This is a genomic window from Caldovatus sediminis, from assembly GCF_014644455.1.
Taxonomy (GTDB): Bacteria; Pseudomonadota; Alphaproteobacteria; order Acetobacterales; family Acetobacteraceae; genus Caldovatus; species Caldovatus sediminis.
In genome coordinates this window covers 1-40,888 of the sequence record NZ_BMKS01000024.1, presented here as the reverse complement: position 1 = coordinate 40,888, position 40,888 = coordinate 1, and the positions used below count along the sequence as shown (strand labels likewise).

Below are 40,888 nucleotides of genomic sequence, written 5' to 3'. Positions count from 1 at the left end.
CTCAACGCCTTCCCTCATGCGCCCAGACTCGCAGGGCCAGGCCAGCATGGGAATCACCAACGGCGATCAGACCACTAGCTGTTCGGGCCGCGCTCCATCGAGTAGGGCTGCCAGCGGCGCAAGCCGGACCGCTGCAGCACCGTCGGGTTCACGCAGCTCATCGGCCAGCGGCCGGTGAGCACGAGCGCAAGCTCCTGCCCGACGCGGCGCTTGCGCGCAGGATCGAAGCGCGCGGAGGCGGAGGCGTTGTGCGGCGAGAGGATGACGTTGGTCATCCGGTGCAGCGGGTTGTCGGGCCTGGTCGGCTCCACTTCGAACACGTCGAGACCGGCGCCGGCGATCCAGCCCTCCTGCAGCGCCCTGATCAGCGCGGATTCGACGACGGTGGGGCCGCGGCCAGTGTTCACGAAGATCGCGTTCTTCTTCATCTGTCGGAAGTGCTTCTCTTGCAGGAAGCCCTTCGTCTGCGGCGTGTCCGGCAGGTGCATGGACACGAAGTCGCTGTGCGTCAGCAGTTCGGAGAGCGATGCCGGCTGGACGCCATAGGGCGTCATCAGCAGCTCCTCGACATAGGGGTCGAAGGCGAGCATGCGCAGGCCGAAGGGCGCGGCGCGGCGCGCCGTGGCGCGGGCGACGCGGCCGAAGCCGATGAAGCCGAGGGTCTGGCCCATCAGCCGCGGGATTTGCAGGAGCTGCGGGCGGCCCTCCCCCCAGCGGCCCTCGCGCACCATGCGGTCCTGCTCCAGCGCGCGGCGGTGCGCAGCGAGCAGCAGCATCATCGCGTGATCCGCGACCTCCTCGATGAAGGTGTCGGGGCAGTTGGTGACGGGGATGCCCTTCTCGGTTGCGGCGGCGACGTCCACATAGTCCACGCCGACGGTACCGAGGGCGATGACTCGGCAGCGCTCCAGTGCCTCGATCATGCGCCGGGTGAACTTCATGCCCTTGGCATAGACCGCATCGGCGTCGCGCGCGGCGGCGATGAAGCCCTCTTCGGTCGCCGGACACTCGACGATCTCGGCGCCGAGGCCCTCGAGTGCCTCCATCTCGTACTCATAGCCGCCGCCGGCTACCGTGAAGCTGGCGCCGGCAGGTGTCACGATCTTGAACTTCGTCATCTGGCGATCCCCCGCGGTCGGTCGTGGGAGGGGATTGCGCCATAGACGGCGTCAGACGTCCACCTCTGCCTCGTCAAGCAGGGCCGTGTGGCGCATGTGAGGAGAAGGAAAGGACTCTCGGGACGGGTGATTGCTTCTCGCCACCAAGCGCTGCGCGCACGCCCTCCACGGTGCCAATCAGAAGACTGCTGCTTAGACGAACTCCATCAGACCCCGAACAACCTGTACCGGCTGACGGGCAGGTCGGTGGTGCCGAACCCGGGCCGAACCCCGCATGGCCGCGTTCCACATCATCGAGGGCCCCCGCAATCCGACCGGGTGCCAGTCGGCCCTGGGCCACCTCTCGTCCGGGAATACGAAGCGAAGAGCATGGCCGACAACACCCGGTCGCCAACCGCTGACCGTCCATCGAAGCAGTGGCCATCTAACAGCAGGCCGCGCGAGAGACAGGGATGGAGGACGCCAGCCGAGGCTCTCGACGCAGCGCCACAACCGGTTCAGGGGCGCTGCAGCGATACGGTGAAGCGGTGAAGCCTAGCCACTACGCCTCGGATCGCCCCCTCGAGCGCGACATCGGAACCGTCATCGACCTGCCCAAGGCCGCGGTGGTCCGGTGGCGCGGATCCTGGCGTCGCCGGGAAGCCGCCGAGTTGGCCGGCTCGGCGTGGGTGACCGGTTCCATAGCGCCGCCTCCTCGCGCCGCTCGGTAAACCATGCCGCCAGGGGCGGGCGGCACCACCACGCCCCGATTGAGAAGGCTGCCCTGGCGGGCAACTCGAACCCGACAGCTTCCGGCGGGCCCGGAGCGGGTCAGGCGTGGCCTGGTCCCCTCGGTTCGGAATCCACCTTGCGCCAGCCGACCGACCATGCAGCATGCGCCGTATGGCATGGAGGACCGCTCTTCTCAGGGGCGGCCGGCAGTCTTGCGGAGGAGCGGTATCCGGGGATGAGGGGGGTGAGGGGCACGAGTTTGCCTGCGACCCGGCTGGCCTGAGACACGGCGCATGGCAGCATCCGGCCTGACGGCTGCGGTCGTCGGAGGCTCTGTCGGCGGTCTGTTCGCCGCCAACATGCTCGCACGCCGCGGCTGGCGGGTGCGTGTCTTCGAGCGCGTCGCTGGCGGCCTGGAGTCGCGCGGCGCCGGCATCGCGATGCACCCCGAACTCGACGCGATCCTGGCCGCGGCCGGCGCCAGGCCGGACGGCCCCCTCGGGATCCGCGTCGCGGGGCGGACCGCCTACGACCGCAGGGGGCGGCAGATCGCCTTCCACCCGCGTCCGCAATACCTCACCGCCTGGGCGCGGGTGTTCAATCCGCTGCACGCCGCCTTCCCCGCCGAGCATTACCACCGCGGCCGCGAGGTGGTGGCGGTCGCAACCGGCGCCGCCGGCAGGGCGGCGCTGCGGTTCTCCGACGGCGAAACGGTGGAGGCGGACCTGGTGGTCGCGGCGGACGGGTTCCGCTCGACGGTTCGGGCGCTCCTCGCGCCGGAGGTGGTGCCGCGCTACGCCGGTTACGTCGCCTGGCGCGGCATGGTTGACGAGGCGGCGCTCTCTGCGGGCTTCCGCGATGCGGTCTTCGGCCGCTACGCGTTCGTGTTCCCGCCGCGCAGCCAGTTCATCGGCTATCCCGTCGCCGGCCGCGACGAGTCGCTGGAGCCCGGACGGCGGCGTTACAACTTCCTCTGGTACTGCCCGGTCGACGAGGGCGGGCTCGCGGACCTCCTCACCGACGAGACGGGGCTCTGCCACGAGTACTCGATCCCGCCGCCGCTGATCCGCCGCGCGCATGTCGAGGGCTTCCGGCGGATGGCGGCCGCGCTGCTGCCGCCGCCCTTCGCCGAGGCGGCCGCGAGGGCGGACCAGATCATGCTCCAGCCCATCTACGACGTCGAATCCGCGCGCCTCGTGTTCGGACGGGTCGCGCTGCTCGGCGACGCCGCATTCGTCGCGCGCCCGCATGTCGGCATCGGCGTGCTCAAGGCCGGACAGGACGCGCTCGAGTTGGCGTGTGCGCTCGCCGGGAGCGCCTCGATCGAGGCCGCCCTAGGGCGCTACGAGGCGGCGCGGTCGCGCGCCGGCCGCGATGCCGTGCGCTTCGGCCGCTGGCTCGGCGCCTTCATCGGACGCCGGCTGGAGGCGCCCTGGAGCGACCCGGAGCTGAGGCTGCCGCCTGAGCGTCTCATCGCCGTGAGCGCCACCCCGGTGGAACAGGTGGTCGGAGAGATGCCGTGTCCGTAAGGCGCGGTGGAGCGTATCCCCGTGCGCTGCGGCCCGGGCGGCGCGCGGCCGATGGGCGGGAACCCGATCCGGGCTAGAGTGGCGCCGCGCGCCACAGCGCGGCCTGGCAGGAATGCGCCCCTCGAACGGGGCAGGGGAGGAAGGACATGACACACACGAAGATGACGACCGCCGCCGGCGCCTCGCGCCGGGAGGTGGTGCGCGGCATCGGCGCGGCCGGGCTCGGCCTGGCGGCCGGCGCGGCGACGGCGCGCCGGGCTCGGGCGCAGGCGCGCGGGCCGGTCAGCCTCAGCTTCTGGACCTTCGAGAACCCGCAGCAGCGCCCCTGGATCCACAAGCGCATCCGGCTATTCACCGAGCGCAATCCGAACGTCCGGGTGGATTTCCAGTACTTCCCCTTCGGCGACCTCGGTCAGAAGCTCAGCGTCGGCTTCGCCACCGGCACCGCGCCGGACGGCTTCGTCAGCCAGGACTGGTTCATGCCCACCTGGCTGTCGCGCAACCTGCTCGCCCCGCTCGACGTGCGGAAGCTCGGCTACGCCTCGGGCGAGGCCTTCGCCGCCGACTTCCCGCCCGCCTTCGTCGAGGGCGCCACCCACAACGGGCAGGTGTACGGCTATCCGCTCTGGTTCTACGGCTTCTGCAACTACCTCAACACCCGCCATTTCGCCGAGGTCGGGCTCGACGCCGAGCGCGACTGGCCGAAGAGCTGGGAGGAGCTCGGCGAGGTCGCGCGGCGCCTCACGGTGAAGGAGGGCGACCGCTTCGTCCGCCAGGGCTTCAAGTTCGCGATGCACGCCGCCCAGTGGACCATGATCCAGTTCAATCCGATCTTCCACCAGTGCGGCGGGCGCTGGTTCGACGCGCAGGGCCGCTGCACGATCAACAGCGAGGCCGGGGTGCGCGCCATGACCATCCGCGCCTCCATCGCGCGCCAGTACGGTGCCGAGGATCCTGCCGACACCATCGCCACCAACCCGCTGCCGCAGATGGACTGGCTGCGCGAGCGCTGCTCCATGTTCTTCTGCCATCCGATCCCGCCCGCGGCGATCACCTCGCAGAACCCGCGCATGGAGCAGGAGCGGTACTACCGGCCGGTCCAGTACCCGGGCGTCGAGCGCGGAAAGGGATATTCGACGACCTACGGTTTCAACCTCGTCGTCAACGCCCGCGCGCCGCGCGAGAAGCAGGAGGTCCTGCACGAGCTCTACCGGTTCATGATGAGCGACCCCGCCGACGCCTGGGCCGACGCGGCGCCCTTCCCGCTGGCCCGCAAGAGCGGCTGGGTGGACAATCCGAGCGTGCAGCGGTTCCCGCACGTCGCCGAGATCATCCGCGCGCGCGACGAGGGCGTGCCGCTGCCGCGCACCACCGTCTACAACGAACTGGCCGACCAGGTGCACCGCGGCGTCCAGCGCATCCTCCTGAACCGGGCGGACATCAAGGCCACGCTCGACGGGATCGCCGCGGCGGTGGACCGCGCGACCGAGGCGGCGCGGCGGGGCTGACGCGCGCCCGCCGCCGACGGACCACGCATCCCTGGCGGCGACGGCACGCGACGCGGCGCGCCGCCGCCTCCGGACCGAGGACCCGATGAGCACAGCACATTCCGCCAGACTGCCAGACGCGGCCGCGCCCGACCGCGGCGAGCGCGCCGCCGGCGCTCGCCTGCGGCGCGGCGGCCTCCGCTTCGGGCGGCGGCTGCAGCTCGTGGGCGCCGCCTTCGTGCTGCCGGCGCTGCTGTTCTTCCTGGCCTTCAAGTTCGGGCCGATGCTCTGGGCGATGGAGCTGAGCCTCAGCGCCTACGACATGGTCTCTGCGCCCCGCTTCGTCGGGCTCGAGAATTACGCGAAGCTCGCCGAGGACCCGGTCTTCCGCGCCAGCCTGATCAACACCTTCGTCTACATCGCCGGGTCCACGGCGCTGATCACCCTGGCCGGACTCGCGCTGGCGCTCGCGATCAACACCGCGGTTCCGGGCGCGCGGCATTGCATGACGGCGATGTTTCTGACCAACCTGATGCCGATTATCGCGGTGACGCTGGTGTGGCGCTTCCTGCTGCACCCGTTCGGGCTAGTGAACCAGCTCCTCCAGCCCTTCGGCGTCGGGCGGGTGGACTGGCTGACGGACGAGAACCTCGCCATGCCGGCCATCATCGCAGTGACGGCCTGGCGCTTCGCGCCCTACTTCATGGTGGTCTTCCTCGCCGGCCTGCTCGCGATCCCGAAGGACTACTACGAGGCTGCGGAGATCGACGGCGCCGGGGTGGTGCGCCGCTTCGTCCACGTGACGCTGCCGCTGCTGATGCCGACCCTGTTCTTCGTGGTCGTCGTCTCGGCGCTGCTCGCCTCCCGCATCTTCCTGATGCCCTATATCATGACCGGCGGCGGCCCGGGCGACGCGACCCGCGTCCTTTCCATGCTGATCTACGAGACGGGCTTCTCCTACCTGAAGATGGGCGAGGCGGCCGCGATCTCCGTCGTACTCTTCGCGATCATGCTGGTCTTCACCGTGCTCCAGATGCAGATCTTCATGCGCAGCGAGAGGGCGCACCTGCGATGACGGCAGCCTCCCGCGCCCCCGCCCGCCGCCCGCGCCCGGCGCACCTCCGTTCGCTGCGGCGCTGGCTCGGCGCCGCGCTGCTGGCGGCGCTCACCGTCCTCGTCGTCCTGCCGATCCTGTGGATGGTCACCACCTCCTTCCAGGCCGGCGAGAAGATGTTCCAGCTCACGACGGAGTGGATCCCGACGGTCTGGCATCCGGAGAACTACCCGAACGCGCTGTCGCGCGCCGCCTTTCCCACCTACTTCTTCAACAGCGGGGTGGTGTCGGTGGCGGTGATGGCCGGGAACGTCGTGTTCTGCACGCTGGCCGGATACGGCCTGGCGAAGTTCCGCTTCCCGGGCGACCGCTTCATGCTGCTGCTGATCCTCAGCACGCTGATGCTGCCGCTCGAGGTCACGCTCGTGCCGACCTTCCTGGTCGTGTACAACCTCGGCTGGGTCAACACCTACCAGGGCATCTTCGGGCCGCTGCTGGTGGACGCCTTCGGCGTGTTCCTGATGCGCCAGGCGATCCTCTCGGTGCCCTCCGACTACATCGAGGCGGCGCGGATAGACGGGGCGAGCGAGCTGCGCATCCTGTGGCAGGTGGTGGCGCCGCAGTGCCGCCCGGCGCTCGCGGTGCTCGCGGTGCTCTCGTTCCGCGACAGCTGGGACCAGTTCCTTTGGCCGCTCACCGTCGTCTCGCAGGATGAGTACCGCACCTTCCCGCTCGGCCTGGTGAAGTTCGGCGAGTACTACGGCAACCCGGCGACCGAGCAGATGGCGATCGCGGTGCTCGCGACCATCCCCGTCTTTCTGCTGTTTGCCGTGCTGCAGCGCTGGGTCAACCGCGGCTTCGGGCTGAGCGGCTTGAAGTGACGGGATTGCCCGACGCCGACGCCATTCGAGGGAGCCCGAGCATGGACCGGATCAGGATCGCCGTGGCGCATCGCGGGGCCGGTCTCGCGCCGGTCTTCGCCGCGGTCGAGGGCGGCTTCTTCCGCGCGCAGGGGCTGGAGCCCGAGCTCGTCCCCTGCCACGGGCATCCGCCTTCGCTCGCGGCGCTGATCGCGGGCGAGGTGGAGTTCACCAACTCGGTCGGGGCGGAGCTGATCCTGGCGAACGAGCGGCACGGCGGCGACGCGGTGGTGATCGCCTCCGCCATCGGGCGGAGCGCGCAGCAGGTCTCGGCGCGGCCCGGGATCGCGTCGCTCGGGGAGCTCCGCGGCGCGCGCTGGGGCGTCACCGCGCGCGGCGACGCCGACGAATGCGCGATCGCCATGGCCTTCGAGCGCTGGGGCTGGGACGTCGCGAGGGACGCGGAGATCGTGGTGGTGGGCACGGACGGGCCGCGCCTCGACCTGCTGCTTGACCCGGCGCGGGTGGACGCCGCGATCATGCACGCGCCGGAGCCCTTCCAGGCGGCGAAGCGCGGCTGGGCGCTGGTCGCCGACCTCGGCCGGCTCGACGTGTCGATCCAGAACAGTTGCGCCGCCACGACGCGGCGGCTGCTGCGGGACCGGCCGGAGCTCGCGCTGCGCTACGTCCGCGCCTTCTGCCGGGCCGTGCACCGCTTCCGGCACGACGCGGAATTCGGGGTCGGCGTCCTGCGCAAGTACGGCGGCGAGACGGACGAGGAGGTGCTCGGGAAGACCTGGGTGCTGTTCGCGCGGCTGATGGGCGGCATGATGTTCCCGAGCCTCGAGGGCATGCGCAATTCCGCCCTCCTCTTGCACCGCGTCGGCGCGATCGGCCGCCTCGTCCCGCCGGAGGAGGCCGTGGACCTCGAGCCGGTCGCCGCGCTGGAGCACGAGGGATTCTTCGACCACCTGCTCGGCCTGCGGCGCTGAGGGGGCGCGCCGACGATGCCCGAGCCGATCATAGACGCCCATCACCACATCTGGCGGCTGGCGGCGACGCCCTGGCTGAACGGGCCGCCCGTGCCGCGCATCTTCGGTGCGTACGGCCCGCTCCGCCGCGACTACGGCATTGAGGAATACCTCGCCGAGGCGACACCCTGCGGCGTCGTGCGCTCGGTCTTCGTGCAGGTGAACGTCGCCCCGGGCGCCGAGGTGGAGGAGGTCGCCTGGGTCCAATCCGTGGCCGACCGCGCCGGCGGTTTCCCGCACGCGATCACCGCCTTCGCCGATCTCGCCGCGCCGGACGTCGGCGCGGTGCTGGACCGCGCCCTGGCCGCCGGGCGGGTGCGCGCCGTGCGCCAGCAGCTCCACTGGCACGAGAAGCCGCTCTACCGCTTCGCCGCGCGCCCGGACGTGATGAACGATCCGGCGTGGCGCCGCGGCCTCGGCGAGGTGCGGCGGCGCGGTCTCGCCTTCGAGCTGCAGGTCTTTCCGGGCCAAATGCGCGACGCCGCTGCGCTGGTCCGCGCCTTCCCGGAGATGACGTTCATCCTGCTGCACGCCGGCATGCTCGAGGACCGCAGCGCCGAGGGCTGGGCGCTGTGGCGCCGCGGCATGACGGAGCTCGCCGCCTGCCCGAACCTCGTCGTCAAGCTCTCCGGCCTCGGCACCTTCGAGCGCGCCTGCTCCGTCGCGCTGTGGCGACCGGTGATCGAGGCGACGGTGGAGCTCTTCGGGCCGAACCGCTGCCTGTTCGGAAGCAACTTCCCGATCGAGAAGCTCTGGACGAGCTATGCCGAGCTCGTCGCGACGGTGCGCGCCTGCCTGGAGGGCTACGCCGCGGAGGAGCGCCGCGCCATCCTCCACGACACGGCCGCGCGGATCTACGGGCTCCCGGACGATGCACGGAGGTGATCACGCCATGAGGATCGGTGTCGCAGGTCTCGGACGGATGGGCGCTGCCATCGCGCGGCGGCTGCTCGACGCGGGCCATCAGGTGACGGTCTGGAACCGCACGGCCGAGAAGGCCCGCCCGCTGGCCGAGGCCGGCGCGGCAGTGGCTTCCAGGCCGGCCGATCTCGCCTCGCGCGTCGAGACGGTGATCACCATCCTGACCGACGCCGCGGCCATCGAGGCGGTCTATCACGGCCCCTCCGGCCTGCTCTCCGGCGACGTCACGGGCCGGCTGTTCATCGAGATGAGCACGGTGCGCCCTGAAACCGAGGTCGCCCTCTCCCGCAAGGTGGCGGAGGCCGGCGCCACCTTCGTCGAATGCCCGGTCGGCGGCACCGTGGGCCCGGCGCTCACCGGCAAGCTGCTCGGCCTTGCCGGCGGCGACGCGGCGGCGGTGGCGCGCGCGCGGCCGATCCTCGACCAGCTCTGCCGCCGCGTCGAGCATGTCGGCCCGGTCGGCGCGGGGGCGAGCATGAAGCTCGCGATCAACCTGCCGCTCGCCGTATTCTGGCAGGCCTTCGCCGAGGCCTACGCGCTCTGCCGCCACCTCGGCGCCGATCCGGCCTGGCTGGTCGAGCTGTTCGCCGACACCTCCGGCGGGCCCAACGTCATCCGCGCCCGGGGCGGGGCGGTCGCCCAGGCGCTCGCCGGCAGGAGCCCGGGGCCGCCGACCTTCGACTGCGATTCGATCCGCAAGGACCTGCGCACCATGATCGCCGAGGCCCGCGCGCGCGGCTACGAGCTGCCGGTCGCCGAGCGCGCCCTCGCCGTCTACGACGAGGCGAGCCGCGAGGGCTGGGGCGGCCGCGACGGCGTCGAGCTTCCCGCCTACTGGTCGGGCCGGAAGGCGTGAGGCGCGCATGTCCGGGACCACGGAGCGGCCGGTCGGGCTGATCGGCCTCGGCATCATGGGTTCGGCGATGAGCGCGAACCTGATCGCGGCGGGCTTCACCGTCGTCGGCCATGACATCGCCGCGCCGGCGATGGAGGCGTTCGCACGCGCCGGCGGCCGACCCGCCCGCTCCGCCGCCGAGGTGGCGGCGCAGGCGGAGATCGTGCTCACCTCGCTACCCTCGACGGCGGCGCTGCACGCGGTGGTGGAGGAGATCGCCCGCGCCCCGGGCGCGTGCCGCATCCTGCCGGAGACCAGCACCTTCCCGCTCGAGGACAAGGAGAGGGCGCGCCAGGCGCTCGAGGCGGCGGGCGTGGTCATGCTGGACTGCCCGCTCTCCGGCTCCGGCAGCCAGGCGCGCGTGCGGGACGTGCTGGTCTACGCCAGCGGGCCGCGCGAGGCCTACGACCGCTGCCTGCCGGTGTTCCGCGGCTTCTCGCGGGCGCCGCACTTCCTCGGCGCGTTCGGCAACGGGATGAAGATGAAATTCGTCGCCAACCTGCTGGTCGCCGTCCACACCGCGGCGGCGGGCGAGGCCTTCGCGCTCGCCCGCAAGGCCGGCCTCGATCCGGCGCAGATGTTCGAGGTGGTAAGCGACGGCGCTGGCGGGTCGCGGGCGCTGCAGGTGCGCGGCCGCATGCTGATCGAGGACCGCTACCTCCCGGTGGAGACCATGCCGCTCGAGCTGTGGCGCAAGGACATGCGCGCCATCGCGGATTTCGCGAGCGCGCTCGCCTGTCCGACACCGATGTTCTCGGCTACCGTGCCGCTGTTCAACGCCGCGGTGGCCTCGGGCCTCGGGGACCAGGACACGGCCGCGGTGTGCGCGGTGATCGAGACCATGGCGGGCGTCCGCAGGCCCGGCGCGGGATGATCGGGACGCGAGGGGCGCGGCCGGTCCTCGGCGGACGCCCACGGCACGCGCCGCTTCCTCGCCGCGACGGGGAGCGTCGTCGGGCCGAGACCGAGGGAGGCCGCGGGGCGGGATGTTGCGCGCCATCAGCCGGGCGGCCCGAGGCGCCCTTCGGAACGGGCGACCCGCTGACCGGGCCGACCCTCGGCGGCCGCTGACGCCGGAAGGGAACGCCGGCCGCCGCGCCAGCGAGGCTCGCGCGACAAGGCCCGGCTCGCGCCTCACGGCCGGCGCGCCGCTGGGGGGCAACCGAGCATTGGGCCGACGCCGGCGGGCCAGGCGCCGCTGGGCCTGCGCCCCGTGCCGGGGCGCGTCGCCGCGACGGCGAAGCTGGCGCGGGGTGTTCCGCCCAAGCCGGGCGGCGGGATCGTTCGGCGCCGGGCGGGAGCAGCGTCGGCCGCGGGCGGGCCGGCCGCCCTGTCGGCTCGGCTGCGTGCGACGCGCCCTCCTCGTTCCCCGCCTGCGCCTTGGCATCGGAATTGGCGGGGTATGGGGGCATTCACCGCCACGGCGCTTTCGGCGCGCCCGCTCCCGATCGCGAGGTCCCGCAACGGTCGGCGGTTGATATGGAGCACCCGTGCACGCACTCCTGGCGGCGCCGCAGGCGCGGCGAGCAAGCCGCGTGACCTGGCCGCTGCTGCTCGTCGTCTGGCTCTGCTGGGGCCTCAGCTACCCCGCCATGGCCTGGACGCTGGAGGCGGTGGACCTGATCACCGCCCGCCTGCTTGCCAACGCCGGCGCCGGGACCCTGCTGCTGCTCTGCGCGCGCGCCCCGGGCCGGCGCGTCCTGCCGCGTCGCGAGGAGTGGCGCGGCGTGCTCGCGCTCAGCCTGCTGGTCATGGTGGTCTTCCCCTTCGCGCTGATCGCCGGCGTGATGCTGGTCGGGCCGGGGCAGGCCGCCATCCTGAACTACACCATGCCGGTCTGGGCCTCGCTGCTCGCGGTGCCGGTGCTGGGCGAGCGGCTGGACCGCCGCACCCTGATGGCGCTCGGCCTCGGGCTCGCCGCCGTCCTGCTGGTGCTGGCCGGCACCGTCGGGCCTGAGGGTCCGAGCGGCCTCGGCGTGGCGCTCGGCCTGGCGGCGGGCGCCACCTTCGGCGCCGGCACGGTGCTCGCCAAGAAGCTGCGCTTCCGCAGCCCCATGCTGCTCATCACGGCCTGGCAACTGCTGCTGGGGACGCCGCCGGCCTTCGCGGCGTGGCTGGTGCTTCACGAGCACACCTACCTGCGCCCGGACGTGGGGCGCGGGCTGTTCGGCCTGTTCTACATGGTCGTGTTCGCCAACGCGCTCGCCTACGCCGCATGGTTCCCCCTGGTGGGGCGGCTGAAGGCCAGCGTCGCCGGCCTCTCGCTGCTGGTGGTGCCGTGCATCGGCGTCGCCAGCAGCGCGCTGCTCGTCGAGCGCGAGATCGGCCCCTTCGACCTGGCGGCCCTGGCCTGCGTGCTCGGCGCGATCGCCCTGGTGATCCGGCGGCCCGCGGCGGCGGACCGGACGGGCCGGTGACATAGGGGGCGCGCGCCCACCAGCCTCGGGGCGCGGTCGGATCGGCCCGGCGGCTGGCCGCCCCCGCGCCCGCTGGCCGGTGCGCGCGGCGGTTCTGCGGCGCGACGGGAGCCCAGCGTGCCGTGCCGTTCCGCCGGGCGTCGGCGGCCTCAGCGGAGCGGCCCGAGTTTCCCGAGCTCCATCGCCTTGATCTGCAGCGCCAGATACTTCGAGTTGATCCGGCACTGCGCCAGGCCGCCGGCGATGAACCACAGGCCCTCCTGCGGCGTGCGCTTGTACATGTTGTTGAGCTCGCCGTCCTCGCCGATGCCCCAGACCGGTCCGATGCGCTCGAGCATGTCGTCGCCGAGCGTGCGCCGGACGAGTTCCTGCTGCGGATAGTAGCCGGTTGCCAGGACGATGAGGTCGGCGGGGACCGTCGAGCCATCCTTCAGCAGCGCGCCCTCGGCGGTGAAGCGCTCGATCCGGTCGTACTGCAGGAGGCCCAGTTCGCCCTTGATCAGGAGGGCCGAGCTGCCGGCGTCGAGGTTGTAGCCGCCGCCGCGGCGGAAGTACTTCATCTGATGGCCGGTCTCGTCCTCGCCGACATCGTGCTTGAAGCCGATGCGCTTGAGGCCCTCGATCATCTCCCTGTCGAGCTCAAGCATGCGCTTGGTGACGGCCTTATAGGCCTGGATCATCAGGGGGGGCGTCGCCGACGCGACGATCAGGTCGCAGTCCTCGAGCGCCCCCCCTTCGTCCCAGATCGCCTCGTTGAGCCTGGCGCTCGGGTCGATCGACACGACGGTCGTGGAGCCGCGCTGGATGAGCGTCGCGCGCGCGCCGTGGCTGTGCAGGTCGAGCGCGATGTCGTTGGCGCTGCTGCCGGTGCCGAGGATGAGCGCGTTCTTGCCCTTCCAGGCCGCGCCGCTGTCGAAGCCCTCGGAGTGGATGACCGTTCCCTTGAAGTCCTCGATGCCCGGCAGATCGGGGATCATGGGATAGCTGCTGACCCCGTTGGCGAAGACGAGGTGCCGGGGGCGGACGATCCGCTCGCTGCCGTCGGAGCGCTTCAGCCGCGCCGTCCAGCGCTTCGCCGCCTCGTCCCACGCGCCGCCGACGAACTCCGTGCCGGTCCAGCAGTTGATCTCCATGGCGTCGGCATAGAACTCGAACCAGTTCGCCAGCATGTCCTTCGGGATGTACTTCGGCCAGGTCGGCGGGAACTCCATGTAGGGCAGGTGGTTCAGGTGGATCGAGTTGTGCAGCGCCAGCGAATGGTAGCGGCGCCGCCAGCTGTCGCCGATGCGCGGCCACCTCTCGACGACGAGCGTGTCGACGCCGAGCTGGTTGAGCCGCGCGGCGACCGAGAGCCCCGCCTGGGCGGCGCCGATCACGAGGACCGCCGGCTCCCGGTCGTCGTAGGCGCTGGCCTTGCGGCGCATGTCCGCCCAGTTGTCGCCGCCGAAATTCCGCGAATAGGCGGCGCCGGTCGGCCGGTTGGGGCCGATCTTCTCCTCGTGTCCCTTCAGCGCCTCGAGCGTGGTCGAGATGTGCCACGCCTTCATCGTGCCGTCGCCTCCGGGCGCCGGTGACAGGCGTATGATGCCGGCGCCACGGCCATCCGCCGTGGAGAACTCGTAGATCGCCTCGATGCTGTCGATGCCGAGGCGCGTCACCCGGCGCGGCGGCCTCCGGTCCCGCGGCAGGTGGAAGCCGTGCGCGGCCGTGCGCGCCTGCTCCGCCGCGAGGCGCTCGGCGATGCCGTCCCGGCCCGCGACGGCCGTCATGTGCCAGGTGAACGCGAGGATGTCCCGCCAGTGGGAGTCCTCGTGGAACAGGGCGCCGATCCGCGCGGGGTCGCGGGCCGCGAGCGCTGCCTCGAAGGCCCCGAGCCAGTCCGCCGCCGACCGTCGCGTCTGTTCCGCGAGCTGGAACTCGCGAAGAGCTTGATCGAAATCGTCCACTGTCGCCTCGCCGCGAGACATTGCTTCCGAGCCCTGGTCTGTTCCGACTTATAGTCAGCCGGTCGGAGATGTGTCCACGCGGGCATCCTGGAACGAGGGACGCGCGGCCCGCAGCCTCGGCTGCGGGCAGGCGAAGGCGCACGCTTGGCGTTCCGCCGGGCTTCGCCCTTCAGGGCGGCCAGCCGCATCGCCAGCTGCGCTGTCGCCGCCGTGATGGCCCGCAACGAAGGCTCGGCCGGTCATCGGTCGCGGATCGATGCTGACGCTGCCGGGGCGATGGCGGTTCCGGGACCGCTCGGCCGGCCCTCGGCAGATCGGGAACGCGCGCCCATCAGCGGGACGCCGCGTCCCGTCCCCAGGGCGCCGTCGAAGCCGCGAATGTCCTGGAAAATGGCTCCCCGAGTAGGACTCGAACCTACGACCCAGGGATTAACAGTCCCTTGCTCTACCAACTGAGCTATCGGGGATCAGCCGGGCGCCGGCTATAGCAAAGCCGCCGCGCCGGGGAAAGCCCACCCGGCGCCGGGATCGGGGCGCTGGAGGTCCGGGGCGGAATTGAACCGCCGTACAGGGTTTTGCAGACCCTTGCCTAGCCACTCGGCCACCGGACCGCACCCCCGCGTCGGCGGCGGTCTCCCCGCACCCCATATCAGCCCCCGCGCCGCCCCGGTCAAGCGGTCCTGGCGCAGCCCGGCCGGCGCCCCGTCCCCGGCCCGGCTTGGCGCGCGCACCGGCCGCGGCCTATAGAGGCGCGATCTTCTCGGGCGCGGGACGGCACGGCATGGACTACGCGGACGCGCGCAAGCGCATGGTGGACGGGCAGTTGCGGCCCAACAAGGTCACGGATCCCCGGCTCCTCGCGGCCATGGGCGTGATCCCGCGCGAGCGCTTCCTGCCGGAAGGGCCGCTGCGCGCCCGCGCCTATGTGGACGAGGACGTCCGCCTGCCCGGCCCGGGTGGGCGCGCCCTGACCGAGCCGATGGTCCTCGCCCGCCTGATCCAGGCCGCCGTCCTGCGGCGCGGCGACCGGGCGCTGCTGCTGCCCGCCGGCACCGGCTACGCCGCCGCGGTGATGGCGCACATGGGCGCCCGCGTCATCGGCCTCGAATCCGACGAGACCCTGGTCCGCTTGGCGCGGGCCGCGCTGGCGGAGGTCGCGGCGGCGGAGGAGGCGCGCATCCTCCTCGCGCCCATCGCGCAGGGCCACGCCGCCGGCGCCCCCTACGACGTGATCCTGATCGAGGGCGAGGTGGCGGAAGTGCCCCACGCCCTCGTCGAGCAGCTCGCGGAGGGCGGCCGCCTCGTCACCGTGCTGGCGCGCGAGGGCGGCATCGGCCGCGCGGTGCTCGGGCGCCGCATCGGCGGGGCCTTCTCCGTCACGCCGGTCTTCGACTGCGCGATCACGCCGGTCCGCGAGTTCTCCCCGGCTCCGGCCTTCGTGTTCTAGCGGGCGGGCGCGGGCGTGCTGGCGCGGAACGGCCCCTGCGCGTAACCTGTCGGCGACGGAGGAGAGACACCACCGCATGCCGTGCCGCATCCGCAGCCGACTCCGCCGCGTCCTCGCCGCCGCGCCCGGCCGCATCGGCGGCGGGGCCGCCGCCGCGCTCGCGCTGCCGGCGCTCCTCGCCGCCGCCGTGCCGTCCGCCTCGGCGCAGACCCTGCAGGAGGCGATGGCGCACGCCTACGCGAACAACCCGACGCTGCTCGCCGCCCGCGCGCAGCTCCGCGCGGTGGACGAGAACGTGCCGCAGGCGCTGGCCGGCTGGCGGCCGACCGTCGTGCTCGCCGGCGCCGCCGGATACGCCGAGGCGACGGCGCGCACGCAGGCCGTCACGCCGGTCGCGCGCGACCGCTTCGGCAACGTCGTGGACCCGGGCGGCGTGCCGTTCTCGAACTACACCGACGTCAGCCGCAATACGCTGAACATGACCGCGACCGTCACCCAGCCGATCTTCCGCGGCGGCCGGACGGTCGCGGGCACGCGGCGGGCGGAGAACCAGGTGCTCGCCCAGCGCGCCCGCCTGCTCGCGACCGAGCAGCAGGTGCTGCTCGACGTGGTCGTCGCCTACGTCCGGGTGATCCGCTTCCAGGAGGAGGTCCGGCTCAACACCAACAACGAGCAGGTCCTCAGCCGCCAGCTCCAGGCAACCAACGAGCGGTTCCGGGTCGGCGAGATCACCCGCACGGACGTCGCCCAGGCCGAATCGCGGCTCGCCGGCGCCCGCGCCCTGCGCGCGCAGGCCGAGGGCGACCTGCAGACGGCCCGTGCCACCTTCCAGCGCCTGGTCGGTCTGGCACCGCAGCGCCTCGTCCCGCCGCAGCCCCTGACCACGCCGGTGCGCAGCCAGGTCGAGGCCGCCCAGCTCGCCGCCGTGAACAACCCCAACGTGGTCGCCGCGTTGTTCGACGAGGCGGCGGCGCGCGACCTGGTGGACGTGCAGTTCGCGAACCTGCTGCCGCAGGTTTCGGTGCAGGGCCAGGTGTTCCGGATCGACAACAACCTCCAGCGGGGCACCCGCACGACCGGCAGCCAGGTGACGGCGAACGTCTCCGTGCCGATCTACCAGGGCGGCGCCGAGCACGCCCTGGTCCGCCAGGCGCGCCAGCAGGCGCAGCAGGCGCGGCAACTCGTGGAGGACCGTCGGCGCGAGGCCACCCAGCAGGCCTCGCAGGCCTGGGAGACCCTGATCAGCGCCCGTGCCCAGGTGGACGCTAACCGGGCCCAGATCCGTGCTGCGGAGATCGCCCTGGATGGCGTGCAGCGCGAGGCCATCGTCGGCTCCCGCACCACCCTCGACGTGCTGAACGCCGAGCAGGAACTGCTCAACGCCCGGGTCGCCCTGGTGCGCGCGCTGGCGGAGGTGGTCAACGGCTCGCACGCCCTGGCCGCGGCGGTCGGGCGGCACACGGCGCGCGACCTCGCCCTGCCGGTGCAGCTCTACGACATGGAGGCGTACTACCGGGAGGTGCGCAACCGCTGGTTCGGCACGGGCGACTACGCCGAGGCGGCCGAGGCGCGGCCGGCCGGCGGCGCGGCGACGGAGCGCCGCGCCCGGTGATCGGCGGACGCGACCCGAAGGGGCGCGCCGGGGGAATGGCCCCGCCGGACCCCAACATGGAGGACATCCTCGCCTCGATCCGGCGCATCCTGAACGAGGACGACGCCGGCGGGAGCGCGGCGGGGGCGGCCGCGTCATCCGTGCCGCCCGCCGGGGAGGCCGAGCCGCTGGCCCTGACCGAGGAGATGCTGGTCGAGGCGCCGCCGCCTGGGCGCGGCGCGACGGAGGCCGGTCCGGCCGAGCCCCGTGTCGCCCCCGGGCCGCCCGCTCCCGCGCCGATGGAGGCTCCTGCCATGGACGAATCCGCGCCGCGCGCCGATGCGCCGCCGCAGGCCGCCCCCGCGACGGACCGGCCGGAGCTGGTCGCGCCACAGGCCGCCGCCGCCGCCGCCGCCGCGGTCGGCTCCCTGCTGCGCGCCGTCGCCGCCGAGCGGAGCGCCGCGATCGCGCGCGGCGGGCCGACCCTCGAGGACGTGGTGCGCGAGGAGATCCGCCCGCTGCTCAAGGAATGGCTCGACCAGCACCTGCCGCCGCTGGTCGAGCGGCTGGTCCGCGCCGAGATCGAGCGGGTGGTCGGCCGCGCGCTGTCCTGAGCCGGCGGCGCGGGCGGCCGGCGCCCAGGCCGGCCCTTGACGGGGGGCGACCGGCGCGGAAGGGATGCGCGCCATGTCGGACCCCGTTGTGCACGCCTCGCCCCTGGGCCTGCTGCCCAGGACCTTCGACCCGAAGGCGGTCGAGACCCGGATCTACGAGGGCTGGGAACGCTCCGGCGCCTTCGCCGCCGATCCCGACAGCCCGGCGCGGCCCTTCACCATCATGATCCCGCCGCCGAACGTCACCGGCAGCCTGCACATGGGCCATGCGCTCGACAACACGCTGCAGGACATCCTGATCCGCTGGCGGCGCATGCAGGGGCGCGACGCGCTGTGGCAGCCGGGCACCGACCACGCCGGCATCGCGACGCAGATGGTGGTCGAGCGGCTGCTGGCGCAGGAGGGCCATCAGGACCGCCGCACGATGGGGCGGGAGGCGTTCCTCGCCCGCGTCTGGGAGTGGAAGGCGCAGTCGGGCGGCGCCATCACCCGCCAGCTCCGCCGGCTCGGCGCCTCGCTCGACTGGCCGCGCGAGCGCTTCACCATGGACGAGGGGCTCTCCGCCGCGGTGCGCGAGGTCTTCGTCACCCTCCACAAGCAGGGGCTGATCTACCGCGACAGGCGGCTGGTGAACTGGGACCCGCAGTTCCAGACCGCGATCTCCGACCTCGAGGTGGAGAGCCGGGAGGTGAGGGGCCACCTCTGGCACCTCCGCTACCCGATCGAGGGCGAGCCGGGGCGCTTCATCGTGGTCGCGACCACGCGGCCGGAGACGATGCTCGGCGACACCGCCGTCGCAGTGCACCCGGAGGACGCGCGCTACCGCGACCTGGTCGGCAGGCGCGCGGTGCTGCCGCTGGTCGGCCGGGCGATCCCGATCGTCGCCGACGAGCACTCGGACCCCGAGAAGGGCACCGGCGCGGTGAAGATCACGCCGGCGCACGACTTCAACGACTTCGCCGTGGGCAGGCGCCACGACCTGCCGATGCCGAGCGTGCTCGACGCCGAGGCGCGCGTCGTGCTCGACGAGATCGCGCCGGAGATGCGCGCGGTGGAGGGGGTGGCCGATCCGGAATTCCTGCGCGGCCTCGCCGGGAAGGACCGCTTCGCCGCGCGCCAGGCGATCGTCGCCGAGCTGGAGCGGCTCGGCCTGGTCGAGAAGGTGGAGCCGCACGTCCACCAGGTGCCGCACGGCGACCGCTCCGGCGTGCCGATCGAGCCGCGGCTGACCTGGCAGTGGTTCGTGGACGCCAAGACGCTGGCCAGGCCCGCGATCGAGGCGGTGGAGACCGGCCAGACCGTGTTCGTCCCGCGCCAGTGGGAGAACACCTTCTTCGCCTGGATGCGCGACATCCAGCCCTGGTGCGTCTCGCGCCAGCTCTGGTGGGGCCACCAGATCCCCGCCTGGTACGCGCCCGACGGCGAGGTCTTCGTCGAGCGCACCGAGGAGGAGGCGAAGGCCGCCGCGCGGGCGCATTTCGGCCGCGACGTCCCGCTCGCGCGCGACGAGGACGTGCTCGACACCTGGTTCTCCTCCGCGCTCTGGCCGTTCTCGACCCTGGGCTGGCCCGAGCGGACGAAGGAGCTCGCCCGCTACTACCCGACCGACGTGCTGGTGACGGGCTTCGACATCATCTTCTTCTGGGTCGCGCGGATGATGATGATGGGCCTGCACTTCATGGGCGAGGTGCCGTTCCGCACGGTCTGCATCCACGGCCTGGTGCGCGACGAGCGCGGGCAGAAGATGTCGAAGTCCAAGGGGAACGTGATGGACCCCCTGGAGCTGATAGACGAGTACGGGGCCGACGCGCTGCGCTTCACCATCGCCGCGCTCGCCGGGCCGGGGCGCGACATCAAGCTCGGGCGGAAGCGCGTGGAGGACCACCGGGCGTTCGGCACGAAGCTGTGGAACGCGGCGCGGTTCTGCCAGATGAACGGCGTCCGGCCCGATCCGCACTACGACCCCGCGAAGGCGACGGCGCCGCTGGCGCGCTGGATCCTGGACGCGTCCAACACTGCCGTGGCGGAGGCGAACGCGGCGCTGGAGGCGTTCCGCTTCGACGAATACGCCTCCGCCTGCTACCGCTTCGTCTGGCACACCTTCTGCGACTGGTTCGTGGAGTTCGCGAAGCCCGTGCTCAACGGGCCGGACGGGGCGGAGAAGGAGGAGGTGCGCGGCGCGGCGCAGCACGTGCTCGGCGTGATCCTGCGCCTGCTGCACCCGGTGATGCCCTTCATCACGGAGGAGCTGTGGGACCGGCTCGGCTACGGACCGGAGTGCAGCCTGATCCGGGCGGAATGGCCGCGGCCGGTAGAGGTCGAGGGGGCCGAGGAGGCGCGGCGCGAGCTCGACTGGGTGGTGAGGCTGATCTCCGAGGTGCGCGCGGTGCGCTCGGAGATGAACGTGCCGCCGAGCGTGACGGTGCCGCTGCTGCTGCAGGGCGCGCGCGCCGAGAGCCTGGAGCGCGCGCGGCGCTGGATCGAGGCGATCCGCCGCCTCGGCCGCGCGACCGAGGTGCGCGCCCTCGACGGCGCGCCGCCGAGGGGCGTGGCGCAGGCGGTGGTGGAGGAGGCGACGGTGATGCTGCCGCTCGCCGAGGTGATCGACCTCGGCGCGGAGCGCGCCCGGCTCGCGAAGGAGCGCGCCCGGGCGGCCGCCGAGGCGGAGAGGATCGCCGCCAAGCTCGGCAACGCCAGCTTCGTCAGCCGCGCGCCCGAGGAGGTGGTGGAGGAGAACCGCGAGCGGCTGGCCGCGGCGCAGGCGGAGATGGCGCGGCTCGACGCGGCGCTGGCGCGGATCGCGGGGTAGGCCGGAGCGCCGGGCGCCCCCACGCCTATCGCGCCCCCGGCGGGCCGGGACCGGCCCTCCCGGCGCCTCGATCCCGCGCCCGCCGGCGCGCGCCCGGACGCCTTGCCCGGCGCGCCGCCGCGCGCGAAGGTCTGCCCAAGATCCCTGCGGGGGACACCGCCGATGACGAGCCGCACGAAGTGGGACAAGTCGAGGCTCCCCAGCCGCCACGTCACCGTGGGGCCGGAGCGCGCGCCGCACCGCTCCTACTACTACGCGATGGGGCTGACCGAGGAGGAGATCGGCCAGCCCTTCGTCGGCGTCGCCACCTGCTGGAACGAGGCCGCGCCCTGCAACATCGCCCTCTCGCGCCAGGCCCAGTCGGTCAAGCAGGGCGTGAAGCAGGGGGGCGGCACGCCGCGCGAGTTCACCACCATCACCGTGACCGACGGCATCGCCATGGGCCACCAGGGCATGAAGTCGTCGCTCGTCTCGCGCGAGGTCATCGCCGACAGCGTGGAGCTGACGGTGCGCGGCCACTGCTACGACGCCCTCGTCGGCCTCGCCGGCTGCGACAAGTCGCTGCCCGGCATGATGATGGCGATGGTCCGCCTCAACATCCCCGCCGTGTTCATGTATGGCGGCTCGATCCTGCCCGGGAAGTTCCGCGGCAGGGACGTGACGGTGGTGGACGTGTTCGAGGCGGTCGGCCAGCACGCCGCCGGCAGGATGTCCGACGCCGACCTGCACGAGCTGGAATGCGTCGCCTGCCCGGGCGCCGGCGCCTGCGGCGGGCAGTTCACGGCGAACACCATGGCCACCGTCTCGGAGGCGATCGGCCTCGCGCTGCCCGGCTCCGCCGGCGCGCCGGCGCCCTACGAGGACCGCGACCGCTGGGCCGTGGAATCGGGCAGGGCGGTGATGGAGCTGATCCGCCGCAACCTCCGCCCGCGCGACATCGTCACCCGCAAGGCGCTGGAGAACGCCGCGGTCGTGGTCGGGGCCACCGGCGGCTCGACCAACGCCGCGCTCCACCTCCCCGCGATCGCGCACGAGGCCGGCATCCGCTTCACCCTCGACGACGTGGCGGAGATCATGCGGCGCACGCCCTACATCGCCGACCTCAAGCCGGCCGGGAGGTTCGTCGCCTTCGACGTGTACCGCGTCGGCGGCGTCCCGGTGATCATCAAGGCGCTGCTCGACGCCGGGCTGCTGCACGGCGACTGCCTGACGGTCACCGGGAAGACGCTCGCCGAGAACCACAGGGACGTCGTGTTCCCGTCCGACCAGGACGTGGTCCGCCCGGTCAGCCGCGCGATCTCCCCCACCGGCGGCGTCGTCGGGCTCAAGGGCAACCTCGCCCCGGAGGGCGCGATCGTGAAGGTCGCCGGCATGAAGACGCTGCGCTTCGAGGGCACCGCCCTCTGCTTCGACTGCGAGGAGGACGCCTTCAAGGCGGTCGAGGCCCGCGCCTACAAGCCGGGCGACGTCATCGTCATCCGCTACGAGGGGCCGAAGGGCGGGCCGGGCATGCGCGAGATGCTCGCCACCACCGCCGCCATCTACGGCCAGGGCATGGGCGAGCAGGTGGCGCTGATCACCGACGGCCGCTTCTCCGGCGCGACGCGCGGCTTCTGCGTCGGCCACATCGGGCCGGAGGCCGCGGTCGGCGGCCCGATCGCGCTGCTCCGCAACGGCGACCGCATCGTGATCGACGCCGAGAAGGGCACGATCGACGTGCTGCTCGACGAGGCCGAGCTCGCCCGCCGCCGCGCCGCCTGGACGCCGCGCAGGACGGACTACAACAGCGGCGCCCTCTGGAAGTACGCCCAGACCGTCGGCCCCGCCTGTCTCGGCGCGGTGACGCATCCGGGCGCGGCGGAGGAGACCCACGTCTACGCCGACCAGTGACGGCGCCGCCGCACCGCACGCCGCCGAGGTGCTGGAGATCCTCGGCGGCGGGGCGCGGGGCGCGCACCGCTTCGCCGCCTGGCCGAACCGCGCGGTGCCGGCCGGGGGTCCGGGCCTCTACACCGTCTGGCACGAGGACGGGCGCTTCCTCTATGTCGGCCTCGCCGGCGCCGGAGGCGGTGCCGGGGGGCTCTACGGCCGCCTGAAGAGCCACGCCTCCGGCCGGCGCGGCGGCGATCCGTTCTGCCTGCTCGTCGCCGATCGCCTCGTGCTGCCGCTGCTCTCGCGCGCCGAGATCGAGGGCATCGCCGCGGGCCGCATCCCCTTCGATGCGCTGCTGCGCGCCTACATCCGCCGGCGCCTGCTCTACCGGTTCGCGCCCATGGCCAGCGCCGGCGAGGCGCGCGGCCTCGAGGCGGCCCTGCGCCGTGGCGCCTGGCGACACGGTCCGCCGCTGCTGAACCCGGACCCCGTGGCGACGCCGACCGGTGCGGCCCCCTTCCGTCCCGGCCGAGAATGATAATCTGCGGATGCGGATCCTTGCGGTCCGCCTCATCACGCTGCACGCCCGCGCTGCCGGCATCGCGGCCGGTTCCGGGCGAGCGCGGCATCGCAGCGTCAGAAGGATAATGCCATGAGCGCGCGTTCCTCCGGGGCCTTGCTGCTGTGGATTGCCGGCCTGGGGCTCGGCGGCTGCGTCTACGCCGAGCCGGTGGTGGTCCCGCCGCCGGCCTATGTCGCGCCGCCGCCGGCCTATGTCGTACCGCCACCGCCCGTGGTCGTGCGGCCGCCGCCCCCTGTCGTCGTGCGACCGCCACCGCCGCCCGTCGTGGTCCGGCCCCCGCCCCCCGGCCGGGGCGTCTGGGTGCCCGGGCATTACGACTGGCGCGGGCGTTGGATCCCCGGGCATTGGCGCTGGCGATGAACCCTCTGAGCGCAGGAGGGCCGGCCGGGAGAAGGCCGGTCGCCTGATCCCCCTGCGCAGCCGGGGGCGCCGTCGCCGCCGAGCCGCGGCGGAGGGTTCCGTCCGGCCGGGTCGTCGCCCCCCGCACGGCGTGGCGGGATCGGCAGCGCTTGCCCTCGCGCCGCCATCGTGCCGCCGCGCTCCCGCCCTGCCGCCCTGGCATGCGCAAAGGCGTGCCTCCTCGGCCCGGGTCGCTCGCCGACACGCGTCGCGGCGCCGGTCGGGTCCGCCGGCATCCCGGCCGAGGAGAAGAGGAGGTCGGCGCCGATGTCTGCCCTGCGTCGCGTCGTTTCCCTGACGGTGCTTGCCGCCGGACTCGCGGGTTGCGTGGTCTATCCGGACGGGACGATGGTGCCGCTCGCGGCGCCGCCCCCGACCGCCTCGGTCGTGGTCGGCGTCGGGCCGACATGGGGAGGGTACGGCCACTACTACCGCCGCTGGTGGGGCGGCCATCACCACCCTTGGCACGGCTACTACGGACCGCTTCTCCCTCATGGGTGGCGCCGCTGGTAGCCAGGCGAGGCCGGCCTGACGCGGCGACACCGTTGCGGCGGCAACCCGATCCGCGGCGCCGCGTTGCGCAGGGCGCATCCGTCCGGGCGCCCGCCGGGCCCGCGTCGCGTCCGAGGCACGCCGACGATTCGAGCAATCATCAACAGGAGGGCCAGACATGTCGCTCCCCCCCAGGCTCACGGATTCCCTCTCCCGGCGCCGGTTCGCCGGGATCCTGCTGTGGGCGGCCGTGCTGCCGACGGGCGCGCTGCTGGCCGCCACCGGCGCGGCGACCGCGCAGCCGGGCTTCTACCCGCCGCCGCTGCCGCCGCCGCGGCCGGATCGCCCATTCGGCCGTCCCCCGAGCCGGCTCCATGTCTGGCGGCCGGGACACTGGCGCTGGACCGGCCGCGGCTATGTCTGGGTCCCCGGACGATGGGTCACCCGCCCGCCGCGCCGCGGCTGGCGCCACGGGTACTGGGTGCAGCGCGGCGGGCGCTGGATCTGGGTCGAGCCGGGCTGGTACTGACCGGCGGCGCCTCGGGGATGCGGACGCGTCCCCCTGCGTCACGCACGGTCACCGCGCGGCGCGCCGCGATGGACCGCTTCGGCGGTTATGGGCGCGCATCGGTTCCCATCGGGGAGCGCCCGGTGCGTGACGCCTTCTCCCCGATCCACGGCCTTTGGCCCCGCCGCCTGCACCTATGTCGAATATGTCGAACGGCCCCCCGTCGGCGACGGTGGTCACGCCCCCGCCCCAGCAGCCGACCGTCGTGGCGCCGCCGCCGACGGTGACGGTGCGCCCGAGCCGCTGAGCCGACGGACGGCGAGGCGGGCGCCCCATTCCTCCCCGGCGCGCCCGCGGCGCGGGAGGGCCGCGGCCGGCGTCAGCGCAGGGTGCACCAGACCGGAGCGTGGTCGCTCGGCTGCGGCTCGACCCGCGGCGCGATGTCCACGCCGCAGCCGGAGAGCCGCTCGGCGAGGTCCGGGCTCAGCAGGATGTGGTCGATGCGCAGGCCGCGGTTCTCCTCGAAGGCGGGACCGTAGTCCCAGTAGGTGTAGAGCCGGTCGTGCGGATGCAGGGCGCGCAGCGCGTCGGTCAGGCCGAGGTGCAGCAGCGCCCGGAAGCGCGCCCGCACTTCCGGACTGACCAGCGCGTCGGTCGGCGGCAGGGCGCCCGGGGCGAGGTCCTCCCCGGTCGGGCAGACGTTGAAGTCGCCGAGGAGCGCGAAGGGCAGGAAGGCGTCGAGCCGCGCCTCGGCGAGGTCGATCAGCCGGTCCATCCAGCGCAGCTTGTAGGCGAAGCCTTCCGCGCCGCCGGAATTGCCGTTGGGCAGGTAGACGCCGCCCGCGCGGAGCCCGCCCTCGGTCTCCACTTCGAGGTAGCGCGCCTGGCCGTCCTCCGGCTCGCCCGGCAGCGCCTCCGCCACCACCTCGAAGGGGATGCGGCCGAGGAGGGCGACGCCGTTGCGGCCGCCCGGCTGGCCGACGGCATGGACGCGGTAGCCGAGCGCCTCGAACTCCAGCCGCGGGAACTCCTCCGCCCGGCAGCGGGTCTCCTGGAGGAACAGCAGGTCGGGCCGCTGGCGCTCGAGGAAGCGGCGGACATGCGCGGCGCGCTGGCGCACCGAGTTCACGTTGAAGCTGGCGAGCCGCAGGCGTGGCGGCGGCGCCCCCGGCCCCCCCCCGTCCATTCCCCGGGCGTGCCTTCAGCCGAGGCTGAACGAGGCGCCGCAGCCGCAGCCGCTGGTCGCCTGCGGGTTCCTCACGGCGAAATGCGCGCCGATCAGCTCCTCCTGCCAGTCGAGCTCGGAGCCGGCGAGCAGGTCGAGCGAGACCGGGTCCACGAACACCCGGGCGGGGCCGGCCTCGACCACTAGGTCGTCGGGCTGCGGCGCGTCCTCCAGCTCGAAAGTGTACTGGAAGCCGCTGCAGCCGCCGGCGACGACCGCGAGGCGCAGCCCGGCCCCGGGCCGGCCCTCGCGGGCCGCGATCGCGGCGATCTGGGCGCCGGCGCGGTCGGTGACGCGGAACGCGGCGGGGGTGGCGGCGGTGCCGTCGGGCATCGGGTCGGATCTCCTCGGGCGGAAAGATAGGCGGGGCAGGGGGTGGATTCCAATCGCCGGGGAGCGCCGGCGCACAGCCGGCCGGCCGCGCGCCGGCGAGTTGCGACGCTCTTCCCCCGATGCTAGGGGCCGCGCCGCAATGCGCCTCGCTCCCTACGCGGTCAGGCCGGAGACCTCGCGCGGGCGACTCCATCCGGAGGCCGGCGGCGACTCGCGCTCGCCCTTCCAGCGCGACAGGGATCGCATCATCCATTCCACCGCGTTCCGGCGACTGCAGTACAAGACGCAGGTGTTCGTCTTCCACGAGGGCGACCATTTCCGCACCCGCCTGACGCACTCGATCGAGGTGGCGCAGATCGCCCGCTCGCTGGCGCGCGCCCTGTCGCTCGACGAGGACCTCGCGGAGGCGCTCGCGCTCGCCCACGATCTCGGCCATCCGCCCTTCGGCCATGCCGGGGAGGAGGCGCTGAACGCCGCGATGAAGCCCTACGGCGGCTTCGACCACAACGCGCAGAGCCTCAAGGTCGTCACCGCGCTGGAGACGCGCTACGCCGGCTTCGACGGGCTGAACTTGACCTGGGAGACGCTGGAGGGCCTGGCGAAGCACAACGGCCCGCTGCGCCGCCCGCCGCCCTACATCGCCGAGTACGACCGGCGGCACCCGCTCGAGCTCGGCACCCATGCGAGCGCGGAGGCGCAGGCCGCGGCGCTGGCCGACGACATCGCCTACAACAACCACGACCTCGACGACGGGCTCCGGGCGCGGCTGTTCACGCTGGAGGAGGCGGCGGCGCTGCCGCTGGTCGGCGAGGCGCTGGAGGAGGCGCGGGCCGATGCGGGGCCGCGCGCGCCGCCCGACCGCCTCGCGAGCGAGACGATCCGGCGGGTCATCAACCGCATGGTGCTCGACGCCGTCGCGGAATCGCGCCGGCGCCTCGCGGCGCTCGCGCCGCGCGACGCGGACGCGGTGCGGGCGGCGGAGCGGCCGGTGGTGGCGTTCTCCGACGCGATGGCGGCGGTGAACCAGGCGGTGCGGGACTTCCTGTTCCGGCGCATGTACCGCCACTGGCGGGTGAACCGCACCATGGCGAAGTCGAAGCGCGTCGTGCAGGTGCTGTTCAGCCTGCTGCACGGCGGGCCGCAGATGCTGCCCCCGGAGTGGCGCCGCCGCGCCGGCGAGGCGGGCAGCCCCGAGGCCGCGCGGGTGGTGTGCGACTACATCGCCGGCATGACCGACCGCTACGCGCTGGAGGAGCACCGGCGCATGACCGACCCGGACATCCCGGGCTGATTGGACATCGGATGACGACGCCCATCCCAGCCGCCGGCGCCGCCGCGCGCGAGAACATCTTCACCGGCATCCGCGACGCCGTCCTCGCGGCGCTCCGCGCGCTCCTCCCCGACCTGCCGGAGGAGGCGCTCGCGCGCGTGCAGGTCGAGCCGCCGCGCGACCCCGCGCATGGCGACATGGCGACCAACGCCGCGCTGGTGGCGGCGAAGCCGGCGCGGATGCCGCCGCCGCGGCTCGCCGCGCAGCTCGCCGAGCGGCTGGCCGCGCTGCCGGAGATCGCGGCCGCCGAGCCGGCCGGCCCCGGCTTCGTCAACCTGCGCCTGCGCGAGTCCTTCCTGCGGGCGCAGATCCCGGTGATCCTGCGCGCCGGCGAGTCCTACGGCGACTGCGACGTCGGCGCCGGCGTGCGCGCCGATGTCGAGTACGTCTCCGCCAACCCGACCGGGCCGATGCATGTCGGCCACTGCCGCGGCGCGGTGGTCGGCGACGCGCTGGCCAACCTGCTGATCAAGGCCGGCTGGCGCGTCACCAAGGAGTACTACGTCAACGACGCCGGGGCGCAGGTGCAGGCGCTCGCCTACGCCGCCTACTGGCGCTACCTGCAGGCGATCGGCACGCCGCTGACCGAGGACGAGTACGCCCAGCTCACCCCGGGCGGGCTGCAGTACCGCGGCGAGTACCTGGTCCCGGTGGGCGAGGCGCTGAAGGCCCGCTACGGCGCGGCGCTCGCCGACGAGGACGCGATGCCGGCCGGGCCGACGGTGTGGTTCGACATCGTGCGCGACTTCGCCGTGGACGCGATGATGGCGCAGATCCGCGATGACCTCGACGCGCTCGGCGTGCACCACGACGTCTTCGTCAGCGAGCGCGCGCTGGTCGAATCCGGCGCGCTGGAGCGGGCGGAGGCGCTGCTCGCGGCCAAGGGCCTGATCTACCGCGGCATCCTCGAACCGCCCAAGGGCAAGACCCCCGAGGACTGGGAGCCGCGCGAGCAGGAGCTGTTCCGCGCCACCCTGTTCGGCGACGAGGTGGACCGGCCGCTGCGCAAGTCCGACGGCTCCGGCACCTACTTCGCCAACGACATCGCCAACCACCTCGACAAGATCGAGCGCGGCCACCAGGCGCTGATCCACGTCTGGGGCGCCGACCACGGCGGCTACGTCAAGCGCATGCAGGCGGCGGTGCAGGCGCTCTCCGACGGCAGGGCGACGCTCGAGGTGGTGCTGACGCAGATCGTCCACGTGGTGAAGGGCGGCCAGCCCGTGCGCATGTCGAAGCGCGCCGGCACCTACGTCACGCTGCGCGACCTGATCGAGGAGGTCGGCAAGGACGCGGTGCGCTTCACCATGCTGACGCGCAAGGCCGACGCGCAGATGGAGTTCGACCTCGACAAGGTGGTCGAGCAGTCGCGCGACAATCCCGTGTTCTACGTCCAGTACGCGCACGCGCGCTGCCGCTCGGTGCTGCGCCAGGCGGGCGATCCGCCCCCGGCGGCGCTGGCGGAGGCGCCGCTCGATCGCCTGACCGATGCGTCCGAGCTCGCCCTGGTCCGGCGGCTGGTGTCCTGGCCGCGGGTGGTGGAGGCCGCCGCCGTGGCGCGGGAGCCACACCGGATCGCCTTTTTTCTCCATGACTTGGCAGGCGACTTTCATGTATTGTGGAACAGGGGGCGTGACGACTCGACGTTGCGCTTCCTGCGGGCGGATGAGCCGGAGGCGACGCGGGCGCGCCTGGCGCTGGTGGCGGCCACGGCGGGGGTCATCCGCTCCGGCCTCGCGGTGATGGGGGTGACGCCGGTCGAGGAGATGCGGTGAGCGACGCGATCGTTCCGTCCTATCGCGTCCGTCCGCCGGAGGACGGACTGTCCTGGCGCCTGCTGGCGATCGCCGGCGGGGTCGCGGCGGTCTTGGCGCTGGGCGCCGCGGCCTGGTGGGGCGCGTCGCGCCTGGGGCTCGGGGGGCCGCGCGGGGTGCCGGTGATCGAGCCCGATCCGCGGCCGGTGAAGGTCCGGCCGCAGGACCCCGGCGGGCTGCGCGTCGCCTATCAGGACGAGTTCATCTTCGACCGCAACGCGCGCGAGCGCGCCCTGCCGCCCGAGGACGCGCAACTGGCGCCGGGGCCGGAACGGCCGGCGCTCGAGCGGTTGCGCGCGCAGATCGCGCCGCCGCCGGCGGTGATGGCGCCCGTCGCGGCGCCCGGGCCGGCCGGCGCGGCCGGGGCCGAGCCGGGCCAGGCTGCGCCCCAGGCCGCATCGGCGCCCGGCCAGGCCGCCGCCGCGTCGGCGCCGGCCGCGGCGGAGGCGCCCGATTCGCCCGCCGCCTTCGCCCCGGTGGCCCATGGCCGCATCCAGGTCCAGCTCGGCGCCCTGGCCTCGGAAGAGCTGGCGCGCGCCGAATGGGAGCGGCTGGCGCGCCGGATGCCGGAGCTGCTCGCCGCCTTCCGCCCGCAGATCCTGCGTTTCGATCGCGGCGAGGGCGCGCCCCCCATGTGGCGCCTGCGCGTCGGCGGCTTCGCCGACGCCGCCACCGCCCGCGCCTTCTGCGAGCAGGCGCGCGGCCGCGGCGCCGCCTGCGCCGTGATCGGCGGCTAGTCCGGGAGGCCCCGACGATGCGTGCCCCGCCCGCGCCCCGCGCCGCCATCGTCGGCATCGCCGGCCCGACGCTGACCGACGAGGAGATCCTGCTGTTCCGCCGCACGCCGCCGCTCGGCGTGATCCTGTTCGCGCGCAACATCCAGGACCCGCCCCAGCTCGCCGCCCTGACCGCGAAGCTCCGGGAGCTGCTCGGCCCCGAGACGCCGATCCTGGTGGACCAGGAGGGCGGCCGGGTGGCGCGGCTGCGCCCGCCGCACTGGCTCGCCTACCCGCCCGCCGCGGCCTTCGAGCGGGCGCCGGCGGCGGTGGTGCGGGCCAACGCCTCGCTGATCGGGCTCGACTGCGCCGCGTCGGGCATAGACGTGGTCTGCGGCCCGGTGCTCGACCTGCGCCTGCCGGACGCGCACGGCGTGATCGGCGACCGCGCCTTCTCCGCCGACCCGGCGGAGGTGGTGCGGCTCGGCCGCGCCTTCGCCGCCGGGCTGCGCGCCGCCGGCTGCACCCCGGTGCTCAAGCACATCCCCGGCCACGGCCGGGCCCTCGCGGACAGCCATCACGAGCTGCCCTGCGTCGGCGTCGACCGCGGCACCCTCGCCGACGACCTGCTGCCCTTCGCCGCGCTCGCCGAATCGCCCGGCGTCTGGGCGATGACGGCGCACATCCTCTACCCGGCGATTGATGCCGAGCGCTGCGCGACCCTCTCGCCCCGCGTCATCCAGCAGGTGATCCGCGGCGAGATCGGCTTCCACGGCGTGCTGATCAGCGACGACCTCGCCATGGGCGCGCTCTCCGGCGCGCCGGCGGAGCTGGCGCGGGCGGCGCTGGCGGCCGGCTGCGACATCGCCCTGCACTGCACCGGGCGCCTGGCGGAGACGGCCGCGGTGCTGTCGGCCTGCCCCACGGTCAGCGACGCCGCCGCCGAGCGCCTCGCCGCCTCGCGCGAGGCGGTGGCCGAGGCGTCGCGGATGCGGCTCGATCCGGTGGTGCTGCGATCGCTGCGCGACGGCTGGCTCGCCGCGCCAGTGCCGATCGCCGCGGCCCTCGCCGCCGGCGCCGGGCGCGACACCCATGCGGACCCGCCCACCCATGCGGACCCCACCGCGTGATCCTGCCGGAATGGCTCTCCGGCCTCGCCGTCGCGGTGACGGCGGCGGCGTTGGCGATCACCCTGCACGAGGCGGCGCACGGCTACGCGGCCCTCGCGCTCGGCGACGACACGGCGAAGCGGGCGGGACGGCTCAGCCTGAACCCGATCCGCCACGTCGATGCCCTGGGCACGGTCGTGGTGCCCGGGGTGCTGGTCCTCGGCCAGCTGCTCACCACGGGCGCGGTGAACTTCGTCTTCGGCTGGGCGAAGCCGGTGCCGGTTGACATCACGCGGCTGCGCCACCCGCGCGGCGGCATGGCGCTCGTCGCCGCGGCGGGGCCGGGGATGAACTTCCTGCTCGTGCTGCTCGCCTTCCTGTTCGGGCGGGCGACCGGGCTGCTGCCGCTCGTCCCGGCCGCGGACCTGCCGGGCTGGGCGCCCGAGGCGGTGCTCGACTTCCTGGTCCTGTTCGTCATCGCGAACGTGGTCCTCGGCCTGTTCAATCTGATCCCGATCCCGCCGCTCGACGGCAGCCGCATCGTCGCCTGGGCGATGCCGCCCGCCCTGGCGATCCGCTACCTCATGCTGGAGCGGGCCGGGCTGCTGGTCGTGCTGATCGTCTTCTTCCTGCTGCCGCAGGCGGTCGAGGGCTTCGATCCGCTGGGCTGGTTCCTGCGCAACCTCGCCGGCCCGGTCCTGCGGCTCGCCTTGCTGCCGCCGGCTCCGGGAATGCCATGACTACGGCCGAGCCCGGGGCCGCCGCGCCGCCTGTCCTCCACCTGCGGCTCGACGGCTTCGAGGGGCCGCTCGACCTGCTGCTGGAGCTGGCGCGGGCGCAGAAGGTGGACATCGCGCGGATCTCGATCGTCGCGCTGGTGGACCAGTACCTTGCGGTGCTCGAGGCGGCGCGCGGCCTCAGGCTGGAGCTCGCCGCCGACTGGCTGGTGATGGCGGCCTGGCTCGCCTGGCTGAAGTCCCGCCTGCTGCTGCCGCCCGAGGAGGCGGCGCAGGGCGACGAGGACGCCGAGGCCCTGGCCGGTGCCCTCGCCGACCGCCTGGCCGCGCTCGAGGCGATCCGCGCCGCGGCGCGCTGGCTGAACGCGCGGCCGACCCTCGGCAAGGACGTCTTCGCGCGCGGCGCGCCGGAATCGCTGCGGGTGGAGGACCGTTCGGGCATCGCGACCGACCTGCCCGCGCTGCTGCAGGCCTATGTCGCGGCGCGGCGGCGCGCGGCGGCGAAGCGGCCCTACCGGCCGAAGCCGCGCCGGCTGTGGTCCGTGCAGGAGGCGCTGGCGCGGCTCTCCCGCCTGCTCGGCGAGATGCCGTCGTGGGCGGTGCTGCACCGGTTCCTGCCGGAGGGGCTGCTGGACCCCGTCGAGCGACGCGCGGCCCTTGCCAGCACGCTCGTCGCAGGCTTGGAGATGGCCCGCGACGGCGGCGTCGAGCTGCGCCAGGAGCGGGCCTTCGGCCCGATCCTCCTGCGCGCCCGGCGCGCGGAGGAAGGGCAGGCACGGGATGTCCGAGCGGCGTGAGACGGAGGAGACGGCCGGCGTGCCGGCAGGGCCGGGCGCGGCGACGCCCGGCGCCCTCCCTGGTCCGGCATCCGGGGATTCCGCCGGAAGGTCGCGCCCGGACGGGCACGGCGCCGCGGCGCTCGACGGGACGCAGCAGCCCTGCGCCGACGCGGCGATGCGGCCATCCGGCGCCGGCGCGGAATCGCCCCTTGCCGCCGAGGCAGACAGCCCGGGCGGGAACGCGCCGGCCGCAGGCGCCCCGCCGCCCGATTCGGCTGCGGCCGAGGACGCGCTTCGCATCGCGGAGGCGGTGCTGTTCGCCTCCGACCGGCCGGTGCCGCCGGCACGGCTCCAGACCGTGCTGCCCGCGGGGACCGAGGTGGCCGCGGTCCTCGCCGGGCTCGCGGCGCGCTACGCCGGGCGCGGGGTGGAGCTGGTCGAGGTGGCCGGCGGCTTCGCCTTCCGCACCGCCGCCGACCTCGCCCCGCGCCTGACCAGGGTAGTGGAGGCCCCGCGCCGCCTGCCGCGGGCGGCGATGGAGGCGCTCGCCGTCATCGCCTACCACCAGCCCTGCACGCGCGGCGAGATCGAGGAGATCCGCGGCGCCTCCCTCGCCCAGGCGACGCTCGAGTCCCTGCTCGAGCTGGGGCTGATCGCCCCGCGCGGCAGGAAGGAGGTCCCGGGCCGCCCGACCCTGTGGGGCACGACGCCCCGCTTCCTCGAGCAGTTCGGGCTGAAGTCGCTCAAGGACCTGCCGCGGCGCGAGGAGCTGGTGGCACCCGAGCCGCCGTCCCTGCCGCTGCCCGGCGCTGCCTCGCCCTCCTCGCCGCCGTGACGCTGCGATTCACCGGCATCCGCCACGCCTATCCGGGGCGGGGCGAGGTTCTGCGCGGCATCGATCTCGAGGTCGCGCAGGGCGAGATCGTCTGCCTCCTCGGCCCTTCCGGCTGCGGCAAGACGACGCTGCTGCGTCTCGCCGCCGGGCTGGAGCCGCTGCAGGCCGGGCGGCTCGAACTCGGCGGGCGGGTGATCGCCGAGCCGGGCCGCGAGGTGCCGCCGGAGGAGCGGCATGTCGGCTTCGTCTTCCAGGACTACGCACTGTTCCCGCATCTGACCGTCGCCGAGAACATCGCCTTCGGCCTGCGCTTCGTGCCGAGGGGCGAGCGCTTCTGGCGGGTGATGGACGCGATCGCCCGGGTCGGCCTCGAGACCTACGAGAAGGCCTATCCGCACATGCTCTCCGGTGGGCAGCAGCAGCGGGTGGCGCTGGCGCGGGCGCTGGCGCCGCGGCCGACCGTGCTGCTGCTCGACGAGGCCTTCGCCTCCCTCGACGCGCGGCTGCGCGAGCAGGTGCGCGACGACACGCTGCACGTGCTGCAGACCGCCGGGATCGCGACGCTCCTCGTCACCCACGACGCCGAGGAGGCGATGTTCATGGGCGACCGCATCGCCCTGATGCGGGAGGGCGTGATCGTGCAGGCGGGCACGCCGAGCGAGCTCTATCTGCGCCCGGCGGACCGCTTCGTCGCGACCTTCCTCGGCGAGGTGAATCGCCTGCCGTCGCACGTGGCGGCGGGCGTCGCCCGCACGCCGCTCGGCCCGGTGCCGGCGCCGGGCTTCGCCGAGGGCGCGGCGGTCGAGGTGCTGGTTCGGCCCGAGGGGATCCGGCTCTCGCCGTCGTCCGGCCTGGTGGCGACGGCGGAGGTGGAGGCCTTCCGGCTGCTCGGCGCCACCAGCCTGGTCCACCTGACCCTGCCGGACGGCGCGACCGGCGGGCCGATCCACCTGCACGCGCGGCTCGGGCCCGGCGCGGCGCTGGCGCGCGGGCAGAAGGTGGCGGTGGGCCTCGATCCCGAACGCGCCTTCGTCTTTCCGCCCGAGGATACCTAGATAGGGGCGACAAGGGCCGATTGGCGGGGTGGCGGCTTCCTGCTAACGGGAGCCGGGCCGCCCCTCCTCGGGGGCTTTCGCAGGGACAGCATGTTCGACCTCGCCTGGTCCGAGATCGTGTTGATCGCCGTGGTGGCGCTGGTCGTCATCGGGCCGAAGGACCTGCCCGGGGCGATCCGCGGCCTCGCCCAGGGGATCCAGAAGCTTCGCCGCATGGCCGGCGAGTTCCAGACCCACGTGGACGAGATGGTCCGCGAGGCGAAGCTCGACGAGGTGCGGGACCAGATCAACCAGATCCGCAACTTCGACCTCAAGGGCGAGATCGAGAGGGCGGTGGACGCCGACGGCACGATCCGCAGGACCTTCGAGGAGGACCCGTTCCGCCCGGGCACGGCCGCGACCTACGGGCCGCCGGTACCCGAGCCGCCCGCCGCCTCCGGCGAGGCGCCGACGGGGGCGATCGCCGACACCTTCGGCCCGCCCGGCGCCGCGGCGGAGCCCGCCGGACCGCCGCCGCCCCCGCCGGGGCCGCCGGCCTTCATCCCGCCCGAGGTGGTGCGCGCCGCCGAGGCCGCGAAGGCGGCCGCCCCTTCCGCGACACCGCCCGACGCCGCGACCGGGGAGGACCCGGCGCGATCCCTGGCGCCGCCCGCCCCGCCGCCGATGCCTGCGGCCGGCCTCCCGCCCGAGCCCGAGGCGACGCCCGCGTCGGGCGCGGCCGGCGAGCGGCAGCCACAGCACCATTCCAGCCCGATCTGAGGCGCCAGCGCCGTGCCGCGCGACGACATCAACCGCCCCGAAGAAGACGATCCCATCGACGACAAGCCGATGCCGTTGATGGACCACCTGCTGGAGCTGCGCCAGCGGCTCCTGTGGTCCCTCGCGGCGTTCGTGGTCGCCTTCCTCGCCTGCTACTACTTCTCGGCGCAGATCTACGGCTTCCTCGCCCGGCCGCTGGCGAACATCCTCGCCAGCGAGGGCGGCGGCGACCGCCGCATGATCTACACCGCGCTCTACGAGGCGTTCTTCACCTACCTGAAGGTCGCGTTCTTCGGCGCGGTGTTCTTCAGCTTCCCGGTGTGGGCGACGCAGCTCTGGCTGTTCATCGCGCCTGGGCTCTACCGGAGCGAGAAGCGGGCGCTCCGGCCGTTCCTGATCATGTCGCCGATCCTGTTCGTGATGGGGGCGGCGCTCGCCTACTACTTCATCTTCCCGCTCGCCTGGTCCTTCTTCATCAGCTTCGAGACGCCGGCGGGCGCGGGCGGCATCCCGATCCAGCTCGAGGCCAAGGTCAACGAGTACCTCGACCTGGTGATGGCGCTGATCCTCGCCTTCGGCGTCGCGTTCCAGCTTCCGGTGCTGCTGATCCTGCTGGTGCGCGTCGGCATCATGCAGGTCGAGACGCTGAAGAAGGGGCGGCGCTACGCGATCGTGGCGATGTTCGTGGCGGCGGCGATCCTGACGCCGCCCGACGTCATCAGCCAGGTCGGCCTGGCGCTGCCGATGATCCTGCTCTACGAGCTCTCGATCCTGTTCGCGACCTGGTCGGGCCGGAGGGGGGACGCGAAGGGCGGCAAGGCGGGCTAGGGCCTCACGCGATGCACGACATCCGGTTGGTGCGCGCCGACCCGGCGGCGTTCGACGCGGCGCTGGCACGGCGGGGGCTGCCGCCGGCCTCCGCCGCGATCCTCGCGCGCGACGAGGCGCGCCGCGCCGCGCTGACGGCGCTGCAGGAGAGGCAGGCGCGGCGCAACGCGCTCTCGCGCGAGATCGGCATCGCCAGGCGCCAGGGCGCCGACACCGCGGCGCAGGAGGCCGAGGCGGCGCGGCTGCGCGAGGAGATGGCGGCGCTGGAGGCCGAGGCCGCCGCTGCCGAGCGCGAGCAGACCGAGCTGCTGGAGGCGCTGCCCAACATCCTCGACCCCGACGTGCCCGACGGGGCCGACGAGGGCGCCAACAAGGTCCTCCACCAGCACGGCGAGCCGCGCGAATTCCCGTTCCCGCCGAGGCAGCACTTCGAGCTCGGCGAGGCGCTCGGCCTGATGGACTTCGCCGCCGCGGCGAAGCTCGCCGGCAGCCGCTTCGTCGTGCTCAGGGGCGCGCTGGCGCGGCTCGAGCGCGCGCTCGGCCAGTGGATGCTCGACCTGCACACGCGCGAGCACGGCTATGCCGAGTGCGCGGTGCCGCTGCTCGTCAACGACGCCGCGGTGTACGGCACCGGCCAGCTCCCGAAATTCGCCGAGGACCTGTTCCGCACCACGGACGGCCGGTGGCTGGTGCCGACCGCCGAGGTGCCGCTGACCAACCTCGTGCGCGAGGAGATCCTGCCCGAGGCGGTCCTGCCGCTCCGCCTCGCCGCGCTCACCCCCTGCTTCCGCTCGGAGGCGGGCGCGGCGGGGCGCGACACGCGCGGCATGCTGCGCCAGCACCAGTTCACCAAGGTCGAGCTGGTCTCCGTCACCACGCCCGAGGCCTCGGCCGAGGAGCAGGAGCGCATGACGCGCTGCGCGGAGCGCGTGCTGACCGGGCTCGGCCTCGCCTGGCGGCGCGTCGTGCTCTCCGCCGGCGACACGGGGTTCAGCGCCGCCAAGACCTACGACCTCGAGGTCTGGCTGCCGGGGCAGGGGGCATGGCGGGAGATCTCCTCCTGCTCGAACTGCCGCGACTTCCAGGCGCGGCGGATGAACGCGCGCTACCGGCCGAAGGACGGCAAGGGCACGGCCTTCGTGCACACGCTGAACGGCAGCGGCGTCGCCGTCGGGCGCGCGCTGATCGCGGTGATGGAGACCCACCAGCAGGCGGACGGCAGCATCCTCGTCCCGGAGGTGCTGCGGCCCTGGATGGGGGGCGTGACGGAGATCCGGCCGGGCGCGTGACCGGGCCGACCGGCGCGCCGGGCGGGGCGTGCCGGTCCACGGGCCCGGGCGGACCCCGGCCGCGCATGGCGCGGGCACCGCGGGCGAGGCGCGCGGCGGGCCCGGCCAGGTGCCGGGGCCGCTCGCGCCGGGCGGCGTCCTGCGCGGCCGACGGGGCGGACCCGGCCGCGCAGGACTTGATGGCCATCGCCGCCGCGCCGATCGGCCGGAACCTCGTCTTCGCCGCCTGAGGCGGACCCGGGGCTTGCGCCGGCGGCGGCGCCTCACCCCGCCGCCGGCGGCCTGCGCCCGCTGCCGACCAGGAAGCCGATCGGGATCACCAGCCCCTCTCCCTCGCGGCGATAGGCGGCGGCGCGGCGCTCGAAGGCGGCGCGGATGCGGGCCTGCGTCTCCGGCGTCTGGCCGCGCAGCGTGGCGCCGGTGATGGCGAGTCCCTCCAGCCCGCCGCGCCAGAGCGTCTCGCTGTCCGGCACCGCGTGCGTCGTGGCGTGCGCCGCGAGCGTCACCTCCTGGAGCCCGGCGCCTTCGAGCAGCGCGCGGAAGGCGCCAGGGTCGCAGAAGCGCAGGGTGGAGTGGCGCGGCACCTCCGGCGGGGGCACGGCGCCGGCCTCGGCGAGCGCCTCGCGGAACAGCGCCTGCAGCCGCTGGCGCTCCGGCGCGTCCCACCAGGCGAAGGCGAGGCGCCCGCCGGGGGCGACGACGCGGGCGCACTCGGCGATCGCCGCCTCGGGGTGCGGGAAGTGCCCGAGGCCGAAGCTGCACACCAGCGCGTCGAAGCTCGCCGCCGGGAAGGGCAGGGCCTCGACGTCGGCGACGCGGAAGGCGATGCCCGGATGCCGCGCGGCGGCGAGCGCGACCATGCGCGGCGCCAGGTCCACCCCCGCCGCCCGCGCCCCGCGCGCCGCCGCCGCTGCCGCGACATGGCCCGGCCCGGAGGCGACGTCGAGCACCCGCATCCCCGGCCCGACCCCGGCGGCGTCGAGCAGCGCCGGCGTGGCGAGGGCGGTGACGGGGGCGAAGAACTCGGCGTAGCGCTCCGCCGCGCGGTCGTGCGCGGCGCGTTCGAAGCTGCGCAGCCGTTCCGCCTCGTCCATCCTGCGATCCCCCTGCCGTGCGCCGGCCAGCATGGCGCGGCGCCGCGCGCCTGTCAGCCGCGGCCGCCGCCCGAGAGCGGGGGCCGGAAGCGGTCCGCCACCGCCGCGCCGAGGATGCCCGCGAGCATCAGCAGCACCATCGGCAGCGGCGTCCCGTCGCCGACCAGCCCGGCGAGCGCCCCGGCGGTGGCGGCGAGGGTGAACTGCAGCGCGCCCATCAGGGCGGAGGCCGTGCCGGCATGCGCCGCATGCCGCGACAGCGCCCCGACCGCGGCGTTCGGCATCACCAGCCCGCCGCAGGCCATGGTCGCCGCGATCAGCGCGACGACGGCCGCGAGCCCCCCGGTCCCCGTCGCCGCGGCGGCGGCCAGCAGGGCGAGGCAGCCGAGGCTGGTCCGGTTCGCGGCCCGCATCACCCGGTCGGCGCCGAAGCGCGCGGCGAGCGGCGGGTTGGCCTGGGAGCCGGCGATGAAGCCCGCGGCGCCGAGGCCGAACAGCACGGCGAAGCCCTGCGGCGAGACCCCGAAATGGCCGATGAGGACCGGCGGCCCGCCGGCGATGAAGGCGAACAGCGCGAACATCGTGCCGCCGCCCATGAGGGCATGGGTGATGAAGGCGCGCTCCCGCGCCACCGCGGCGTAGCGCGCGGCGAGCTCGCCCGGCCCGAGGGCCACGCGGCGCGCGGGCGGCAGCGTCTCGGGCAGCTGCCGCCAGACCAGCAGGCCGGAGGAAAGGCCGTAGAACGCCAGGACCCAGAAGATCAGCCGCCAGTCGCCGAGCAGGAGGAGCAGGCCGCCGAGGCTCGGCGCGAGGATCGGCGCCGCGCCCATCACCAGGATCAGGCGCGCCATCATCCGCGCCGCGGCCAGCCCGTCGGCGAGGTCGCGGACCACTGCGCGCGGGATGACCATGCTCGCCGAGCCGCCGACCGCCTGGAGGAACCGGCAGAGGGTGAGGGTACCGAGGTCGGGGGCCAGGGCGCAGCCGAGCGAGGCGAGGGTGAAGAGGACCGCGCCGGCGATCAGCGGGCCGCGGCGCCCGAACCGGTCGGCGAGCGTGCCCTGGACGATCTGGCCGATCGCCAGCCCGGCGAACCAGGTGGCGAGGGTGGCCTGGGCGGCGCCCGTGCCGCCGGCGCCGAATGTCGCCTCGATGGCCGGGAAGGCCGGCAGGTACATGTCCGTCGCCAGCGGACCCAGCGCCGTGAGGTAGCCGAGCAGGAGCGGCAGCCAGCCCGGCACGGCGGAACCGGACGACGAGGGGGACGCGGTCCGGTCCGCCACCGGATCCGGGGCGCGGCGGGCCGGGGCGGCCGGCGGATCCGGGTCTCCTTGGGAAAGGTTCAACGGCCTGTGGTTCGCTCGTCTGCCGGCCGGCGGGCGCGGAGTGCGGCGGGATGCACGCTTCGGGCCGGCTCGGTCGGCGCTGCCCTGTAGCGCATGCCCCGCGGCCGCGCCACCCGGGCGTGAAATCGGCGTCAGCTGTGGCCTTCGGGGCAGGAGGACCGGAAGTCCCGGCTTTTGCGGGAAATGTTACGAAACCCTATCCAACGTCAGGTTGTATTGCCGGTAGGGAATAATCAATCTTTCGTCAGTCTTGCATCAGGAGAACCCTCCAATGGCCTACCCCCTGGTCCCCCCCGAGGCCGGCGTCGGGTTCGGGCGCCTCCGGCGACCCTCGCCCGAGGCCGAGATCCGCCGGGAGATCGGCCGCGTGCTCGGGACCCTTGCCGGCCAGCGCCGCGTCCGGCGCATCCGCCCGCCCACCGAGGCGGAGGTCGCGCACGCCGTGGCCGAGTTCCACGCCCGCGGCGGCAAGGTGACGGTGTGCCCGACCGCGCATGCCGTGCCGATCTGCAACGGCGCCGGGCGAGAGGCGCAGCGTTGGACCGTCTGACGGACCGGGCGGCCGGCGGGTCGCGGGCGGCGCCGAGGGACGAACCGAAGCGTCGCGCAGCCATCTCGGCGATTCGCCGCCGCCCCGGCCTCGGACACCGCCGGGACAGTCCACGCGGCGTCCGGTCTGCCGGCCGCCTTCGGTTCTTCGCTCGCTCCCCGGGCACTGGCGCCGACCCGCGGCGCCGTAACAGCGCGACGTCGGCGCCCGCGGCACGACCGGCGCAGGAGGAGATCCCGACATGGACACAGCGGCCAGGACGGCGCCGCCGGAGGCGCGGATCTCCATGATCGCGACCGCCTTCCGCTGGGCGACGCGACTCGCCGTGGCCAGCGCGGTCGGCGCCACCGTCACGCCGATCACGCTGGCCCCGGAGGGCTTCGCCGGCTGCGTGCCGCCCGAGGCAGAGACGGCGAGCCTTGCCTGTCTCGGAGATGCGGGCCTCGGCCTGGCGGCGGCGTTGGCGGGGCTCGCCGTGGCCTTCGCGGTCCTGAGCGCTCTGGTGCGGCGCTACCAGCGCCGCGTCGAGGACAGGTTGCTGGTCGTGGAAGTTCGCTCCGCCGCCGCACGGGGCCTCCGCGGCTCCGGGTGATCGGCACTGCTGCGACCGGGAGTTGCGGGCCCTAGGCCGCGTGGACAAACTGGCGTCTGGGGGGATTCCCAGCCGGGGGCGGAGGTGATTCCAAGCTGATCTCTGGGTAAGCGTTGCGCTGCGGTCCTTGTTCGCGGCGTGCGTCAGGCGTGATCTGTTTTCGCCCGGCGCCAGGGCATGAGATCGTCGATGCGGCTCTGCGGCCATCCTCCG

The 40,888-nt window shown here is 74.0% G+C and carries 37 protein-coding genes and 2 tRNA genes; 31 read left to right on the top strand and 8 right to left on the bottom strand.

The features are described 5' to 3' along the window. Positions 1-74 precede the first annotated feature (74 nt). Entirely contained in the window at positions 75-1,118 is a 1,044-nt protein-coding gene (locus IEX99_RS21355) for a C-terminal binding protein (protein WP_188904088.1), read from the bottom strand. A 1,004-nt stretch (positions 1,119-2,122) separates the two neighbouring features. Between IEX99_RS21355 and IEX99_RS21350 the strand changes: the two genes are divergently transcribed. The 9 genes from IEX99_RS21350 (at position 2,123) to IEX99_RS21310 (ending at position 12,023) form a co-directional block, all read left to right on the top strand. Then, positions 2,123-3,358 carry an FAD binding domain-containing protein gene (locus IEX99_RS21350; RefSeq protein WP_188904086.1) on the top strand — a complete coding sequence of 412 codons (1,236 nt, stop codon included), beginning with the start codon at positions 2,123-2,125 and terminating at the stop codon, positions 3,356-3,358. A 146-nt stretch (positions 3,359-3,504) separates the two neighbouring features. Continuing rightward, positions 3,505-4,866: an extracellular solute-binding protein gene (locus tag IEX99_RS21345; protein ID WP_188904084.1), complete on the top strand. Its 1,362-nt coding sequence runs from the start codon at positions 3,505-3,507 to the stop codon at positions 4,864-4,866. Between the two features lie 85 nt (positions 4,867-4,951). Further along, complete coding sequence (locus IEX99_RS21340) at positions 4,952-5,920, top strand: carbohydrate ABC transporter permease (protein ID WP_188904082.1); 969 nt, start codon at positions 4,952-4,954, stop codon at positions 5,918-5,920. Beyond that, positions 5,917-6,780, top strand: coding sequence for a carbohydrate ABC transporter permease (locus tag IEX99_RS21335; protein WP_188904080.1), 864 nt, complete (start codon positions 5,917-5,919; stop codon positions 6,778-6,780). Before IEX99_RS21340 ends, IEX99_RS21335 begins: the two co-directional genes overlap by 4 nt. Before the next feature lie 41 nt (positions 6,781-6,821). Then, on the top strand, positions 6,822-7,751 hold the full coding sequence (locus IEX99_RS21330; RefSeq protein ID WP_188904078.1) for an ABC transporter substrate-binding protein: 930 nt from the start codon (positions 6,822-6,824) through the stop codon (positions 7,749-7,751). Positions 7,752-7,766: 15 nt separating this feature from the next. Continuing rightward, the gene (locus tag IEX99_RS21325) at positions 7,767-8,675 is read left to right on the top strand and encodes an amidohydrolase family protein (RefSeq protein ID WP_188904076.1); all 909 of its coding nucleotides are present in this window, start codon (positions 7,767-7,769) and stop codon (positions 8,673-8,675) included. Next, a complete protein-coding gene (locus IEX99_RS21320; protein ID WP_308421513.1) occupies positions 8,662-9,567 on the top strand; it encodes an NAD(P)-dependent oxidoreductase in 906 nt (301 codons plus the stop codon). Before IEX99_RS21325 ends, IEX99_RS21320 begins: the two co-directional genes overlap by 14 nt. A 7-nt stretch (positions 9,568-9,574) precedes the next feature. After that, positions 9,575-10,480, top strand: coding sequence for an NAD(P)-dependent oxidoreductase (locus tag IEX99_RS21315; RefSeq protein WP_188904072.1), 906 nt, complete (start codon positions 9,575-9,577; stop codon positions 10,478-10,480). Between the two features lie 661 nt (positions 10,481-11,141). After that, complete coding sequence (locus tag IEX99_RS21310; RefSeq protein ID WP_188904069.1) at positions 11,142-12,023, top strand: DMT family transporter; 882 nt, start codon at positions 11,142-11,144, stop codon at positions 12,021-12,023. A gap of 149 nt (positions 12,024-12,172) precedes the next feature. Here the strand turns inward: IEX99_RS21310 and IEX99_RS21305 are convergent, their stop codons facing one another. From IEX99_RS21305 to IEX99_RS21295, 3 genes are all read right to left on the bottom strand, one after another. After that, entirely contained in the window at positions 12,173-13,969 is a 1,797-nt protein-coding gene (locus tag IEX99_RS21305) for an NAD(P)/FAD-dependent oxidoreductase (protein WP_229678199.1), read from the bottom strand. Positions 13,970-14,360: 391 nt separating this feature from the next. Continuing rightward, a tRNA-Asn gene (locus tag IEX99_RS21300) sits at positions 14,361-14,436 on the bottom strand. A gap of 70 nt (positions 14,437-14,506) precedes the next feature. Beyond that, a tRNA-Cys gene (locus tag IEX99_RS21295) sits at positions 14,507-14,580 on the bottom strand. A gap of 170 nt (positions 14,581-14,750) precedes the next feature. Between IEX99_RS21295 and IEX99_RS21290 the strand changes: the two genes are divergently transcribed. The 9 genes from IEX99_RS21290 to IEX99_RS21250 all read left to right on the top strand — a co-directional run bounded on the left by IEX99_RS21290 (position 14,751) and on the right by IEX99_RS21250 (position 24,305). After that, positions 14,751-15,416: a protein-L-isoaspartate O-methyltransferase family protein gene (locus IEX99_RS21290; protein WP_188904065.1), complete on the top strand. Its 666-nt coding sequence runs from the start codon at positions 14,751-14,753 to the stop codon at positions 15,414-15,416. A gap of 76 nt (positions 15,417-15,492) precedes the next feature. Continuing rightward, positions 15,493-17,028 (top strand): TolC family outer membrane protein, encoded by a 1,536-nt coding sequence (locus tag IEX99_RS21285; protein WP_188904063.1) that lies wholly within the window; start codon positions 15,493-15,495, stop codon positions 17,026-17,028. Further along, a complete protein-coding gene (locus IEX99_RS21280) occupies positions 17,025-17,621 on the top strand; it encodes a DUF2497 domain-containing protein (RefSeq protein WP_229678198.1) in 597 nt (198 codons plus the stop codon). The genes IEX99_RS21285 and IEX99_RS21280 overlap by 4 nt, the downstream gene beginning before the upstream one ends. Positions 17,622-17,694: 73 nt before the next feature. Continuing rightward, positions 17,695-20,430, top strand: coding sequence for a valine--tRNA ligase (locus IEX99_RS21275; RefSeq protein WP_373285241.1), 2,736 nt, complete (start codon positions 17,695-17,697; stop codon positions 20,428-20,430). A gap of 162 nt (positions 20,431-20,592) precedes the next feature. Beyond that, the gene (ilvD, locus tag IEX99_RS21270; protein ID WP_188904060.1) at positions 20,593-22,320 is read left to right on the top strand and encodes a dihydroxy-acid dehydratase; all 1,728 of its coding nucleotides are present in this window, start codon (positions 20,593-20,595) and stop codon (positions 22,318-22,320) included. A gap of 28 nt (positions 22,321-22,348) precedes the next feature. Beyond that, on the top strand, positions 22,349-22,840 hold the full coding sequence (locus tag IEX99_RS21265) for a hypothetical protein (protein WP_188904058.1): 492 nt from the start codon (positions 22,349-22,351) through the stop codon (positions 22,838-22,840). 114 nt (positions 22,841-22,954) lie between these two features. Next, positions 22,955-23,245: a hypothetical protein gene (locus IEX99_RS21260; protein ID WP_188904102.1), complete on the top strand. Its 291-nt coding sequence runs from the start codon at positions 22,955-22,957 to the stop codon at positions 23,243-23,245. Positions 23,246-23,551: 306 nt separating this feature from the next. Then, the gene (locus IEX99_RS21255; RefSeq protein WP_188904056.1) at positions 23,552-23,797 is read left to right on the top strand and encodes a hypothetical protein; all 246 of its coding nucleotides are present in this window, start codon (positions 23,552-23,554) and stop codon (positions 23,795-23,797) included. 157 nt (positions 23,798-23,954) lie between these two features. Beyond that, positions 23,955-24,305 carry a YXWGXW repeat-containing protein gene (locus IEX99_RS21250; protein ID WP_188904054.1) on the top strand — a complete coding sequence of 117 codons (351 nt, stop codon included), beginning with the start codon at positions 23,955-23,957 and terminating at the stop codon, positions 24,303-24,305. A 358-nt stretch (positions 24,306-24,663) separates the two neighbouring features. Here IEX99_RS21250 and xth read toward each other — a convergent pair whose 3' ends face one another. Then, a complete protein-coding gene (gene xth, locus IEX99_RS21245; RefSeq protein WP_188904096.1) occupies positions 24,664-25,434 on the bottom strand; it encodes an exodeoxyribonuclease III in 771 nt (256 codons plus the stop codon). 51 nt (positions 25,435-25,485) lie between these two features. Then, positions 25,486-25,842, bottom strand: a complete 357-nt coding sequence (locus IEX99_RS21240; RefSeq protein ID WP_188904052.1) for a HesB/IscA family protein — start codon at positions 25,840-25,842, stop codon at positions 25,486-25,488. Positions 25,843-25,981: 139 nt separating this feature from the next. On the opposite strand from IEX99_RS21240, the gene IEX99_RS21235 reads away from it, so the two are divergent. The 11 genes from IEX99_RS21235 (at position 25,982) to serS (ending at position 37,093) form a co-directional block, all read left to right on the top strand. After that, positions 25,982-27,133 carry a deoxyguanosinetriphosphate triphosphohydrolase gene (locus IEX99_RS21235; protein ID WP_188904050.1) on the top strand — a complete coding sequence of 384 codons (1,152 nt, stop codon included), beginning with the start codon at positions 25,982-25,984 and terminating at the stop codon, positions 27,131-27,133. An 11-nt stretch (positions 27,134-27,144) separates the two neighbouring features. Then, positions 27,145-28,947 (top strand): arginine--tRNA ligase, encoded by a 1,803-nt coding sequence (gene argS / locus IEX99_RS21230; RefSeq protein ID WP_188904049.1) that lies wholly within the window; start codon positions 27,145-27,147, stop codon positions 28,945-28,947. Continuing rightward, positions 28,944-29,723 carry an SPOR domain-containing protein gene (locus IEX99_RS21225; RefSeq protein ID WP_188904047.1) on the top strand — a complete coding sequence of 260 codons (780 nt, stop codon included), beginning with the start codon at positions 28,944-28,946 and terminating at the stop codon, positions 29,721-29,723. The genes argS and IEX99_RS21225 overlap by 4 nt, the downstream gene beginning before the upstream one ends. Positions 29,724-29,740: 17 nt before the next feature. After that, positions 29,741-30,832, top strand: coding sequence for a beta-N-acetylhexosaminidase (nagZ, locus tag IEX99_RS21220; RefSeq protein WP_188904046.1), 1,092 nt, complete (start codon positions 29,741-29,743; stop codon positions 30,830-30,832). Then, entirely contained in the window at positions 30,829-31,551 is a 723-nt protein-coding gene (locus IEX99_RS21215; protein ID WP_229678197.1) for a site-2 protease family protein, read from the top strand. The genes nagZ and IEX99_RS21215 overlap by 4 nt, the downstream gene beginning before the upstream one ends. After that, complete coding sequence (locus IEX99_RS21210) at positions 31,548-32,345, top strand: segregation and condensation protein A (protein ID WP_188904044.1); 798 nt, start codon at positions 31,548-31,550, stop codon at positions 32,343-32,345. The genes IEX99_RS21215 and IEX99_RS21210 overlap by 4 nt, the downstream gene beginning before the upstream one ends. A gap of 280 nt (positions 32,346-32,625) precedes the next feature. Then, the gene (scpB, locus tag IEX99_RS21205; protein WP_268237529.1) at positions 32,626-33,162 is read left to right on the top strand and encodes an SMC-Scp complex subunit ScpB; all 537 of its coding nucleotides are present in this window, start codon (positions 32,626-32,628) and stop codon (positions 33,160-33,162) included. Next, on the top strand, positions 33,159-34,217 hold the full coding sequence (locus IEX99_RS21200) for an ABC transporter ATP-binding protein (protein WP_188904042.1): 1,059 nt from the start codon (positions 33,159-33,161) through the stop codon (positions 34,215-34,217). The genes scpB and IEX99_RS21200 overlap by 4 nt, the downstream gene beginning before the upstream one ends. Positions 34,218-34,307: 90 nt before the next feature. Then, the gene (gene tatB / locus IEX99_RS21195) at positions 34,308-34,976 is read left to right on the top strand and encodes a Sec-independent protein translocase protein TatB (RefSeq protein ID WP_188904040.1); all 669 of its coding nucleotides are present in this window, start codon (positions 34,308-34,310) and stop codon (positions 34,974-34,976) included. Between the two features lie 69 nt (positions 34,977-35,045). After that, entirely contained in the window at positions 35,046-35,804 is a 759-nt protein-coding gene (gene tatC, locus IEX99_RS21190) for a twin-arginine translocase subunit TatC (protein WP_188904090.1), read from the top strand. 11 nt (positions 35,805-35,815) lie between these two features. Then, a complete protein-coding gene (serS, locus tag IEX99_RS21185; RefSeq protein ID WP_188904038.1) occupies positions 35,816-37,093 on the top strand; it encodes a serine--tRNA ligase in 1,278 nt (425 codons plus the stop codon). Between the two features lie 263 nt (positions 37,094-37,356). On the opposite strand, the gene IEX99_RS21180 is transcribed toward serS, so the two are convergent. Together IEX99_RS21180 and IEX99_RS21175 are read right to left on the bottom strand one after the other, a co-directional pair. Further along, the gene (locus IEX99_RS21180; protein ID WP_188904036.1) at positions 37,357-38,187 is read right to left on the bottom strand and encodes a class I SAM-dependent methyltransferase; all 831 of its coding nucleotides are present in this window, start codon (positions 38,185-38,187) and stop codon (positions 37,357-37,359) included. Between the two features lie 53 nt (positions 38,188-38,240). Beyond that, a complete protein-coding gene (locus tag IEX99_RS21175; RefSeq protein WP_188904034.1) occupies positions 38,241-39,428 on the bottom strand; it encodes a multidrug effflux MFS transporter in 1,188 nt (395 codons plus the stop codon). A 376-nt stretch (positions 39,429-39,804) separates the two neighbouring features. Between IEX99_RS21175 and IEX99_RS21170 the strand changes: the two genes are divergently transcribed. Both IEX99_RS21170 and IEX99_RS21165 read left to right on the top strand, forming a co-directional pair. Beyond that, on the top strand, positions 39,805-40,083 hold the full coding sequence (locus IEX99_RS21170) for a hypothetical protein (RefSeq protein WP_188904032.1): 279 nt from the start codon (positions 39,805-39,807) through the stop codon (positions 40,081-40,083). Positions 40,084-40,324: 241 nt separating this feature from the next. After that, on the top strand, positions 40,325-40,675 hold the full coding sequence (locus IEX99_RS21165; protein WP_188904030.1) for a hypothetical protein: 351 nt from the start codon (positions 40,325-40,327) through the stop codon (positions 40,673-40,675). The last annotated feature ends 213 nt before the right edge of the window (positions 40,676-40,888 follow it).

Coding starts and splice junctions, on each gene's coding strand:
- IEX99_RS21335 (WP_188904080.1), top strand. CDS start 5,917: ATGACGGCAGCCTCCCGCGCCCCCGCCCGCCGCCCGCGCCCGGCGCAC.
- IEX99_RS21275 (WP_373285241.1), top strand. CDS start 17,695: ATGTCGGACCCCGTTGTGCACGCCTCGCCCCTGGGCCTGCTGCCCAGG.
- IEX99_RS21285 (WP_188904063.1), top strand. CDS start 15,493: ATGCCGTGCCGCATCCGCAGCCGACTCCGCCGCGTCCTCGCCGCCGCG.
- IEX99_RS21315 (WP_188904072.1), top strand. CDS start 9,575: ATGTCCGGGACCACGGAGCGGCCGGTCGGGCTGATCGGCCTCGGCATC.
- IEX99_RS21165 (WP_188904030.1), top strand. CDS start 40,325: ATGGACACAGCGGCCAGGACGGCGCCGCCGGAGGCGCGGATCTCCATG.
- serS (WP_188904038.1), top strand. CDS start 35,816: ATGCACGACATCCGGTTGGTGCGCGCCGACCCGGCGGCGTTCGACGCG.
- IEX99_RS21255 (WP_188904056.1), top strand. CDS start 23,552: ATGTCTGCCCTGCGTCGCGTCGTTTCCCTGACGGTGCTTGCCGCCGGA.
- IEX99_RS21355 (WP_188904088.1), bottom strand. CDS start 1,118: ATGACGAAGTTCAAGATCGTGACACCTGCCGGCGCCAGCTTCACGGTA.
- ilvD (WP_188904060.1), top strand. CDS start 20,593: ATGACGAGCCGCACGAAGTGGGACAAGTCGAGGCTCCCCAGCCGCCAC.
- IEX99_RS21340 (WP_188904082.1), top strand. CDS start 4,952: ATGAGCACAGCACATTCCGCCAGACTGCCAGACGCGGCCGCGCCCGAC.
- IEX99_RS21290 (WP_188904065.1), top strand. CDS start 14,751: ATGGACTACGCGGACGCGCGCAAGCGCATGGTGGACGGGCAGTTGCGG.
- IEX99_RS21320 (WP_308421513.1), top strand. CDS start 8,662: ATGCACGGAGGTGATCACGCCATGAGGATCGGTGTCGCAGGTCTCGGA.
- IEX99_RS21180 (WP_188904036.1), bottom strand. CDS start 38,187: ATGGACGAGGCGGAACGGCTGCGCAGCTTCGAACGCGCCGCGCACGAC.
- IEX99_RS21210 (WP_188904044.1), top strand. CDS start 31,548: ATGACTACGGCCGAGCCCGGGGCCGCCGCGCCGCCTGTCCTCCACCTG.
- tatB (WP_188904040.1), top strand. CDS start 34,308: ATGTTCGACCTCGCCTGGTCCGAGATCGTGTTGATCGCCGTGGTGGCG.
- argS (WP_188904049.1), top strand. CDS start 27,145: ATGACGACGCCCATCCCAGCCGCCGGCGCCGCCGCGCGCGAGAACATC.
- IEX99_RS21250 (WP_188904054.1), top strand. CDS start 23,955: ATGTCGCTCCCCCCCAGGCTCACGGATTCCCTCTCCCGGCGCCGGTTC.
- nagZ (WP_188904046.1), top strand. CDS start 29,741: ATGCGTGCCCCGCCCGCGCCCCGCGCCGCCATCGTCGGCATCGCCGGC.
- IEX99_RS21325 (WP_188904076.1), top strand. CDS start 7,767: ATGCCCGAGCCGATCATAGACGCCCATCACCACATCTGGCGGCTGGCG.
- IEX99_RS21235 (WP_188904050.1), top strand. CDS start 25,982: ATGCGCCTCGCTCCCTACGCGGTCAGGCCGGAGACCTCGCGCGGGCGA.
- IEX99_RS21240 (WP_188904052.1), bottom strand. CDS start 25,842: ATGCCCGACGGCACCGCCGCCACCCCCGCCGCGTTCCGCGTCACCGAC.
- IEX99_RS21345 (WP_188904084.1), top strand. CDS start 3,505: ATGACACACACGAAGATGACGACCGCCGCCGGCGCCTCGCGCCGGGAG.
- IEX99_RS21350 (WP_188904086.1), top strand. CDS start 2,123: ATGGCAGCATCCGGCCTGACGGCTGCGGTCGTCGGAGGCTCTGTCGGC.
- tatC (WP_188904090.1), top strand. CDS start 35,046: ATGCCGTTGATGGACCACCTGCTGGAGCTGCGCCAGCGGCTCCTGTGG.
- IEX99_RS21330 (WP_188904078.1), top strand. CDS start 6,822: ATGGACCGGATCAGGATCGCCGTGGCGCATCGCGGGGCCGGTCTCGCG.
- IEX99_RS21260 (WP_188904102.1), top strand. CDS start 22,955: ATGAGCGCGCGTTCCTCCGGGGCCTTGCTGCTGTGGATTGCCGGCCTG.
- IEX99_RS21170 (WP_188904032.1), top strand. CDS start 39,805: ATGGCCTACCCCCTGGTCCCCCCCGAGGCCGGCGTCGGGTTCGGGCGC.